Here is a 57,135-nt window from a genome sequence, read left to right as displayed (position 1 = left end):
ACCGAGACCAACCCGCGCAACGACCGGCCCGTGCAGGACGTGGTGATCGAGAAGGTCGTGGTCGAGACCCGCTGAGGCGGCGAGCCCGGAACCGCCGGGTGACCGCCGCCCCGCGGCACCGCGGGGCGGCGGTCGCCGTCCACGGCCCGCCCCGGCCCGCGGGGCCGGACGACCCGCCGGGTGCCGACCACTACCCTGGTGATCGTCATCTCCGCCGCCGTCCGTCTCCGGTGGGAGCGGTCGGGATCGCAGGAAGGCCCCGTGTGGAGCACTCGATCGTGACCGTCGACGGGCAGCGCGTCGCCTACCTCGACAGCTCGCCCGCCCAGGCGCCCGCCGGTGCCCCGCCCGTGGTGCTGGTCCACGGGAACTCCTCGTCGACGCGGACCTGGCTGCCGTTGCTGCGCAGCGGCTTGGGCAGCAGCTTCCGGTGCCTCGCGCTGGACCTGCCGGGGCACGGCGGCTCCGAGCCCGTCCGCGACGAGGCCGGGTACTCCTTGCCGCGCTACGCCGCCCTGCTCACCGGCTTCGCGCGGGAACTCGACGTCTCCGGCGCGGTCTTCGTCGGCTGGAGCCTGGGCGGGCAGATCGTCCTGGAGGCCGCGCCCGGGCTGCCGGACGCGCGCGGTTTCGCCGTGTTCGGGACAGCCCCGATCGGCACGCCCGCGGACATGGCCGAGGCCTTCCTGCCTAACCCGGCCATGGGCGCGCTGTTCAGCGACGAGGTCAGCGAGGACGAGGCGCGGGTCGTCGCGGCGAGCTTCACCGCGCCGGGCTCCCCGCTCGACCTGTCGGAGTTCGTCGAGGACATCCTGGCCACCGACGGCGCCGCGCGCACCGGGCTGGCCGCCAGCGCGGGCGCGGGCCAGTTCGCCGACGAGTTCGCGATCCTGTCGGCGCTGCGCCTGCCGCTCGCGGTCCTGCACGGCGCCGAGGAACAGTTGATCAACTTCGACTACCTGCGCGGGCTCGACTTCCCCGCGCTGTGGCGGAACGCGGTGCAGGTGGTCCCTGGTGCGGGCCACGCCCCCCACCAGGAGGCGCCCGCGCGGTTCGCCGCGCTGCTGACCGAGTTCATCCTCGACGTGGGCTGAGGCCCCGCTCGCGCCTGGTCGTACCGGGCGCGCAACCCCCACGGCCCTCCTGCGGTGCCCCCACGGTCGCCTCCGGTGGCCTCGCCGGGCAGGTCGAGGCGACCGCATCCTGGGGTGGTCGTCCCCGGCGTGCGGGGCAGGAGGGGAGTTCCGGTGGATCCCTACGAGGTCGAGGCGCTGCTGCTGCGGGCCTTCACCCCCGAGGCCGTGGCGGAGATCGGGGAGGAGACGCGGGCGCGCGTCGGGTCGCTGGTCGACCGGACCTCCGAGCAGGACGTGCTCAGCGCGTTCGAGGGGGCGTTCGGTTCCGGGGTGGTGGACGCCCGGGTGGACGAGGTCACCCGGGTGGTGGACGACCTGGTGGACCGGGCGGACCGCGCCGAGCAGGTGGCGGCCGAGCAGCAGGCCGAGGACCAGCCGGAGGACGAACCGGCGGAGTCGGTCGACGAGGTGTTCGCCGCGCTCGGGGCGGCGGCCGGGGCCGACGTGGTGGAGGCGATCACCCCGCTGATGGACCAGGTCACCGCGGAGACGGTGTGGGAGGTGTGGGAGCAGATCAAGCCCATCATCCTCGCCGAGGTGGCCGAGAACCCCGCCCAGTGGCAGGGCGAGGCGGGCGCGAGCGCGCTCTGGACCGCGAGCTACCAGGCGCTGTGCGAGGCGCTGGAGGGCTACCTGGGCGCTGTCGGCGCCGAAGGCGGGTTCGCCGTCGACCTCACGTCGTGACGGCCCGCCCCCGATCCCGGTACCGATCCGCTGAGAGGAAACCCCGATGACCTCCGGACTCCCCCGCTTCACCGCCGCGTTCCGCGCCATCGGCGAGAACATCCGGCTGCGGCGCACCGCCTTCTGGACCGGCTCCGTGCGGTGGGACAGCTTCAAGCGCACGGCGTCGTTCTACGAGGACCGGCAGCTGCTCGGCGTCGGCTGGTCCCAGGTGGACAACCCGGCGCAGACCGACGAGGTGATGAAGCACCTGCACGCCCACCTCCCCGAGTGGAACGGCTTCCGCCAGCGCGTGTTCACCTACGTGCAGGCCGAGTTCGACCCGATCTACGGCGACCTGCGGGTGGCCGAGGGCGCCCGGGTCTACACCGAGGCCGAGCCGCTGGGGCAGCGCGAGTACCTGGAGCAGATCTTCGAGGCGTGCCCCGAGGGCAGCTACGGCTACTACGCCAAGTCGGGCCTGGCCCCGTTCAAGGCCGTGGTCGGCAACTTCGCCGCGGCCACCATCGACCAGTTCTTCGCCAGCCAGGTGCACTTCCTCAAGCAACCGATGTCCCCGCAGGTCAACGACATCATGTCGACGATGGAGACGAAGTACTGGGACACCCGCGAGGAGGCCATCGACTTCATCGCGGGCAAGGTCCTCGGCAAGGCGGGCCGGGAGCTGGGGGTGGCCACGCCCCAGTTCCTCGCTGAGCTGTGGCGGGGCAAGAGGGTGCCGGACCTGCCCGAGGGCGAGACCCTGGACCAGGACCAGCTCGCCGCCATCGCCGGGCAGTTGAACGACAAGATCACTGACCTCGACCTGCAAGCGGCCACCGCGTTCGCCAAGTCCCTCTACGACCAGATGACCGCGGACAACCGGCTGCGGGTCAAGGAGTAGCGGCCGCTCCGCAGCACCGGCTTTGAGTAGTTCAACGCATGCCCGCACCATTCGCCCCGTGCCACAGTTGGCGGTGTGGAGACTGGGGGATCTACCGCGCCCGAGAGGCGTGGGACCGGTGCCGCGCTGGCGCAGGTCGGCCTGGCCGGGGTCTGCGGGGCGGTCCTGGGACCGGTGGCGAGTGGTGTGCTGCTCGCGGCCGCGTTCGCGGGCCAGGGCGCGGTGCTGGCCGTCGGGGCCGTGCTCGCCGCCGTGGTCGTCGCCGTCCTCGTGGGCGTCGCCTCGATCGCGCCCGGGGAGTCCTGGGTGCGCGGCCGGGTGCTGTGGGCGTTGCTGGTCGCCGTCCTGGGGTTCACGCTGTGGGGTTTCGGGTGGGCGATCAGCGACGAGGCCGGGTTGGGCATCAGCGGTGACACCGGGGCGTGGCTGGTGTCGGGGGTGGTGCCGTTCGCGGTGGTGGCGGGGATGCTGCTGCGCTCGCGGGCCTTGGCCATCGGGTTCGCGGTGGTGTTCGTCGCGACCGGCGGGATCCTCCTGCACGCCTTGGCGCGGACCATGCCCCCCGAGGTCGACCAGCGCTTGGCCGTGGCCTCGGCGCAGCGCTTGGACTTCGCGGTGACCGACGTCCCCGGCTACCGCTCGGGGTTCGATTCCCGGGTCCAGCAGCTGATGCCCGTGGACACCGACCCCAACCCGCCCGACCCCTTCATCGTCCTGTACGACAGCGACAACCCCGGCAGCGCGGATTGCGACTACGACCCCGTCACCGCGGGCGGCTTCTACTCCCAGTCGTGCGAGGTCGAACGTCCGGGCTTGTTCTACCTGCGAGGGTGGGGGACCCACGCCTACGTCCTGCGCGTCCCGGGCAAGCAGTTCACCCTCACCGCCGCCACGACCCACGACCGCGCGTTCCTGCGTGGAGCGATCCTCACCGCGCGCGAGTCCTCCGCCCCCGGCACCTACACCGCAACCGTCCCCGGCTACTCCGGCGCCGCCACGCCTGGGCACAACGTCTTCACCCCCGACGACCCCAGCACCCTCCCCGGCGCGCGGAACATCACCGTGAGCGTGCGGGACGCCCACACGTGCACCTGCGAGTTCGAGTCACGCGACCTGCGCTACCGGCGCTTCCCGGACCACCAGGAGTACACGAAGCCCGCGGGTGCCAGGGAGATCCTGGTGTGGGGTGGCCCCGCGGTGGACCGCGACCTCCTGCGCACCGCCGCGCGGAACGCGCACCCGGCCACCGACGACGAACTGCTCGACCTGCTGCCCCCGCTGCCGCCTGCGCATGGCCACTCCCCCATGATCCCCGTCCGCAAGCTCGCCACCGCCCTGTTCGGCTGACAGCCCGGGACGCCGCGCGGGCCGGTCCAGCTGCTGGTCGCTGGTGGAAATGGCTGGTAGGCGAGGCTGGGCGATCGGTAGGCTGCGGCGCCGGTCCAGTCTTCGAGCAGGGGGTGCGCGGTGGTCCAGGAACAGACGTCGACCACTGTGCTGTGGCGGCCCACCGGGCCGGAGGAGCTGGAGCTGGTCCGGCGGTCCGGGTGGCGGGCGTGGCCGCCCCGGTTGCCCGAGCAGCCCATCTTCTACCCGGTGTTGAACGAGGAGTACGCGGTCAAGATCGCCCGCGAGTGGAACGTGCCGCACAGCGGGGTCGGGTACGTGACGCGGTTCCGGGTGGAGTCGGAGTTCCTGCGGCGCTACCCGGTGCAGCAGGCCGGGGGTCGGACGATCCTGGAGCTGTGGGTCCCGGCCGAGGAGCTGGACGAGTTCAACGCGCACCTGGTCGGGCTGATCGAGGTCGTGCACGAGTTCCGGTGAGCGCCGCGGGCGCATCCCGCCGCGGGGCGGGGTGCGCCCGCGGGGTCAGGTCTTGTCGACGGTGGTCCAGTGGAAGTCGACGAAGCCGTCCTCGGGGCCGGGGCCGCCGCCGTGCCTGGTGCCGTGCTCCATCGACGGCACGCAGCTCCCGCGCCACCCGGTCGCCGCCAGGACGTCCAGTGAGGACGGTCGGGGTTCGGTGTTGAACAGGGCGGCGATGTCGAGCCCGAGCCGGTTCTTGATCTCGACGTAGGCGGCGCCCGCCTCGCCGTGGGGGCGGTGACCCGGGATGCTCTCGAAGCAGAAGGCGCTGCCCGGGGACGCCAGCGAGTCGACGGCGGTGAGGATCGCGCGCTCGGCGGCGGCCGAGAGGTAGGGGAACAGGCCTTCCGCCAACCAGGCGGACGGGCGCGTCGGGTCGAACCCCGCCGCGCGCAGCGGGCCCGCCCACGCGCCGCGCAGGTCGACGCCGACGAAGTTCAGCGACGCGGCGGGGCTCGCCGCCATGCCCGCCAAGGCGCGGCGCTTGAACTCCAGCACGTCGGGCAGGTCCAGTTCGTACACCGCGCAGTCCTCGGGCAGGTCCAGCCGCACGGCCCGGGAGTCCAGGCCCGCCCCGAGCACGACCACCTGCCGCGCGCCGCAGGCCACGCGGTCGACCACGAAGTCGTCGAACACCCGGGTGCGCAGGTCGAAGAAGCGGTAGCACCGGCCCCACAGCGGATCGCGGTCGCCGCCGACGACCTGGTCGAAGCGGGTGGGCACCGCCACCGGGGTCGGCACCGCCCGGACGAAGCGCTCGGCGTAGTCGTCGCGGGACAGGCTGCCGGGGCGGCTCGCCGCGATCGCCCGGGCAGCGGCCACGATCACGGCGGTCAGCCCGACGCCCGTGGTGATCCCCGGCCGGTCCAGTGTGGTCACCCTTGCTCCCCTCGCGCGCCGCCCCCGGCGGGTCGGCCGGGGCAGGCTACTCCCCCGGGCCAGACGTGAAGGCCCGGCGCCGGGGTCGGCTGTCCGTCCTGGTGGGAGCGCGGGTGCCGGGGGTCAGCCGGGTTGGTCGATGGTGGCCAGTTCGGCAAGGCCGCTGATGGTGAGGATGGGCATGAGGAGGGGGCCCGCGACCAGGCGGAGGTCGTCGACGTGGGTGAACAGGGTGTGGATGGCCCCGCTGTCGAGGAAGTCGACCTGGCGCAGGTCGAGGGTGAGCGGGTGCGGGGCCGCGGTGGTGATGGCGTCGGTGAGGGCGCGGGTGAACGTGGCGTTGTTGCTCAGGTCGACCTCACCCTCGGCGACGAGGGTGGTGGCGCCGTCGGTGGTGCGGGTGGTGAGGGTGAGCGGGGTGGGCATCAGGCGATCCTCGTGTGGAGGTGGACGGTGGTGCCGGTGGTGTCCGACTCGATCGTGACGTCGTTCATCAGCGCCCGCATGAGGGTGATGCCCCGGCCGCGGTGCGGGTTCTGCTGGGGGTTGGGGAGCTTCCAGCTGCCGGTGTCGGTGACGGTGATGTGCAGGGCGTCGATCAGGGCGGCGGCGCGCAGCAGGACGCGGCCGCCGGGGGACTCGCGGTGGCCGTGCTCGATGGCGTTGGTGACGGCCTCCCCGGCGGCGACCAGGATGTTCTGGACCTGCACGGGGTCCAGCCCGCAGCGGTTCAGCCACCCGCGCAGCGCGCCGCGGGCCGGGGCGATGTCCTCGGCGTCGGCGGTGAGGTCCATGTGCAGCGGCGCCGGGTGCCGGTAGAGCAGCAGGGCGACGTCGTCCTCGTAGCCGTCGGCCGGGGCCAGCCGGGACATGAGCCGGTCGGCCAGTTCCTCCGGTGACTCCGCGCGCCCGGCGGCGACCAGGTCGCCCGCGCGGGCGATCCCCTCGTCCAGCGGGCTGCGCCTGCGCTCGACGAGGCCGTCGGTGTAGAGCAGCAGGGTCGAGCGCGGCGGCAGGACGACCCTGGCCGCCGGGCGCGGGCGGCCGGGGCGCAGGCCGAGCGGGATCGTGCTCGCCTCCTGCAGGGTCGTGGTGGTGCTGTCGGCGTGCACCACCACCGGGGGCGGGTGCCCGGCGCCGGAGTAGACCAGCTCGCCGGTCTCCGGGTCGAGCACCGCGCAGAACGCCGTGGTGCACTTGGCCCCGGTGAGCCGGGAGGCGAACCGGTCCATGCCCGCGAGCGCGGCGCTGGGGTCGGGGTGCTCCAGCAGCAGCGCGCGGCAGGCGCTGCGCAGCTGCCCCATCACGGTGGCGGCCGCCAGGCCGTGCCCGACGCAGTCCCCCACCACCAGGCCGATGCGCCCGTCGTCGAGGTCGATCACGTCGTACCAGTCGCCGCCGACCTGCAGGGGGCTGGTGGCGGGCTGGTAGCGCACGGCGAAGCCGATCGGCAGGCGCTGCGGGCCGAGGATGGCGTGCTGGAGCGCCAGCGCGGTCTCGCGCTGCTGGTCGAGGGCGTGCATGCGGGCGAGCCCCTGGCCGAGCCGCCCGGCCAGCATCGTCAGCAGCGTCTGGTCCTCCGGGGTGAACGGGCGCTGCTCGGCCAGCTCGACCCACACCGCCAGCACGCCGCGGGGGTGCTGCACGGCGATGCTCGCCGCGCTCGCGCCGCTGGTGGTGGCGGTGAGCAGGTCGCCGCGGCGGTGCTCGCCGATGGCCGCGCGGACCTCGTCGGGCAGGTCGACCCACCGGGTACCACTGCCCGCGCCCACCACCTCCGGCTCCGGCGGGTGCTCCCCCGGCGCCTCGTCCCCGGGCAGCACGACGGCCAGGACCCGGCGCGCCTGCCACGTCCCGCGCAGCGCCGCGACCGCCCCGGCCAGCGCTTCGGCGGTGGTGTCGGCCTGGGCGAGCTGGCTGTTGAGCGCGGCCAGCGCGCCCTGGCGCTGCACCGCGTAGTGCTCGGCGGTGGTGTCGCGGAAGGTGCCCACGGTGATCCGGCGGCCGGTGTCGGGGTCCTCGGCGTCGTTGAAGCTCGCGGTGACCCACAGCCGGTGCCCGTCGCGGTGGGTGACGGGGATGGTGTAGCTGCCGTGCTCGGCGGCCATCAGCAGCGCGAAGGCGTCGGCGACCTCGTCGTGCTGCTCGGGGTCGGTGTCCGGGTCCGGCCACCACGGGTGGGTCGGCCGGTAGGGCAGGCCCTCCGGGCCGTAGCCCAGGATGTCGGTGAAGGCGGAGTTGATCTCGATGACGGCGCCGTCCTCGTCGCAGACGAAGAACGCCTCCTGCAGCGAGTCGACCAGGGCGGTGCGCCAGCGGGCGTGGTGGGCGCGCAGCCGCGACAGCTCCACCGTGGAGCGCACCCTGGCCAGCAGCTCGGCGGCGGCGAACGGCTTGACCAGGTAGTCGTCGGCACCCGCGCGGAAGCCCTCGATGGAGGCCTCCTGCCCGGCCCGCGCCGACAGCAGCAGCACCGGGACCGCGGCGGTGCGCGCGTCCCCGCGCAGCGCCCCGACCAGGGCCAACCCGTCCAGGCCCGGCATCATCACGTCGCTGACCACCAGGTCCGGCTGCTCGGCGCGGACGGCCTCCAGCGCCCGCAGGCCGTCGACGACGGCCTCGACCTGGTAGCCCGCGCCGCGCAACAGCCTGCCCAGGTAGTCGCGCATGTCGGCGTTGTCGTCGGCGATGAGCACCCGCACCGGCGCCCCCGACTCCGGCGCGTCCGGGCCCAGCGGCACCTCGGGCTCGGCGCCCGCCCCGGGCAGCCAGCGCAGCGCCTCCTGGACGTACTGCTCGCCGGTCTCGCCGGTGCGCGCGGGGCGCTCGGCGGGGGCGGTGGCGTCCGCGGGCAGGTGCGCGGTGCCGAAGGGCAGCCGGATGGTGAAGGTCGTCCCCGCGCCCTCGGTGCTCTCGGCGGTGATGGTGCCCCCGTGCAGGTCCACCAGCTCGCGCACCAGGGCCAGCCCGATGCCGCTGCCCTCGTGCGAGCGCGCGCGGGAGTTCTCGATGCGGTGGAAGCGCTCGAACAGCCGGGGCATCTCGGCCTCGGGCACGCCGACGCCGGTGTCGCGCACGGTGACCACCGCGTGCGCGCCGTCGCGGCGGGCGGTGACGGCGACCTCGCCGTCGAAGGTGAACTTGAGCGCGTTGGACAGCAGGTTGAAGACGATCTTCTCCCACATGTCCTGGTCGAGGTGGACGGGCTCGCCCAGTGGCGCGCAGTCCACGGTGAACCGCAGGCCCGCGGCCTCCACCGCCGAGCGGAACACGCTGGCCAGGTCGGCGGTGGCCGCGGCGAGGTCGGTCGGGGCGTAGCTGGCCCGCATCCGGCCCGCCTCGATGCGGGAGAAGTCGAGCAGGGTGGTGACCAGCTTGCTCAGCCGCAGCCCGTTGCGGTGCACCACGTCCAGTTCGGTCCTGGCCCGCTGGTCGAGCCCGGTGTCCTCGCGGGCGCGCAGCTCGGCCACCGGGCCCATGATCAGCGTGAGCGGGGTGCGGAACTCGTGGCTGATGTTGGAGAAGAACGTGGTCTTGGCCCGGTCGAGCGCGGCGAGCTCCTCGGCGCGGCGCTGCTGGGCCTGGAAGCTGCGCGCGCTGACGATGCCGGTCGCGATGTGCCCGGCGACCAGCTCCAGGAAGCCCCGGTAGGCCCCGTCCAGCTCGCGGTAGCGGTTGAGCCCGGCGACGAGGAACCCGAACGGCGCCGCGCCCTGCTGGCGCAGCGGCACCACCAGCGCCCGCACCGCGGGTTCCGCCCAGTCCCCGCGCGGCGGGTCGGGGAACCGGTCGGGGTCGAGGTCGAGCAGCACCGACTGCCCGTCCTGGACCTCCGCCACCGGCCACGCGCCGGGGTCGCTGGTCAGCGCCCGGGTGGCCCCGATGCCCGAGGACCCGGTGGGCACCGCGGTGCCCGCCTCGTCGAACAGGTAGGTCGCGGCGAAGGGCAGGTCGCGCAGGTTGCGCCCGAGCTGCTGGTCGGTGAAGGCCAGCACCTGCCGCTCGCTGCGCAGCACGCTGTAGTCCGAGCCCAGGTCGCGCAGGGTGGCCATCCGCCGCTCGCTGATCACCCGCTCGGTGTCCTCGCTGACCACGCACAGCATGCCGACGACCTGGTCCTCGTCGTCCTGCAGCGGGCTGTAGGAGAACGTGTGGTAGCTCTCCTCCACGTACCCGGAGCGCTCCAGGAACAGCAGCAGCGCCTCGTCCCAGGTCGCCTGGCCGGTGTCGAGCACCGAGGCCACCCGCGGCCCGATGTCGCCCCAGATCTCCGCCCACACCTCCCGGGCGGGCCTGCCCAGCGCCCACGGGTACTTGCGGCCCAGGGTGTCGCGCCGGTAGGCGTCGTTGCAGAAGAACGTCAGCTCCGGGCCCCAGGCCATCCACATGGGGAACCGCGAGGACAGCAGGATGCTCACCGTCGTGCGCAGGCTCTGCGGCCAGCCGTCGGGGGCGCCCAGCGGGGTGGCCGCCCAGTCCACCCGCACCAGGTCCCGGCCGATCCGCGGGTCCGCGGCGAACACGTCCGGCACCGGCCCGTCCTCCGGTGTGGCCACAACGTCATCAGAGCGCACCGGACTCCTCATCTCCGCCACCGCACCGGCCCGGCCATCCTACGGAACCGGAGCCCGTCCCACCGGCGCGCGGGGGCGGGCCGGTTCAGCCCCGGTAGGCGGTGGCGGCGAGCCGGGCGAAGGAGCGCACCAGCGGGTTCGCGTCGTCGGCGTTCCAGGCGAGCACCACGCGGCTGGGCGCCATGTCGACCACCGGCACGAAGGTGAGCCCGGCCACCTGCTCGTGCCCCAGTGGCGCCATGCCGACCGTGCCGTTCCACAGGACGGCCTGCTGGCACTCGTGCACCGCGCGCACCACGGGCCCCCGGCGCGGCCGCCCACCGTTCCAGTAGGACTGCCACCGGGGGTCGGTGCCCTCGGGGAAGACGAACCAGTCGCGGTCGGCCAGGTCGGCCAGGTGCAGGGCGCCGCGCCCGGCCAGCGGGTCGTCGGTGCGCAGCACGGCGCCCACCGGGTCCGCGCGCAGCTCCCGCACGACCAGCCCGGTCTCGTCGAACGGGGCCCGGGTCAGCGCGACGTCGACGAGGCGGGCCCGCAGGCCGCAGGTGGGGTCGGTCAGGTCGGTCTCGCGGACGGTGACCTCGACGTGCGGGTACCCGCGGCGGTAGTCGCCCGCGAGGCGGGTGACACCGGGGTCGGTCGTGTCGCCCAAGAGGCCGACGACGATGCCCGCGTCCCCGGCCGCGGCGGCCACCCGCGCCCGCACCCGGTCGGCCTGCTCCAGCAGGGCGCGGGCCTCGGGCAGCAGCACCGCCCCGGCGGCGGTCAGCGCCACCCCGGCGGGCGAGCGGTCGAACAGCGCGGCGCCGACCTCGGCCTCCAGCCGCCGCACGGCCCGGCTCAGCGGCGGCTGGCTCATGTGCAGCCGGGCCGCGGCCCGCCCGAAGTGCAGCTCCTCGGCGACGGCGAGGAAGTAGCGCAGCGTGCGGAGCTCCACGCTGCGACGATACCGAGCGGGCATCGGCCGACCAGAACAGGTCTTGGACACCCCGGGCGCCGCGGCCGTTCGATGGGGGCGTGGACAACTCGAACCCCGTCTCCATCACCGGCCCGGACGACGGCGAGGTCATCGCCCTGGGCCCCACCCGCATGCGCGTCCTGGAGGACGGCAGCACCACCGGCCACCGCCTCGGCATCGCGGAGTCCGTCCTCGCCCCGCGCACCCCCGGCCCCCGCCAGCACCGCCACGCCGAGCACGACGAGAGCTTCTACGTCATCTCCGGCACCATCCGGTTCACCGTCGGGGACCAGGACCACGACGCCACCCCCGGCACCCTGGTGGTGGTCCCGCCCGGGGCACCGCACACCTTCGCCAACACCACCGACGAACCCGCCGTCATGCTCAGCACGTTCACCCCCCAGCGGTACGTGCAGTACTTCCGCGACCTCCAGGCGATCATCGCCCGCGACGGCGTGCTGACCCCCGAGGCGAACGCCGAGGTGATGCGCCGCTACGCCACCGAGCCGGTGTGGTGACCGCCGCGTACTGGGTGCTCGCCACCCTGCTGGCCCTGTTCTACCTCTACGCCGGCGCCGCCAAGGTGGCCCGGACCCGCGACCAGCTGCGACCGGTGATGGCGTGGGTGGACACCACCCCGATGCCGGTCGTGCGGGCGCTCGGCGTGCTGGAGGCCCTAGGCGCGGTCGGGCTGGTCCTCCCCCCGCTCAGCGGGATCGCGCCGTGGCTGGCCCTGGCCGCCGCCCTCGGGTTCGCGCTGCTCCAGGTCGGCGCCACCGCCGTCCACCTGCGGATGGGCGATCGCCAGGTCACCCTCAACACCACCCTCCTGCTCGCCGCGGCGGCGACGGCCTGGCTGTCGACCACCTGGCTGTGACCGACGCCCCGAGCTGGTGCGCTGGCGGCCCGGGGTCCGAGGCGACGGCACGGGTGCGGCTTGACCGTGCCCCAGGGGCAGGGTGTGGACTGGGGGCAACTGATCGGGGAGGCGGGCATGGCGTGGAGCACTCGGCAGCTCGCCGAGCTGGCGGGCACGACGGTGAAGGCGGTGCGGCACTACCACGAGGTCGGGCTGCTGGAGGTGCCGGAGCGGGCGGCCAACGGGTACAAGCAGTACCGGGTGGCGCACCTGGTGCGGTTGTTGCAGATCAAGCGGCTGAGCGACCTCGGGGTGCCGTTGTCGCAGGTCGCGGCGTTGGGCCGGGCCGACCAGGAGCCGGATGAGGCGATCCGGGTGCTCGACGCCGAGCTGGCGGCCACGGTCGAGCGGCTGAACCGGGTGCGCGCGGAGCTGGCCGTGATCCTGCGCCACCGGGCGCCGATGCACCTGCCGACCGAGTTCGCGCCGCTGTCGCGGAACCTGTCGGAGACCAACCAGGCCCTGCTCATGGTCTACTCGACGGTGTTCAGCCAGCGGACCGCCGAGCTGTTCCGCGAGCTGGTCGCCGAACCCCAGGAGACCGACGAGGAGTTCGACGGGCTCCCTCCGGACGCCGACGACGCCACCGTCAACCGCCTCGCGGAGCGGATGGCCCCCGTGGTCCGCCGCATCCGCGACGCGCACCCCTGGGCCGTCGACCCCACGTCGGACTCCCCCCACGGCCCCGCCGTGGCGGGCAACACCATCGCCCACGCCCTCGTCGAGCTGTACAACCCCGCCCAGCTCAAGGTCCTGCGGCGCCTGGACCAGATCCTGCGCGAGATGTCCTAGCTGATTTCCACATACCCGCCCCCACCCGGCACCGTCCCCCACGGCCCCCATACCGCCCGGGGCAGCGCGGCACAACAGCTGACGCCGCCCCTCCGGGAAGCACCCTGCGCGGCGGCGCGGGACGGGCGACGATGTGGGGGTGGCGGAGGGGGACAGCATCGCGCGGCTGGCGGCGCGGCTCGACGCCGCGACCGCGGGGGCGGTGATCGTCCGCAGCGACGTGCGACACCCGCGGTTCGCCACCGTCGAGCTGGGCGGGCAGCGGATCGTGGCGTGGCGGCCCCGGGGCAAGCACCTGCTGATGCGGACCGACGGCGGGGTGACCGTCCACTCGCACCTGCGGATGAGCGGGTCGTGGTCGGTGCTGCGACCGGGCAAGCGCTTGCCGCCGCGGGTGGCGGCGCAGGTGCGGGTCGCGCTGCACCTGGCGGACGGGCGGACGCTGGTCGGCGTCGGGTTGCCGGTGCTGACCGTGGTGCGCACGCGGGACGAGCACGCGGTGGTGGGGCACCTCGGGCCTGACCTGCTGGGCGCGGACACCGAGGGCGACGACAGCATCAGCACCGCGGTGGCGAGGGTCGCCGCGGCGGGTGAGCAGGCGATCGTCGCCGCGCTGCTCGACCAGCGGCGGGTGGCGGGGCTCGGCAACATGTGGGCCCAGGAGATGCTGTTCCTGCACCACGTCAACCCGTGGCGGGCCGCGGGCGGCGTCGACGGCGTGGGGCCGCTGCTCACCGACGCGCGCGAGCGGTTGCACTACGCCGTGCGCGCGAACCCGGGGCAGAACACAACCGGGCGGCGTTCCCCGAGGCACTGGGTCTACGGGCGGGCGCGGCGGCCGTGCTTGCGCTGCGGCACGCCGATCGCGTTCCGGCCCGCGGGGCAGACCGCGCACGGGCGGGAGACGTGGTGGTGCCCGACGTGCCAGCCCGCGGGCTGAGCGGGGTCAGGTCACCTCGACGATGCGGGCGGAGACGTGGCCGTCGTCGAGGTCGAGCAGCGCGAGGGTGCCGTGCGGTTGCCTGCGCTTGTCGGTGGGCGAGCCCGGGTTGAGGGCGCGCAGGCCGTCCGCTTCCTCGTCCCAGGGGATGTGCGAGTGGCCGAACACCACGAGGTCGGCGTCCGGGAACCGCCTGCGGAGGCGGTTGTGCCTGCCCGCCTTGGGCCCGCTGTCGTGCAGCATGGCGAGGCGGACGCCCGCGACCTCGGTCTCCAGCACCTCCGGCGCGCCCCACTCGGCCACGTCGTCGCCGTCGTTGTTGCCGCGCACGACCAGGACCGGGGCGAACTCGACCAGTTCGTCCAGGACGGCCGGGGTGCAGACGTCGCCAGCGTGCAGGATCAGGTCGGCCCCGGCCAGGTGTTCGGCCACGCGGGGCGGGCAGGACTTCCAGAACCGGGGGGCGTGGGTGTCGGACAGGGCCACGACTCGCATCCCGCCAGGCTAGGTCACGCTCCACGGTCCGCCGCCCACCCGGGCGTTCGCGTTCGCGAAGACCCATGTGCGAGCGGATCGCACGCGTGCGTAGCGTCGGTCGGGTTCATCGACGACTGGAGGGGTCGTGCGGGTTTTTGTTTCAGGGGCAACCGGAAATGTCGGACACCACGTGGTCCGGCTGCTGGCGGATGAGGGGGTTGCGGTTCGAGCGCTGACACGGCGTCCCGGGCAGGTGCAGGTCCCGGAAGGCGTCGAGGTGGTCGGCGGCGATCTCGACAGCCTGCCCGGGGGCGCGTTCGACGGGGTCGACGCCCTGTACCTGATGGCCACGGGCGACACGGCCGCGGTGGTGCGGGCGGCGGCCGACGCGGGCGTGCGGCGGGTGGTCACCCTGTCCTCGGCGAGCGTCGAGATCCCCGGCGACGCCAACGGCGCGCACCACCGGGCCGCGGAGGAGGCGGTCGAGGCGTCCGGTCTCGCGTGGACGCACCTGCGGCCCGGCATGTTCGCAGGCAACCTGCGCCAGTGGGCACCGCAGGTCCGCGCCGGGGTGGTGCGGGAACCCCTCGCCCAGGCCAAGCAGGCACCCGTGCACGAACTGGACATCGCCGAGGTCGCGGCAGCCGCCCTGACCTCCGGCGACCACGAGGGCAAGTCCTACCTGCTCTCCGGGCCCGCCGCGCTGTCCAAGCCGGACCAGCTCCACGCCATCAACACCGGCGCGGGCACCGACGCGCGCTTCGAGGAGATCACCGTCGAGCAGTGGCGCGCCCACGCCCCGGTCCCCGCGTTCGTGGTCGACATGCTGATCAAGTACTGGACCGCGGGCGTGGACACCCCCGACGCGGTCCAACCGCACCCGCTGGGCAAGGCCGCACGCCCCTTGGACCAGTGGGCGGCCGACCACGCCTCCGAGTTCCGCGGCTGAGCACCGCGCGGGACCCGGCACGCCCGACCGGGTCCCGCGCCCGCTGTGGACAACTCGCGGTCGCGCCTCCGAAACTGTCGTTCCGTTGTGGCAGAGTGGAAATCGGGGGTCCCCCTGGGCCTGTGGATGGGTGCGAGCGGGACCGGGGCGGGTGTGATACGAGGCCATCACGAGCAGGGGTCGCGGCAGGCAGGGACCGCGACAGGCAGGGACCGCAGCTGGTAGGGGTGGCGGGGCTCAGAGGCTCATGCCGCCGTCGGCCACCACGACCGCGCCGGTGGCGAAGGTGGCCCGGGGGTCGAGGAGGGTCCGGACCCACCAGGCCATTTCGGACGGTTGCCCCACTCGGCGCAGAGGGGTTGTTCCCGCGGTTTCGGCGAGGAAGCGGGCGTACTCCTCAGGGGTGGAGCCCATGCGCAGGCCCATGCCGGACTCGACGACACCGGGGGCGAGGGCGAGGACCCGGACGCCGTGGGGGGCCAGTTCGGCGGCCCAGGTGCGGGTCAGGAACTCCAGGGCCGCCTTGGCCGCCCCGTAGGCGGAGAAGCCGGGCCAGGCGCGGCCGCCGGTGGAGCCCGCGCTGGTGAGGTTGAGGACGACGCCGCGGGTGGCCTTGAGGTCGGGGAGCAGTTCCTGGGTCAGCAGCAGCGGGGCGGTGAGGTTGACCGCGATCTGGGCGTGTGCTGACGCGGGGTCGATGCCGCCGAGGGGGGCGGGGGCGGCGGAGCCCGCGTTGTTGACGAGGACGTTCACCTGTCCGAGGGATTTCCTGGCCGCCGCGGCCAGCGCGGCGGGGGCGCCGGGGGCGGTGACGTCGAGGACGAGGGGGTGCACGCGGGGGTGCCGCGCGGCATCGACCACTGTGGACTCCGTGCGGCCGACCACCAGCACGTCGTGGTCCTGGGCGAGGTCGAGGGCGATGGCTCGGCCGATGCCGGTGCCGCCACCGGTGACGATAGCTCCGCGCTGGGTCATGGGAGCAGGCTCTCACCCCGGTTCTCAGGTCGCTGTAAGGGTCGGCGGGCACCCTGGGCGGATGTGCGCAGAGTGCTGAAGTTCCTGGGCGGGTGCGGGGTGGCCGGTGTGCTGGTGGCGGGCATGGTGGCGCCCGCGGTGGCCGGTGCGGGGGTGGTGGCCGCCGCGGTGGCCGACGAGCCGCCCGTCACCCTGGACCAGCAGTTGCCGGGGGTGACGACGCTGACCGACCGCGACGGCAACGTCATCGCGCGGGTCTTCGACCAGTACCGGTTGCCGCTGGCGGCTTCGGCCATCTCCTCGACCATGAAGGCCGCCATCGTCAGCATCGAGGACCGGCGGTTCTACACCAGCAGCGGCGTGGATCCGAAGGGGTTGCTGCGGGCGGCCATCAACAACGCCGCCGGGGGCGCGACGCAGGGGGCGTCGACGATCACCCAGCAGCTCGTCAAGAACTACCTGATCAACGTGGTGCACCGCGACGACCCGCAGGCGCAGGCGCAGGACCGGGCCGACACGGTCACCCGCAAGGTGCGGGAGGCGCGGTCGGCCATCGAGCTTGACGCGTCGATGGGCAAGGACGACATCTTGGCCGCCTACCTCAACGTCGTGGAGTTCGGCGGCCGCGTCTACGGGGTGGGGGCCGCCGCGCAGGCGTACTTCGGCACCACCGCGGACAAGCTCGACATGCCGCAGGCCGCGCTGCTGGCGGGCATGGTGAACAACCCCACCGCGTTCGACCCGTACGACCACCCGCAGGCCACGCTGGAGCGCCGCGACGTCGTCATCGACGCCATGGTGTCGGCCGGGACCCTCGACGCCGCGACCGCCGCCACGGCGAAGGCCGCACCGCTGGGCGTGCTGCCGAACGGGCCCGTGGTGCCCGCCAGCACGTGCACGGGCACCGCCGACGGGTTCTTCTGCGACTACGCCCTCAGCTACCTCCAGTCGGCCGGGTTCACCCAGGAGCAGCTGATGACCGGCGGCTACACCATCCGCACGACGCTCGACCCGGCCGCCACCGCCGCAGCCCAGCGGGCCGTGGACGACAACGTCGACCCCACCGAGGACGGCGTGGCCAACACCCTGGCGCTCGTGCGGCCCGGCACCGGCGACCACCAGGTGCTCGCCATGGTGTCGAACCGGCGGCTGGGCACCGACGCGGCGAAGGGGCAGACCTCGACCAACGTCGTGTCCGGGGTGAGCGACCCGTTCGGCGCGGGGTCGGTGTTCAAGGTCTTCACCGCCGCGGCGGCGCTCGAATCCGGTGCCGCCGACCTCGGCACGCTGCTGCCCAACCCCACCTCGCAGTGCTTCCGCGCCGCGGGCTCGCGCAGCTGCTACACCGTGCGCAACGACGGCACCTACCCCGACCCCATCACCCTCACGCAGGGCCTGGCCACCTCCCCCAACACCGCGTTCGTGGGGCTGGAGCAGAAGGTCGGCGTGCCCGCGGTGGTGGCGATGGCGTCCAAGCTGGGCTTGCGCACCACGATGGGCACCAACAACGCGGGCAAGGCCGTCGACACCACCTCCGCGGACCCGCAGCGCAACCAGACGCAGACCCAGTACTTCCAGGACAAGCTGTCCTTCACCCTCGGCAACAGTCCGGTGAGCCCGCTGGAACTGGCGAACGTGCCCGCGACGCTGCTCAGCGGCGGCGTGTGGTGCCCGCCCTCCCCCATCCTGTCCGTCACCGACCGCGACGGCACCACCGTGCCGGTGACGTCGGCGGCGTGCGAGCAGGTCATCTCCCCCGAGGTCGCCGCGACGCTGAACACCGCGCTGGGCGAGGACACCACCATCGGCACCAGCGCCGCCGCCGCCCGGGCGGTGGGCTGGGACCGGCCCGGCATCGGCAAGACCGGCACCACCCAGAACTCCGAGTCGGTGGCGTTCGTCGGCGGCACCGGCGACTACGCCGCCTCCTCGCTGGTCTTCGCCGACGGCGCGCGACCGGGCGAGCTGTGCGCGGGCCCCTCGGTGCACCTGGGCAACTGCGGGTCGGGCGCGTTCGGCGGCACCGTCGCGGCGCCCCCGTACTTCCGCACCATGACCCAACTGCTCGGCGGCTGACCCGAGAGGCGGGTCAGGGCTCGTACAGCTCGGGGCGGCGCTGGGGGTGGCGGTCCGCGACCGCGCGCTCCAGTTCCGCGAGCCGCGCTGCGCTGTCGTCGCAGCCCAACGCGGTGTCGATCCGGCTCCACTCCCAGCCCTGGGCCCGAGCCGAGGTGATGAAGGCGATCTCGGACTGCGCGAGGCCCAGCTTGCGCCGGTTCAGCAGTTGGCGCCACGCCGTCAACACCTCGGGCGGCACGTCCGCTCCACCGTCCCGCGCGACGACCAGGTGCAGTGCCGTCAACTGGTCGGTGGAGGTCAGGACGTCCGAGTGCGGGTCGCCGTGGGCTTCTCGCAACCACTCGTCGATGCGCGGGTAGCGCTGGGTCCCACTCATGCCACCATCCTGGCGGATCAGCGGCGGGCGTGGTCCAGGGTGGGGAACAGGCGCAGGACGCGGTCGAGGCCGGTCAGCTCCATGGGGCGGGTGACCACCGGGTCCGCGACGACGACGCGGAGTTCGGCGGCGTGCTGCTCGCAGCGGGTGTGCGCGTTGACCAGGTGGGTGAGCCCGGCGGAGTCGAGGAACGACACCCTGCTCAGGTCGAGCACGACCACCTGGGCGCCCGGGAGGGCGTCGCCCACCGGTGCCGTGGTCTGCTCGGTGACCCGGTCTCCCACGTCCACGACGACGAGCTGGTCCGACCCCTCGGCTGGCATGCTCCCAGCTTCCCCCACCGCGGCCGCGCGCGCAGCGCGGCGATCAGGGTTCGGGCGTCTGCTGGTGGGCGACCACCCGGTCGCCGGTGAGGTGCTGGAGGGTGTTGGTGACGGTGAGCAGCCGCTCCAGCGAGGTGGGGCGGTTGTCCAGGTGCAGCACCGCCGAGGACGCGTCCACGTGCCTGCGCACCATGAGCAGCACCGACAGCCCGTAGGAGTCGCAGAACCCGAGCGCCGACAGGTCGACGTGCAGGTCGCGCAGCTGCGGCAGCCGGTCGACGACCTCGCGCAGCAGCCGGTCCGCGGTGTCGTAGTCCAGGTCGCCGTCGACGGCGACGCGGGCGGTGTGCCGGTCGAGCGTGGTCCAGGTGGTGGTCAGGGGTCGCGGGTGGCTCATGCGGTGGAGGCTCCGTGGCGGCGGTCGCTGCGGTCGGTGGCGGCTTCCAAGGCCGCGTGGGCGGTGGTGATCAGTGCGGTGGCGCGGGGGAAGTCCCGCAGCTCGGCGAGCAGCAGGTCGAGGGCGGGGGCCAGCACGTCGGCGGGCACCGAGCGGGCGCTGAGGATGTCGGCGGTCCAGGTCAGGAAGCCGGTGAACAGCCCGTCGTCGGCGACGTAGAGCGAGGTGGCGAGGAAGTCGACGATGTGGGCGATGTCCTCGGCGGTGCGCTGGTGCTGCTCGTCGCTGTAGGCGCGCATCGCCGGGATGCGCTCCTCCAGGCCGTTGAGCACCGCCTTGACCAGCAGCGTCGCCGTGCGCGAGACCATCGTGAACTCCTGGTCCGCCAGGTGCGGCAGGTCGTCGATGGGCTGGTGGGCGCCCGGGGCCGGGCTGGGCAGCGGCTCGCGGGCCAGCCGGTCGGCGGCGGAGCGGGCGTCGGGGGCCCAGGCGTCGGCGCCGAGCAGCCGGGCGTAGCGCCCGTCGGGGCCGAAGGCAGCGCCGCCCGCGATCACCGGGGTGCCCGCGGCCTGGCAGGCGGTGATGGTGGCGTGCGCGGTGGGCAGCCGGGTGGGGATGGAGCTCGACAGCGCGACCGCGGCCGGGCCGGTGCGGTGCAGGTGGGTGATCAGGTGCGGGATGGGCACCTGGGCGCCGAGGTAGTCGACCTGGAAGCCGCGCAGCCGCAGCACCTCGGAGACCAGCCGGGCGGGCAGGGCGTGCCACTCGCCGTCCACGCAGGCCACGGTGATCGGGCCGCGGGTGGGCGTGGGCAGCTTGCGGCCGAACATCAGCGCGGAGACGGCGCGTTCGTTGATGGCGGTGGCGGCGTGCTCCTGGGCCACGGTGAGCCGGTTGGCCGCCCACTCCTCGCCCACCCGGCGCTGCACCGCGCCGATGACGTCCAGCAGGGCGGTCTCGGGGTCCAGGCCCGCGGCGGCGGCGCGCACGACGGCCTCGCCCGCGGCCTCCTCGTCGCGCGCCAGGACGGCTTCCCAGAGGTCGTCGGCGGCGCGTGCGGTGGTGTCGCTCATGCGGTGTACCTACCCCGGCTGTGGCCACCCACCGCGGTGAGGTGGCGACCGCGCGGCGCGGTGATGGCCACCACGGCCATGTCGTCGTGCGGGCGCTGGCCGATCCACTGCGCGGCGAGCATCTGCACGTGCTCGACGATGGCGTCGGCGGGCATGCCCGCGCACTCGGCCAGCGCGCGGCGCAGCCGGGCCTCGCCGAACATCTCGTCGCCCAGCGGGCCGCCGCGGGCCTCGGTGATGCCGTCGGTGTAGAGCAGGCAGCTCTCCCCCGGCGCCAGGGTCACCGCGGCGGTGGAGGCGGCCACGGCGGGCATGACGCCCACCAGGTTGCCCTGGGTGGCCACCGGCTCGACTGCGCCGTCGACCCGCACCACCAGCGGGGCGGGGTGGCCCGCGCAGGTCAGCCGCAGCTTGACCTCGGTGCCCGCGCGGGCGGCCGAGGCCAGCACCAGCGTGGCGAACCGGGTGTTGTGCGGGTTGACCAGCACGTCGTTGAGCCGGTTGAGCACCCGCTCGTGGTCGTCGGCCATCGGCAGCAGGGCCTGCAGCGTGGTGCGGATCTTGCCGGTGAGGACGGCGGCCTCCAGGCCCTTGCCGCACACGTCGCCGAGCACGGCCAGCGACTCGGCCTCCTCGCCACCGGCGCCGGGGTGCACGTCGTAGAAGTCGCCGCCGACCCGCTCGGTGTCCTGCGCCGGGCGGTAGCGGCCCGCGAACTCCACCCCGCCGACCTGGTGCAGCGCGGGCGGCAGCAGCTCGCGCATCAGCGTCTCGGTGATCGAGGCCTGCTGGGCGAACATCCGCGCGGCCGACATCGCCGTGCCCGCGCGGGCGGCGAACAGCCGGGCGAAGATCTCCTCCTCGTCGCTGAACGACGGCTCGCCGGTGCGCCGCAGCAGCACCAGGGCGCCCGCGGGGACGCCGAGGCCGGGCAGCGGGGTGACCACGATCGAGCCCAGCTCCCCGAAGCCCTCCGGGCGCAGCCAGGCCGGGGCGGTGGCCGGGTCGATCCAGCGCGAGGGCACCGGCGGGAACCCCTGCAGCGCCTCGGCCAGGCCGGGCACCTCCTCGGGGTTGAACCGGAGCACGTCGCGCACCGGCGCCTCGCCGCGGCGGCTGACCACCACGGGGTAGCGGCGGCGGTTGGGCGGGGCGATGACCACGGCGGCGTCGGCCAGGTGCTCGGCGGCCAGCCGGGCGGCGACGTCCATGCAGCGGTCGAGGTTGAGCGAGGCGAGCAGGGCGTTGGAGGCGTCGCCGAGCAGGGCGGCCCGCTCGCGCTCCACCCGCAGCGCGTCCACGGCCAGCCGGGTGTCGGTGTCGTCGACGAACCACCAGGTCGTCGACTCGTCCTCGTGCCGCACCGCGTGCGCCTCGAAGGTCCGGTCGCCGATGGCGCCGGTGGCGCGGTCGCCGCCGGTGAGCCACTCCGGCGGGGCGCCCGCGGGCAGCAGCGCGCGGGCCGCGTCGTTGGCGGCCAGCACCGCACCCCCGGCGTCGAGCACGACGGCGGGGTAGGGCGCTCCGCGCCACCCCTGGTCGGGGGTGGCGAGGGGCCTGCTGGTGGACTGCCCTCGCTTGGACACGGGAACCGCTGGTCACCTCTTCGGGGGTCTTCGCCGGGTCGTCGGGCCGGTCGGCACCGATCGTTGACCTCCGGCAATCATCCCACACCGGGTCGCCGGGCACACCGGTTGTGCGGTGCGGAACAGACAACGATACCAACAGCGCACGGCGTGCGCACCCGGGCGGCGTTTTCGGAATGCCATTCGCGGAACGCGCAGGTACCGGATCCGGCGCGGAAACCCACTCGCGGTCGACGGAACTCCAGCGGTCCGGATTGTCACTTTTCCCGAAGAACCCGCACGGGCGTTGACCTGCGACAACGAAGATCCGGATAGTACTGGTCACCCGTTTCCCCGAAAGCCCATGGAGGTCACTGGTGACCAGAACGAAGCGGCGCCTCGCGTCCGCGCTCGCCGCGGTGGTGGCGGGCGCGGTCGCCGTCGTGGCGGTGAACGCCACGACACCACCGTCCGCCGAGGCCGCGGGGGCGCGCGCCGCGGCGGCGCCCGCGCTGCCCGGCCCCCTCGACGACAGCTTCTACCTGCCGCCGAGCCCGCTGCCCTCGGGCACCCCCGGCGACGTCATCCGGTGGCGGCCGACCGTGCCCCCGCTCAACGCGCTCAACGCCAACGCCTGGCAGGTCATGTACCTGTCGACCGACGCGCTGGGCCAGCGCATCGCGGTGACCGGCACGATCATGACGCCGCGCTTCGCCGACACGTCGAAGGCGCCGATCGTCGGCTACGCGGTGGGCACCCAGGGGCCCGCGTTCAAGTGCACGCCGTCGAAGGCCATCGAGCGCGGCACGCTGTACGACCAGCCCGCGGTCAACGACAACATCAGCTCCGGCTACGCGGTGGCCATCACCGACTACGAGGGCTACCGCCCGGGTGCGGCGAACCGGCCCACCTACATCGTCGGGCAGTCGATGGGCAACACGGTCATCGACTCGGTGCGCGCGGCCCAGCGCCTGCCGCAGGCCGGGCTCAAGGCCGACGCCAAGGTCATCTTCCAGGGCTACTCCCAGGGCGGCGGCGGTGCGCTGTGGGCGGCGGAGAAGCAGCCGTCCTACGCCCCGGAGCTGAACCTGGTCGGCGCGGTCGGCGGCGGTGTCCCGGCCGACCTGACCGAGGTCGCCAAGGGCCTCGACGGGTACCTGGGCTTCGGCTTCCTGGCCTTCGCGGCGGTGGGCCTGGACTACGCCTACCCGGAGCTCCAGCTGGACTCCTACCTCAACGACACGGGCAAGCGGGAGATCGCCGACGCCAAGGCCAACGCCTGCGTCATCGAGCTGCTGACCAAGTACCCGTTCAAGAAGATCAGCGACTACACCACCAGCAACCCGCTCCAGGACCCGAAGTGGCAGGCGCGGCTGGCGCAGAACAAGCTGGGCCAGACCCCGCCGCGGGTGCCGGTGTTCCAGTACCACGCGCTGACCGACGAGATCGTCAACACCCCGCAGGGTGACGCGCTGCACAAGTCCTACTGCGCCTCGGGTGTGCGGTTGCAGTGGAACACCTACATCTCCGACCACCTGACGGGCATCTTCGCCGGCAACGGTGACGCCCACAAGTGGATCGTCGACCGGTTCTCGGGCAAGGCGGCGCCGAGCAACTGCTGACGCGGGTGGCGCGGGTGTGCGGCCCGCGCTGCCGAGACAGGGCCGGGAGCGCTGCTCCCGGCCCTGTTCCGCGTTCAGCGGCAGGCTTGCAGGAACGCCCGGACGAGGCCGTGGTCCTTGGTGCCGCGGGTGGACTCGATGCCGCTGGAGGCGTCGACCCCCCACGGCCGCGCCCGGGCGATGGCCTCGGCGACGTTGTCCGGGTCCAGGCCACCGGACAGCAACCACTGGCCGGTGGGCCGGTTGCCCTCCAGGGCGCGCAGGTCCCAGCGCTGCCCGGAGCCGGGCGTGGGCGAGTCGAGGATCAGCATCTCCTCGCCCCAGGCGCCGGTGGCCGTCTCGGTGCCGGGGGTCAGCGAGGTCGCCCGGACCAGGCGGGTGCCGCGGGCGGCGAGGGCGTCGAACGCCTCGCGCGGGTAGCTGCCATGCAGCTGCACAGCGGCGACGCCCGACGCGGCCGCCAGCTCGGCCACCTCGTCGACCGGCTGGTCCTTGAAGACCCCCACCACGAGCACGCCCGGCGGCGTCGCCTTGACCAGCCGGGCGGCGGTGGCCACGTCGACCCGCCTCGGGCTCGCGGCGAAGACCAGCCCGATCGCGTCGGCGCCCGCCTCGGCCGCGACCTCGACGTCGGCCTCGGTCCTCAACCCGCAGATCTTCGCGAACACACCCCCGACTGTAGTTCAGCCCCGCCGCGGCCCGAGGACGACGGGCAGGTGCGTGAACCCGTTCATGATCGCGCTGCGCTGGCCGGGCAGGTCCGCGGCGGGGGTGGCCAACCGGGCGTCCGGGTAGTGCCGGGTGAGGTGGGCCAGCGCGGTGAACGCCTCCATCCGCCCCAGCGGCGCGCCCAGGCAGTAGTGCGGCCCGTGCCCGAACCCCAGGTGGGTGCCCAGGTCGGGCCGCTCGGGGTCGAACCCACCCGCGTCGGCGTACCGCGCGGCGTCGCGGTTGGCGGCGTGGATCCACACCATCACCACCTCGTCGGCGGGGATGGTGACCCGGCCGTAGGTGACCGGCTCGGCGGTGAACCGGTGCGTCGACATCCGCACCGGGCAGTCGAACCGCAGCACCTCCTCCAGGGCAGCCGGGATGTAGGAGGGGTCCTCCCCCAGCGCCCGCCACCGCTCCCGGTCCGCCACGAGCCAGCGCACCGCGTTGCCGATCAGGTTCGTCGTGGTCTCGTGACCGGCGACGAACAGCAGGAAGACGGTGCCCATCAGCTCCTCGGGCGTCAACCGCTCCGCGGCCCCCGGCGACAGCAGCGCCGAGAGCAGGTCGTCCCCCGGGTCGGCCCGCCGCCGCACGAACAGCTCGCTGAAGTACTCCCGCATCCGGTGCGACGCCGGGATGTTCCGCGCGTGGTCGTCGTCCATCAGGTCCGCGGTCCACCCCCGCAGCAGCCCGTGGTCCGCCGCAGGCACGCCCATCAACTCGCAGATGATGTTGAGGGGCAGCGGGAACGCCACCTCGTCGACGAGGTCCACCGCTTCGTCCTCCGGCAGCCCGTCCACCAGCCGCGCCGTCAACTCCTGGGCCCGCGGCCGCAGCGCCTCCACCCGAGCCCGGGTGAACCCCGCCCCCACCAGCCGCCGCAACCGCCCGTGCTCGGCCCCGTCCGAGAAGAGCATGTGCGGGCTGTACATCCCGCTCAGCTCCGGGTCGACCCCCAACGCCCGCAACTGCCGCCCCATGATCCGGGTCAACCCCGCCGCCGACTTGCTCAACCGCGGATCGGCCAACGCCGCCCGGGCGTGCGCGTACCCCGCCACCGCCCACGCCCGCACCCCGTTGACCAGCTCCAACCGGTACACGCCGCACTCGGGGTCCCCGGGGTCGGCCGGGACGATCGAACGGCACCACGTCAGCTCATCGACCGGGTGGGTGACGGACACCTGCACTGAACCCCTCCTCCACAACGGCGACGCCCTCCGCCGAAGACCATCGCGGATCAGGACCGGTTTTGCTCTCGCCAAGAGGAAAGTAGTCAGCAAATCACTCACCCGGACGAAGGTTGGAGCCCCCTAACGGGGTAGCCCACTCCCCCACCGCCACATTTCGTGCAGTGCCCCCAGCCCCCGCTGTTCCCCCACAACACCACCGCATCGAGCCGGCCCGGGAATTCCGGAACCACCCGCCGAAGCCGAGGCGAACCCGCCCCGGCATCACCGCAAGAAGCGGTCCAGCGTGATCGGCAGCTCCCGCACCCGCACCCCCGTCGCCGCGAAGCACGCGTTGGCGATGGCGGCGGCGGTGCCCGTGATCCCGATCTCCCCGATCCCCTTGCTCCCCATCGGGTTCAGCAGCGGGTCGGGCACCCCCAACCAGTCCGCGGTGATGTCCAGGACGTCCGCGTGCGTCGGCACGTGGTACGAGGCGAGGTCCGCGTTCGACGTGTGCCCCAGCGCGGCGTCCATCGTCGCGTCCTCGTGCAGCGCCATGGACATGCCCATGACCATCCCGCCGATCAGCTGCGAGCGGGCCGTGCGCGGGTTGATGACGCGGCCGACGTCGAAGTGGCCGTGCAGCCGGGCCACGCGGACCTCGCCGGTGTCCTCGTGCACGTGGACCTCGGCGAACTGCGCGCCGTAGGCGTGCGCGGCGTGCGTGTCGCCCACCGCGTTGCGCGGGGCGTCGGCCAGGACCTCGTCGCCCGCCGCGGCGCCCGCGCCGAACTTGTCCCGGAACGCGCGCGCGGCCTCGACGATGGCGGTGCCCCAGGACGCGGTGCCGGACGAGCCGCCTGCGACGCTGGCGCGCGGGTGGCGGGTGTCGCCGATGGCGAGGTCGACGCGGGCGACGTCGACGCCGAGGGCGTCGGCGGCGATCTGGGCGAGGGCGGTCCAGGCGCCGGTGCCGAGGTCGGCGGCGCCGATCTCGACGCGGTAGCCCGGGTCGGTGAAGCGGACCAGGGCGGAGTTGGCCGCGTTGCGGTAGGCCGGGTAGGTGGCGGCGGCGACGCCGCGGCCGACGCGCCACGGGCCGCGGCGCGGGGTGCGCACGCGGGGGTCGCGGTCGTACCAGCCGAAGCGGTCGGCGCCCTCGTGCAGGCAGTCGACCAGGCCGCGGCTGGTGAACGGCTTGCCGGTGGCCGGGTCGCGCAGCGGCTCGTTGCGGACGCGGACGTCGACGGGGTCCAGGCCGCAGGCGTGGGCCAGTTCGTCGATCGCGGACTCCAGGGCGAACATGCCGGGGGCCTCCCCCGGCGCGCGCATCCAGGACGGCACCGGGACGTCGAGGGCGGCCAGCCGCTGCGAGGTGCGCCGGTGCGGGGCGGCGTACATCATCCTGGCCGCCACCGGGACCTGCTCGGCGAACTCCTTGAGCCGGGCGGTCTCCTGCACCACGTCGACGCCGATGCCGGTCAGCACGCCGTCGACGGTGGCGGCCAGCCGGACCCGCTGGGTGATCCGCGGCCGGTAGCCGGTGATCCGGAACATCTGCCTGCGGGTGGCGGCGAAGCGCACCGCGCGGCCGGGCAGCGCCCGCGCGGCCAGCGCGCACAGCACGGCGCCCGCGTGCGGCAGGCCCTTGGCGCCGAAGCCGCCGCCGACGAACGGGCAGGTGACCCGGACGCGCTCGGGGTCGACGCCGAACACCTCGGCGAGCGTGTCGCGGGCGCCGTGCACGGACTGGGTGGACTCGTAGACGTGCAGGTCGTCGCCGGTCCAGGTGGCGGTGGTGGCGTGCGGCTCCATCGGGGAGTTGTAGGTGCGGGCGGTGGTGTAGGTCCGGTCGACCACGACGTCCGCCACGGCCAGCGCGCGGTCGAGGTCGCCCTGGTCGGTGTCGGTGGGGTAGCCGGCGTTGAGCGCGTCCGGCGCGTACAGCTCGTCCGGGTCCACCACGACGCTGAACGGCTCGGCGGCGACGTCGACCACCACGGCCCCGGCGGCGGCGCGGGCGGCCTCCACCGTGGTCGCCACGACGGCGGCCACGACCTGACCGCGGAAGTGCACCCGGTCGTCCTGCAGCACCGCCAGCTCGCGGTCGGCCGTGGCCGTGCGCGGCGCGTTCTCGTGCGTGAGCACCAGGACGACACCGTCCACAGCGGACGCCGCGGTGGTGTCGACGGCGCTGATCCGCCCCCTGGGGACGGTGGACTCCACGGCGACGACGTGCAGCGGCTCGGGCACCGGCTGGTCGTCGGCGTAGGGCGCGAGCCCCATGGCCTTGGCCAGGCCGTCGACCCTGGCGGGCGAGCGGCCGATGGCCGAGGGCGTCACCGGCTCGATCACCGCTCCTCCTCCGGCTGCCCGGCGGGCCGCCCGGCCAGCTCGCGCAGCACCGACACCAGGGTGGCGCGCACCAGCGGCACCTTGAACGCGTTGCCGGGCAGCGTGTGCGCGTCGAGCAGCTCGGCCTCGGCCGCGGCCCGGAACGCTCCCTCGGTGGGCTGCGACCCGCGCAGCACCTCCTCGGCGGCCCGCGCCCGCCACGGGCGGTGCGCCACCCCGCCGAACACCACCCGCAGGTCGTCGACCACGCCGTCGTGCGCGCGCACCACGGCGGCCACCGACACCAGCGCGAACGCGAAGGACGCCCGGTCGCGGACCTTGCGGTAGCGCGCGTACCCGCCGAACGGCGGGGGCAGCTCCACCGCCGTCACCAGCTCCCCGTGGGCGAGCACGGTGTCCCGCTCGGGTTCGCGGCCCGGCAGCCGGTACAGCTGCTCCACCGGAACCCGCCGCTCCCCCTCGGGTCCGAGCACCACCACGAGGGCGTCCAGCGCGACCAGCGCCGCGGCCATGTCCGACGGGTGGGTCGCCACGCACTCCCGGGACGCGCCGAGGATCGCGTGGTGGCGGTGGTTGCCCGCCACGGCCGGGCACCCCGACCCCGGCAACCGCTTGTTGCACGGCGCGGTCACGTCGCGGAAGTAGTCGCAGCGGGTGCGCTGGAGCAGGTTGCCGCCGGTGGTGGCCATGTTGCGCAGCTGGCCGGAGGCGCCGGAGAGCAGCGCCTGCGACAGCAGCGGGTAGTACGCGCGCACGACCGGGTGGGCGGCCAGGTCGGCGTTGCGGGTGCCCGCGCCGATGCGCAGGCCGCCGCCGGGCAGCGCCTCCACCACGTCGGCGGCCAGGCCGGAGACGTCGACCAGCAGCGACGGCGTGGCGACGCCGAGCTTGAGGTGGTCGACGAGGTTGGTGCCGCCCGCCAGGAACGCCGCGCCCGGGTCGGCGGCCACGGCGGCGACGGCGGACCGGGCGTCGGCCGCGCGCTGGTAGGCGAACGGCTTCACGCGCCCACCTCGCGGATGGCGGCGACGATGCCGCGGTGGGCCCCGCACCGGCACAGGTTGCCGCTCATCCGCTCGCGCACCTCGTCGTCGCTGAGCACCGGGGTCGCGCCGTCCGGGGTCACCGCGCTGGGCCACCCGGCCCGCACCTCGGCCAGCGCGCCCGCCGCCGAGCACACCTGGCCCGGGGTGCAGAAGCCGCACTGCAAGGCGTCGTGGTCGACGAAGGCGGTGTGCAGCGGGTGCGGCCGACCGCCCGCGGCGAGCCCGGCGGAGGTGGTGACCTCGGCGCCGTCGTGCGCGACGGCGAGCACCAGGCAGCTCACCACCCGCCTGCCGTCGAGGAGCACCGTGCACGCCCCGCACTGGCCCTGGTCGCAGCCCTTCTTGGCGGAGGCGGTGCCGAGCCGGTCGCGCAGCGCGTCGAGCAGGGTCGTGCGGGTGTCCACGGTGACCGACCGCTCCCGGCCGTCCACGCGGAGCTCGATGTCGACGTCCATGCTCCCCTCCCCCGCACCCGGTCACGGTGTGCTCACCACCGGGGCCCGGTCCGGCTGCCGGACGCCCGCGCGGCGCGCGCGGGGTCCGCTGGTCAACCACCATTCCACCACGAGCAGCGGGAGCACCCAGCCGAGCCACGCGCTCAACGCGCCGACGGTCTGCACCATCGCCAGCTCGCTGCCGCCGAACGCGCTGTCCACGCGGGGTGCGAGCAGCAGCGCGGCGACCGGCGCGATCAGCCGGTTCAGGATGATCGAGAAGGTCAGGGTCGCGCTGCGCACCATCCACACCCGGTGCTCGGCGAACCGCCGAGCCCGACCGTGCCGGAACCCCGCCGCGGTGCTGCCCAACCAGAGCGCGGCCAGCAGCACGTCCCCGACCCGCGTCATCGGCCCGAACGGCGACACCGCGCCCACGGCCAACCCGGCCAGCCCCGCGGGCAGCACACCCCCGAGGACGTAGACGCGGCCAACCCGCCGGTGCGCCACCGGGAACCGCTGGCGGAACCAGGGCCACACCTGGAGGAACGCGGTCACCATCGCGACCGTGCCGAACAGGATGTGGGCCACCAGGACCGGGTAGTGCCAGGGGAACCCGGGCGGCGCGGGCACCTGCGACCTCGCCGGGTCCAGCGTGAGGTACCGGGGCAGCGACATGGCCAGGAAGAACAGGACCAACGCGCCCAGCGGCACCACCCACGGCCGCCGGTACCAGGTCTTGCGCGCCGCGGGCGCCCCGGACGGCGCGGCGGGTGCGGTGGTGGTCATGGTCTCCCCCTCGTGGTCTGTGCGACCACGCTAGGAAGCCAAGCGCGCCAACGACATCCGGTGCGTCCCCGTGGCGGGGGTGGGGCTGGCCCTACCCCCGCCACGACGAGGGGCGGGGTCGCGTCACGCGGCGATGGGCAGTGCGACCGTGCTGAGGTCCGGGGCGTGCTCGGGCAGGCGCACGGTGGTCCGGTCGGCGCAGAGCACGACGAGGGCGGTGGCGTTGTCGGAGGTGCCTGCGGCCACCGCGGCCTGGACCAAGGCCGTCGCCGGGTTCGGGGCGTAGCTGACGACCTGGCCCATCGCAGCCGTGCCGAGCGCCTTGTGCACGCCGTCGCTGGTCAGCAGCAGGGACACCGGTTCGGCCACGCGGGCGGTGCCGATCTCCTCCGGCTTGGCGGTGCGGGTGCTGGTGGTGACGACGTGCTCCAAGCGCGGGGCGAAAGAGGTACCGCGGTCGCGGAAGAACTGGGCGAGGGTGTGGTCGTGGGTCAATTGCCGCAGGCCGTCAGCGGTCCAGGCGTAAGCGCGGGCGTCGCCCACCCACGCGATGTCGTAACCAGTGCCGTCGGGGACGGCGACGACGAGGACGCAATCGCCCGCCGCCAGGTCGCGGACGGCGCGCTGCGCGGCGAGGACCGCCTGCGCGGCGGTGCCACCCGCCCGCACCGCGGCGGCGACGGCGACCCGGGCGGCGCGGGCCGCTCCCGGGTGGTCACCGATGCCGTCCGCGAGCGCGTAGCGGACGCTGCCGTCCGCCGCCGGGGAGGAGGCCACCGCGTCCGCGTTGACGGTGCGCGCGCCTCGGTCGCTGGCCGTCCGGGCGATCGTGCTGGTGAGCATCGGGACCTCCTCGTCGATGTCCGCTGTCGTGGCACCGACTGTGCTCCCGGAGGCTGAGGGTTCCCTGTGGGTCGGGTGCGCCCAGCCTGTGAATGCGCCGATCGCCCGGCCCGGGAGCGCGGGACGGGGTGCCGAGGACCCCGCGGGGAGGGCCTACGGCTTCGTGCTGATGACGGCCACGGTGTCGTAGAAGCTCACGTGGCCCTTGAGCTCGGGCACGGAGTCGATCGGGTCCGGGTAGCCCCACACCACGTCCTCGCGGCGCTCGCCGGGGCCGGTGTAGGTCCAGTAGGACGCCTCGCCCTTGAACGGGCAGGTGGTGCGCGTGCTGGTCGGCTCGAACAGGTCCATCCGCACGTCCTCCTGCGGCAGGTAGACCCGCACCGGCAGGCCCGTCTCGTGCACCAGCAGCGGCCGGTCGGAGCGGGCCACGACCTCACCGCCGATCGTCACCTCCACCGGGTCCGCGCCGCGCTCGACCGTGACCGTGTGCCCCTTGGCCATGCCCGTCCTCCCATGCCCGTCTTCCCGCTGCCTGTCTTCCCGCTGCCTGTCTTCCCTCTGCCTGTCTTCCCTCTGTGGCAATCCTGCCCCTCACCGTACGCGCGGTGCGGCCGCGGGGCTGCCGCACATTGCGCTGCACGGGCGATGGCCGGGCCCGCCCCGATCGGTAACGTCCCCACCAACCGGACACCGTGTCCGACAAGACCACACCACGGAGGCGCGCGTGTGCGGGGACTGCGGCGGTTCGGGGCTGAGCAGGCGCGACCTGCTGCTGGGCGCGGCGGCGGGGCTGACCGCCGTCGGCGCGGGCGTGCTGCTGCCGGGCACCGCCGCGGCGGCTGACTTCTACAACCCCTTCAGCGGCTACGCCATCACCGGCACGTGGGCCCAGCACATCGCCCGCGGCTCGCTCGGCGGCATCGACTACGGCGTCGCCGTCGGCACCCGGCTGCCCGCCCCCGGCGCGGGCCGGGTCACCAACACGCCGGACAACGGCACCGGCGGCCACACCGTGACGATCACGCACGCCAACGGGTACAAGACGCAGTTCATGCACCTGTCGCAGTTCTCCCTCGCCAACGGCGCGACCGTCGCCCAAGGCGGCACCGTGGGCCTGTCCGGCGGCGCCGCGGGCGCCCCTGGCTCGGGCAACTCCACCGGCCCGCACGTGCACTGGCACATGATCAACCCCGCAGGCACCCGCATCAACCCGCTCGACTACCTCGGCAGCGGCAGCGGCGGCCTGCCCAAGACCAGCACCGAGTCCGACGGCGTCCCCGGACCGCTGATGTGGAAGCGCGCCCAGAACTGGCTGCGCATCACCAACGGCTACACCGGCCCCATCGATGGCGCCCCCGGCACCAACACCTACGCCGCCCTGCAACGCGCCATGCGCTCCTACGGCTACACCGGCCCGATCGACGGCGTGATGGGCCCCAACTCCTGGGCCGCCGTCCAACGCCTCGCCGCCCAGCACGGCTACACCGGCCCCATCGACGGCGTGATGGGCCCCAACTCCTGGCGCGGCTTCGCCCGCTTCCTCAACGACGACCGCTGGGACTGACCCTCACCCGGTGAACTTGTTCTCCCGGTGCCAGGCGAAGTACGCCGCCGTCCCCGGCCGGTGCGCCGCGCACGAGCGGCCGTCCAGCAGCGAGAGGTGGTCAGGGAGTCGCCCTACTGCCCTGGGGTGCGGCAGACACGAGCGAGTGTCAGCCTGCGTCGAGGGACGCTGCGCCCCCGCACGTGCAGGTCGCCACAGCCGGGCACTGCCACGTTCTCGACATCGGGGTGTACGTGGCAGTGCAGCAGAGCGCGACAGGTTGTGCGCTGTGGTGAGGGTCCAGCCCAGGAGGTGCCAGGGCAGAACGCTCTGAGCCAAATCCGGATCGGTGCCCTCGTCCAGGTGAACGGGTGCGTCGATGACCGAGCGGTCGTCGATCGGGAGGTGCTGGACGTTGCGGGAATCGACGTACGCCTGGAGGATCACCGCGTTTCGCGCCGCGAGACGGCGGAGGAGGAGGGTGAGGGCTTCCAGGTAGTCGGCGTTGCGGGGTCGGTCGCTGCCCTGGACCTTGCCGCCCGCGCTCTCCAGCAGGAGGGAGAGCGTGTCGCCGTGGGGGGTGATGGAGAAGTCGGCGCTAAGGTCGCTGCCGTCAGACCGCGTCGCGTGCACGGGACCACTGATACAGGAGGCCGGGTGGTCGCTGCGCGTGGGGGGCTGGCGGCGGAGCGTGACCGGGTGGCCGGGTGGTCATCACGGGGAGTGAGAAGAGGACCTGGCATCCCACTGCCGGGTGAGGGCGTGACACCATCTGGCGCACGCGGGGAAGGAGGCCCGATGACCGACCGGACCGAGCAGATGGACGACCTGCAGTTGGTCGCCCTACCGAGCGCCGTGGGGTGCGCGGAGATGTTCGTGCGGTTCTCCCTCACCGAGTGGAAGCTGCAACCGATGCGGGAGCGGGCGGCCGCGCTGGCGGGGGCGGTGACGCGGCAGGTCGTCGAGGCCGCCGCGGGGGACGAGCAGCCCGGGATGATCACGATCCGGGTGCGGCTGTCCGGCGGGAACCTGGTCGTCGAGGTGGAGTCGGCGCACGAGGTGGCGGCGCCGCCGACGCCCGAGGGCGGGCGCAGCGGGCTGGACCACCTGGGGCCCGGCCGGTACATGCCGTGGCTGACGATCCCGCTGCCCGGCGGGATGGACGCGGGCGCGGTGCCGCTGCCCCGGCGCACCCGCAAGCCCTCGCCGGAGGCCGCTCGGCTGGCCCGCGAGGAGGAGGCGGGCGCACCGCCGGACCCGGACGTGCTCGGCCGCATCCTCTACGGTCTCAACGGCACGCAGAGCAGGCACCAGAAGTAGCGGGACGCGAATCCGAATTCGGTGCAAGGGCGCCATGCAAATGCACGGTGAATGAGCGCCGAACCCCTTTCCCGTCATGTGGAATTGCGCGTCGGGCAGCCGGACGCTTGTCCCGCTATGTGAGAGCTTCGCTTCCGCAACCGCCATCCAGGCGTCACAACCCGTTTGCGCAGGTCAGCGGGTTTCACCCGGTCGATCTTCCCCCGCCCGGGTGAGTTCAGACGGGGTAATGACCCTCCGAAACTGTCCGGATTGTGCCGGTTCGGCGGCCCGCAGGCGTGACCCGCCGTAACGTGGGCGGTGTCTCATTCCGATGGAACGAGCGAGCGGGACCACGCATCGGAAGCGGGTGCCCGCCACGCGAAAACGACCGCCGAGCCTCACCCCAGGGGGAGCGATGACCACCGCCACGCCGTCCGAACCACTCGATCCGAGCTCTCCCGAGCTGAGCCGCCGCGCGCTGGCCATGCTGCGCGCCGTGGCCGAGGGCCGCGCCCAGCTGGCGTGCAGCCGGGAGCCCGACCTCTACATCGACGGCGTGCCGTGCTGCGACCAGTTCACCGCGCACCTGCTCACCCACCAGGGCCTCATCACCCCCGCCACCGGCCGCTTCGGCCAGCTGGTCCCCGCGACGCTGACCAGCACCGGCGCCGCCGCCATCACCTCGGCGCCCGTGGCAGCCTGACCGCCACCCCCGCGGAGCCCCCGGCAACGGGGGCTCTTCGCGTCTCCGGGTCCACGCGTCGAAAGCCGGGCGCGAGCCCGATCCCAGCCTTCCCCTACCGTCCTCAGTGGACGACCCTGGCGCTCCGCACGTCGTCGTGAGGTCGACCGGCCTGCCCGCGGTCAGTCCCGGCCCGGGAGTTCGCTGCCCGGCACGGACGTGCCCAGCAGGGGCCCGCAGGCCCGGTTGGCGCCCACGGCCACCCACCAGTCCAGCTGCGCCTGGTCCGCCACGCCGCCGACCACCACGGCGTAGCCCGCTTCGCGGACGAGGGCGACCAGGTCGCGCACCGCGCGGGGGAACAGCGACCCCTCCGGGGCCGCGGCGACCCGCGCGACCACCGTGGGGTCCAGGCTCACCGCGTCGAAGTGCAGGTCCTCCAGGCAGGCGAGGTCGCCCCTGGTGCGGCCGAAGCCGGTCAGGACGGTCCGGACGCCCAGGTCGGTGAGGACCCGCAGGTTGTCCTCGGCGGGCATGTCGTAGTCGCACAGCGCTTCGACCGGGAAGCCCAGCGACAGGCCCTCCGCCGCGGCGAGCGCGGCGCGCACCGGGCCGACCAGGTCCGGGTCGCTGGCCTGCTCGGCGGTGAGCTCCAGGTAGGGCGGGACGTGCCCGGCCAGCTGGTCGGCGGCGTGGTGCAGGGCCCAGCGGGCCAGCGGCACCGCCAGGCCGGTGTCGGCGAGCAGCGCGCGGCAGCGGGCGTCGTCGAGGACGCCCTCGGTGGGGTGGTCCCAGCGCAGGAGCACCCTGGCGCGGCGCAGGTCGGGGCCGGGGACCTGCCAGACCGGTTCGTAGGCCAGGGAGAGCGCGCCGGTCTCCCAGGCGCCGGGCATGCCCGCGGCGAGGCGGGAGCGGGCGCGGCGGCCCCGGTCCTCCTCGGCGTCGACCAGGCACCACTGGCGCTTGCCGGTGGCGCGCAGGTCGCGCAGGGCGATGGCGGTGGCGGCGAGCAGGTCGGCGGCGGCGGTGCCCGGGGCGGGGCGCAGCACCACCGCGACCGAGGCGGAGGCGGCCACGCCGTGCCCGTCGAGCCAGGTGGGCTCGGCCAGCGCGTCGTTGATCCGCTCGACCAGCTCGCCGCCCGCCTCGGCGCGCGGCAGCAGGACGGCGAACTCCTCGGTGCCGGTGCGCGCCAGCACGGCGTCGAGGTCGGCGAGCAGCTGCTCCAGGCGGGCGGCGACGTCGGCGAGCAGCCGCTCGCCCGCCGCCGGTCCGATCCCGGAGTTGATCACGGCGAAGTCGTCGAGCACCAGGTGCAGCACCGCCTTGTCGGCGCCGGTCTCCAGCGCCTCCTGCAGCCGGGTGGCGAAGGCGGAGCGGTTGAGCAGGCCGGTGAGCGGGTCGTGCGTGCCCTCGAAGCTGATCTTGCGCTCCAGCAGGTGCAGGTCGGTGACGTTCTCGACCGCGGTCACGTGCCGGGCGGGGCCGCCGTCGGCCGGGTGCACGGCGGTGGCGGTCAGCCGGACCCACACGGGTTCGCCTTCGCCGGTCACCAGCCGGGTGTGCCGCTCGTCGACCCGGTCGAACTCACCGCTGGCCAGCTCCGCGTAGCGCGTCCGCAGGTGCTCGCGCTCCTCCGGGTGCACCAGGTCGAGCAGGTCGCCCGCGATGGTGCCGCGCGGGTGCTCCAGCATGTCGCTGAGCGCGTCGTTGGCCAGCACCACCCGCCGGTCCGGGGTGGAGATGACCATGCCGAGCGGCGCGGCGGAGAACAGCCCGTCGAAGTGCGCCAGCCCGGCGTCGCGGGCCAGCTCGGCCTCGTGCCTGGCGCGCACCAGGGTGGAGCGCACCTCGGCCTGCTCGGCCACCACGGCGTCGCGGACCGCCTCGGCGAACCCGGCGGTGAAGCCCGCCAGCGCGCTGAACGCGCCGGGCCCGGCCTCGTCGAGCAGCGCGGGCCCGAGCAGGTCGACGGTGACCCGCAGGCACTCCGCGGTGCCGTACCCGGCGGCGACCAGCGCGGCGCCCGCGGCGGTGGCGGGCTCGGCCGCCCGCGCGCGGGCGCGCAGGTCGTCGAGCGCGGCGGTGAGCTCGTCCGCCCGGCCGCCGGGGACGTCCTGCGCCGCCGCCAGCGCGGTGGCCCAGCCCGCGGCCAGCTCGGCGCGCGGTGGGGAGGTCATCGGGGTCCGTTCCTCGTGCACGGTGCGGTGCGTGTCGGGTCACTCTGCACTCGATCGGGTACTGGGTGCCACTTTCCTACTCAGCGCGGCGGGGTGGGGCGATAGGCCGATCGGGTGTGATCAACCGGCCTGGCGCACCACGGCGGGTGACCCTGTCGCCGTTCCGGCGCAACGCCTTCGTCGGGAGTGGTCGTTTCCGCGAGCGGGCGCGCCGCGACGCACCGGTGGGGACCACCCATCCGGTCGTCCGACTACTCGGCGCTACCTGGCGATGTGACGCAGCACACCATCCGGGGAGGGGCCGTTCAGCCCACCGATGCGGCCAACCGGGCGCTGACCGCGGCCAGGTCGCGCGCGGCGGCGCCCTCGTCGACCCCGGTGGCCCGGTCGTCCTCGACGACCGGGTGGCCGCCCACGAGCAGCAGCCGCAGCGGCGGCAGCGCGCCGAGCACCAGGGCGGCCACCGGGTCCGCGATGCCCGCGTGCGCCAGCCCGTCCAGCCGCCACAGCGCGACGTCGGCGAGCTTGCCCGGCTCCAGCGAGCCCAGCTCGACGTGCCTGCCCAGGCACAGCGCCCCGCCCACCGTCGCCAGCCACAGCGCCTGCCGGACGTCGAGGGCGTCGGCGCCGCCGCGCAGCCGGGCCAGGTAGGTGGCCTGGCGCAGCTCCACGCCGAGCCCGCCGTCCTCGTTCGACGCGGCGCCGTCGGCGCCCAGGCCCACCGGCACCCCTGCGGCGAGCAGGTCGGCCACCCGGGCGGTGCCCGCGCCGAGGCGGGCGTTGGAGGTGGGGCAGTGCGCGACGCCCGTGCCCCGCGCGGCCAGGGCGCCGATCGCGCTGTCGGACAGGTGCACCCCGTGGGCCAGCCACACGTCGGGGCCGAGCCAGCCGGTGCGCTCGGCGTACTCCACCGGCGTGCAGCCGTACTCGGCCAGGCACTGCACCTCCTCGTCGACGGTCTCGGCGAGGTGGGTGTGCAGGCGCACGCCCGCGGCCCTGGCCAGTTCCGCCGCGCCGCTCATCAGCTCCGCGCTGACGGAGAACGGCGAGCACGGCCCGACCGCGACCCGCACCAGCGCGTCGGGCGCCGGGTCGTGCCAGCGCTCGACCGCGGCCTGGGTGCCCGCCAGCGCGCCGTCGGTCGTCTCCACCAGCGAGTCGGGCGGCAGCCCGCCGTGCGACTCGCCCCGGTCCATCGAGCCGCGCACCGCGTGCAGCCGCAGCCCCACCGCCCCGGCGGCCTCGACGGTCGCGCCGAGCAGGTCGCCGCCGCCCGCCGGGAAGACGTAGTGGTGGTCGGCGGCGGTCGTGCAGCCCGTGCGCGCCAGCCGCAGCAGGCCCGCGGTGGCCGCGACCCGGGTGGTGTCCTCGTCCAGGCCCGCCCACACCGGGTACAGCTCGACGAGCCAGTGGAACAGGTCGGACTGCTGGGCGAAGCCGCGGGTGGCCCACTGGTAGAGGTGGTGGTGGGTGTTGACCAGGCCGGGCGTGGCCAGGCACCCGCGCCCGTCCACGACCCGGTCGCCGTCGCGCACCGGCGCCGGGCCCGCCCCCACCGCGGCGATGCGGCCGTCCTCGACCACCAAGTGCCCGTCGGCGTGCTCGGTGCCGAACACGTCGACGGTGGCGATGGCGGCGCCCTGGATGACGGTGCGCCTCACCACCAGGCGAGCCCGGGGTCGGGGGCCTCCGAGCGCTTGACGGTGCCCTCGATCAGCCCGTACGGGCGGTCGGCGGCGAAGTACACCTCGTTCGGGTTGTCCAACCCGAACGGTTCGAGGTCGACGAGGAAGTGGTGCTTGTTCGGCAGCGACAGCCGCACCTCGGCCAGCCCCTCGTCGCCGGAGAGCACGTGCTGGCCCATCGAGTACAGCGTCTGCTGCAACGACAGGGAGTAGGTGGCGGCGAACGCGGTGAGCAGCCGGTCGCGGGCGCCGGTGAACGACGGCCCCCAGTCCACCCGGCCGGAGCCGCTGTGGCGCCAGTGCGCGGTGACGGCGGTGGCCAGGATGCGGTCGCTGGTCTCCTGGAGGGTGGTGTAGCGGTCGCGCGGGAAGCCGTGGAACTCCGAGCCGGTCGTGTTCATGACGGTCAGGTCCTGCACGCCCGAGACCACCCACGCCGTCGTGCCGTCGTAGGTGACCGAGGCCGTGCGGGTGCCCGCGGCGCGGCTGAAGGAGTGCCCGGTGGCGGGAATGGGCTCCCACCCGTACTGCTCGACCTTCACCCGCGCCCGGTGGATCTGGGCGTTGCGGTCGACGAAGTGCTTGGCCAGCCGCAGCGCGAACGCCTCGATCTCGCCCACCCCGTCGCGGGCGAAGGCGTAGACGGTGTTCTTCTGCGTGTCGGTGGGCAGCACGCCCGCGTTGTCCCCGGTCAGGTGCGTGGCGGTGAGGTCGCCCGCGAGCGTGGTGGTGACGTTGAGGTCGGTGACGCGGTGCCGCTCACCGCCCCGGTCCACCCGGACCAGCCGGGTCTCCGCCTTGCCGTACTGGTTGTCGCCGAGCTCGAATGTCATCAACTTCCCCGGTAGGTGGAGTAGCCGAACGGGCTGATCAGCAGGGGCACGTGGTGGTGGCCCGAGGTGACCCGGAAGACGACGGTGACCTCCGGGTAGAACGCCTCCGGGCCCAGGTGGGCGCCGGTGGCGAAGGTGAGCCGGTGGGTGCCGGGCTCGACGGCGAAGCGCGGCACCCGGCCGTCGTCGTCGGTGGTGTGGTCGCCGCCGTGCACCCACGCGGTGCCGTCGTGGCGGTGGTGGGTGACGGCCAGGCCCGCGGCGGGCCTGCCGACGGCGGTGTCGAGGACGTGGGTGGACAGGGTGGCGCTCACGAGCCGTCGACCAGCTTCTCCAGCCGCAGCTCGACGATCTTCGCCAGCTCCTCGCGGACCACCTTGCGCTCGGTGGCGTCGTCGTTGGTCAGCCGGTGGCGCAGCGCGGCCAGCACCGCCTCCACCGGCAGGCCGGTGGCGCAGATGAGGAAGACGTGGTCGAAGCGCTCCTCGTAGCGCCGGTTGCCCTCGACGAGGTCGGCGCGCAGCCGCTCGTCGGGGGTCCGCGCGGCCGACTGCTCCTGGCTGGACCACCCGGCCTCGCGGCCGTCGCCGCCGTGGCGCTCGCCGATGCGCGGGTGCGCGGCCAGCGCCTCCAGCACGTCGTCCCAGGACAGGTCCGCCAGCGCGGCGGAGGACGCGGCGAGCAGGTCGTCGACGTCGGTGAACGGCCGCCGCGCGGCGACCCGCTCGGCCCAGCGGCGCGAGGCGCAGCAGCTGAGCAGGTCGTCGGTGTCGACTGTGGTCAGGATGTCCGGCACGGGTCCAGTGAACACGGGCCGGGCTCGTGCGGCCACCGCCGGTTGTCCGATGTCACGTGCTACCGGCGGGTCGCCCCGCGCAGGCGGGCGGTGAACTCCGCCTCCGTGGCGGCGAACCACAGCTGGGAGCCCGCGTTGGCCTCGCGGACCAGGTCGCGCAGGGGCGCGCTGCGCGCCAGGTGCTCCTCGATGTCCCCGACCACGGCGAGCTTGAGCCGGTAGTTGGCGAACTTCTGGGTGATCTCGCCCGCGACGCCGCTGCTGAGCCGGAAGAACTCCGGGTCGAGGCGGCTGACGGGCACGACGACCCACTCGGCGCCGGTGCCCCAGGTGCCGCCGATGACGTCGGTGGCGGTGGCCGCGGTGAGGGGCGGGCCCTCCGGCGGCAGGGTGTGGATCACGGTTCCTCCAGGAAGCGCGGGATGGTCTCGCCCTGGTCGGCGAGCAGGTGGCCGTCGCCGGGCAGCAGCCGCACGTCGGCGTGCGGGACCTCGGCGCGCAGCCGGGCGGCGGTGGCGCGCTGGTCGATCATGGCGTCGCGGGCGCCGAGCAGGGCCAGCACCGGCATCGGCAGGCGCAGCGGCGGGAAGCCCGGCATGGGGTCGGTGCGCATCCGGAACCGGCGCACGACCCGGAGCAGGAACTCCTCCTGGTCCGCGGTCAGCTCCCCCACCGCGGAGCGCACCGCGCGGCGCCTGCCCCGCTCCCCGAGCAGCGACCAGAGGGCGGCCTTGAGCAGCAGCCCCGTGCGCCCGGTGCCCAGGCCCGCGGGGTTGAGCACCACCAAGCGGCGCACGCGGTCGGGGTGGCGGCGGGCGAAGTCCAGCGCGATCCAACCGCCCATGGACACACCCACCAGCGCCACCCGCTCGACGCCCAGCCCGGTCAGGACCTCGGCCAGCCACGGCGCGTGGTCGGGCATGGCGAGGCGGTTGTCCGCCGACAGGCCGGGCTCCCCCGGGATGTCGACCGAGTGCACGCGCAGCCCCCGCGACCACGCCCCGACCTCGCGCAGCCAGGCGGTGCTGTTGCCGCCCGAGCCGTGCAGGAGCACGACCGGCGGCGCGTCGGCGGGGCCCGCGCTGATCACGAACGTCTCCCCCGCCGAGGTCGGCACCCGGTGCTGCTCGACGCCGTGCCGGGCGAGCAGCGCGCGGTAGGGGGCGAGGATCTCCTCGTGGATCACAGCTCCCCCTGCACGGCGTCGATGACGCGGAGCACGTCCGCGACCTCGCCCGGGGACCCGAACAGGACGACGCGCACCCGCGAGCGGTCCGGGTCGTGCACGACCTGCAGGCGCACCCCGCGCACGCCCGCGGTGAGCATGGTCGAGAGGCGGTCGGCGCCGTGGCGGGCGATGCCCTCCACCTCGACCACGGCGGTGGCCTCCACCGACCGCCGCGGCGCGGGGGTGCCGGTGAGCGCGGCGAGGTCGTCCTCGGCGATCCGGTACTGCTTGCCGATCCGGGTCGCCCTGAGCTTGCCGTCGCGGATGTAGCCCCGGACGGTGCGCACGTGCAGGCCTAGGCGCTCGGCCACCTGCTCCACCGACAGCATCAACCCTCCCTAACCTTCCCTATACGACCGTAGCATCAATACGAAAGGGAAGGATGGGGATAAACAACGAGGGCCCGTCGGCGGCTGCCGACGGGCCCTCCTGCGCGTTCGCCGCGCCCTAGCTCAGCGTCTCGCCCTTCTCCGCCTTCTCCACCAGGGAGGCGGGCGGGGTGAACCGGTCGCCGTAGGCGGCGGCCAGCTCGCGGGCGCGGGCGACGAAGCCCGCGACCCCACCGGGGTAGCCGTCGATGTACTGGATCACGCCACCGGTCCACGGCGGGAAGCCGATGCCCATGATCGAGCCGATGTTGGCGTCCGGCACGGTGCGCAGCACGCCCTCGTCGAAGCACTTGACGGTTTCCAGCGCCTCGGCGAACAGCATCCGCTCGCGCATGTCCTCGAACGGCACGGCCGCGTCGGCCTTGCCGAACGCGTCGGCCAGCCCCGGCCACAGGCCGGTGCGCTTGCCCTCGTCGTCGTACTCGTAGAAGCCCGCCCCGCTGGAGCGGCCCTTGCGGTCGAACTCGTCGAGCATCCGGTCGATGACCGCGTCGGCCGGGTGGCCGGGCCACTGGCCGCCCGCGGCCTCGACCGCGGCCCGCGTCTCGTCGCGGATCTTGCGCGGCAGGGTCAGGGTCAGCTCGTCCATCAGCTGCAGCGGCGGCGCCGGGTACCCGGCCTGCGAGCCCGCCTGCTCGACCGACGGCGCGGGCACGCCCTCGGCCAGCAGGGCGATGGCCTCGTTGATGAAGGTGCCGATGACCCGGCTGGTGAAGAAGCCGCGGCTGTCGTTGACGACGATCGGGGTCTTCTTGATCTGCAGCGCGTAGTCGAACGCCTTGGCCAGCGCGACGTCGGAGGTCTTCTCGCCGACGACGATCTCCAGCAGCGGCATCTTGTCGACCGGGGAGAAGAAGTGCAGGCCGATGAAGTCCTCCTGCCGCTTGACCCCCTCCGAGAGCAGGGTGATCGGCAGCGTGGAGGTGTTCGAGCCCAGCAGCGCGTCCGGCGCCACCAGGTCCTCGACCTCGCCGAAGACCTTCTTCTTCAGCTCGGGGGACTCGAAGACGGCCTCGACGACCAGGTCGACGCCCTTGACGTCGGCCGCGTCGGCGGTCGGGGTGATCCTGGCCAGGACCTCGTCGGCCTTCTCCTGGGTCAGCTTGCCCCGGGCCACGGCCTTGGCGAGGATCTTCTCCGAGTAGGCCTTGCCCTTCTGCGCCGCCTCCAGGGTGACGTCCTTGAGCACGACCTCGATCCCCGCGCGGGCGCTGGAGTAGGCGATGCCCGCCCCCATCATCCCGGCGCCGAGCACGGCCACGCGCTGCGCGGTGTAGGGGGCGGGCCCCTCCGGGCGCGACTTGCCCTTGTTGATCGCCTGCAGGTCGAAGAAGAACGCCTTGATCATGTTCTTCGACACCTGGCCGGTGACCAGGTCCACGAAGTACTGCGTCTCGATCTTCGTGGCGGTGTCCACGTCGACCTGGGCGCCCTCGACGGCCGCGGCCAGGATGTTGCGCGGGGCGGGCATCGGCGCGCCCTTGAGCTGCTTGCGCAGGTTCGCCGGGAAGGCGGGCAGGGTCGCGGCGAACGACGGCGACGACGGGGTGCCGCCGGGGATCTTGAAGCCCTTGACGTCCCAGGGCTGCACGGCCTCGGGGTTGGCCATGACCCACGCCTTCGCGGCGGCCAGCAGCTCCTCCGGGGTGCTGACGACCTCGTCGACCAGGCCGATCTCCTTGGCCTTGGCCGGCTTGTGCCGCTGGCCCTGGAGCAGGACGTTGAGCAGCGCGGACTGGATGCCCAGCAGCCGCACCACGCGGGTCACGCCGCCACCGCCGGGCAGCAGGCCCAGGGTGACCTCGGGCAGGCCGATCTGCGAGCCCTTGGCGTCGAGGGCGACGCGGTGGTGGCAGGCCAGGGCGATCTCCAGGCCACCGCCGAGGGCGGCGCCGTTGATCGCGGCCACGACCGGGCGGCCGAGCTGCTCGAGCCTGCGCAGCTGCGCCTTCATCAGGTCGACCTGGGTGGTGAGCTCCGCGGCCTGCTCCGGGCCCGCCTTGCTCAGCAGGTTGAGGTCGCCACCGGCGAAGAAGGTCTTCTTCGCCGAGGTGATCACCACGCCGGTGATGGCGTCCTTCTCCGCCTCCAGCCGGTCGACGGTGGCGCCGAACGACTCCCGGAAGGTGTCGTTCATGGTGTTGGCCGACTGGTTCGGGTCGTCCATCGTGAGGGTGACGACGCCGTCCGCGTCGGACTCCCACGCGATCATGTTCTCGGTCATGTCCCGGTGCCTCAGACTCGCTCGATGATGGTCGCCACGCCCATGCCGCCGCCGATGCACAGCGTCACCAGGCCGCGCCGGGCGCCGCGGCGCTCCAGCTCGTCGACCACGGTGCCGGTGATCATGGCGCCGGTGGCGCCCAGCGGGTGCCCCATGGCGATCGCCCCGCCGTTGACGTTGATCTTCTCGTGCGGGATGTCCAGGTCTTTCATGAACTTCAGGACCACCGCGGCGAAGGCCTCGTTGAGCTCCCAGACGTCGATGTCGTCCGGGGTCAGCCCGGCCAGCCGCAGCGCCTTCTGCGCGGCCGGGGTCGGGCCGGTGAGCATGATGGTGGGCTCGGCGCCGGTCACCGCCGCCGAGACGATGCGGGCGCGCGGGGTCAGGCCCGCGGCCCGGCCCGCCTCCTCGTTGCCGATGAGCACCAGCGCGGCGCCGTCGACGATGCCGGAGGAGTTCGCGGCGGTGTGCACGTGGTCGATCTTCTCGACCCAGTGGTACTTCTGCAGGGCCACGGCGTCGAAGCCGCCCATCTCCCCGATGCCCGCGAACGACGGCCCGAGCTTGCCCAGGCCCTCCACGGTGGACTCCGGGCGCATGTGCTCGTCGTGGTCGAGCAGGGTCACGCCGTTGCGGTCCTTGACCGGCACCACGGACTTGGTGAAGTAGCCCGCCGACCACGCCGCCGCGGCGCGCTTCTGCGACTCCACCGCGTAGGTGTCGACGTCCTCGCGGGTGAAGCCCTCGGTGGTGGCGATCAGGTCGGCGCTGATGCCCTGCGGGACGAAGTAGCTGTGGTAGCTGGTCTCCGGGTCCATCGCCCAGGCGCCGCCGTCGGAGCCCATGGGCACCCGCGACATCGACTCGACCCCGCCCGCGATGACCAGCTGGTTCCAGCCGGAGCGGACCTTCTCGGCGGCGGTGTTGACCGCCTCCAGGCCCGAGGCGCAGAACCGGTTGAGCTGCACGCCGGCGACGGTGTCGGGCAGGCCCGCGGCGATGGCGGCGGTGCGCGGCAGCACCGAGCCCTGGTCGCCGACCGGGGACACGATGCCCAGCACGATGTCGTCGATCGTGGCCGGGTCCAGGTCCGGGTTGCGGGTCTTGAGCTCGTCGATGAGGCCGGTGACGAGCGAGATCGGCTTGACGCCGTGCAGCGACCCGTTCTTCTTGCCGCGGCCGCGCGGCGTGCGGATCGCCTCGTAGATGAAGGCTTCGGTACTCACGCTCGTCCAGTCCTTCCGACGTCGACGTGTGCGCTAATGACGATTCACATCATGCCCCGAATCCGCAGCTTGTCAACGTCGCGGGTGCTGCCTATGGTGGCTATCGCAACGTCACGGGAGGGAACGGCTGGTGACCGCTGGGGCACGTCCGCGCAACCGCAAGGCGCTGCTGGCGCGCGCGGCGGCGGACCTGTTCGCCCAGCGCGGCTACCACGCCGTCGCGGTGGGCGACATCGCCGCCGCCGCGGGCATCACCGCCCCCGCCCTCTACCGGCACTTCCCCAGCAAGCAGGACCTGCTCGGGCACGTGCTGCTCACCGGGGTCGACGAGCTGGCCGGGCGGGTCAGCGACGCGGTCGCGGGTCTGGCCGACGACCCCGCCAGCAGGCTGCGCCCGGTGCTCGACGCCGCCGCCGGGGTCTCGATCGACCAGCGGCAGCTCACCGCGCTGTGGCGCTGGCAGGGCCGCCACCTCGGCGCCGCCGACCAGAAGGAGCTGCGCGGGCGGGTCGGCGCGCTGCTCGGGCACTGGCTCTCCGGGCTGCACGCGCTGCGCCCCGACCTCGACCGCGGGCAGGCGCAGCTGCTGTGCTTCGCGGCGCTGAGCGTGTTCGGCAGCGTGGGCGACCACCGGGCCTGCCCGCGCACCGGCTTCGCCGAGCTGCTGGCCGACCTCGGTGAGGCCGTGGTGCGCGCCGAGCTGCCCGAGGTCACCCCGCGCGACGACGACTGGCGCACCCGGGTCGCCCCGCCGCCCTCGCGCCGCGAGGAGCTGCTGACCGCGGCCACCCGGCTGTTCCGCGAGCACGGGTTCCACGCGGTGAGCGTGGAGGACATCGGCGCCGCCACCGGCATCGCCGGGCCCAGCGTCTACCGGCACTTCGCGGGCAAGTCCGACCTGCTGCTGGCCGCCTCCCGGCGGATGGCCGACCGGCTCACCCTGGGCCTGGAGGACTCGCTGGCCGCCGCGGCCGACCCCGCCGACGCGCTGCGCAGGCTGGCCCGCTCCTACGTCGACACCGTGCTGCGCTCCGACGACCTCATCGCGGTCTACACCACCGAGCTGGCCAACCTGCCCGAGCGCGACGGCCGGGAGCTGCGGGCGATGCAGCGCGGCTACGTCGCCGAGTGGGTGCGGCTGCTCCGCGCGGTCGCCCCTGACCTCGACGAACCGCGCGCGCGGGTGACGGTGCACGCGGCGCTGACCATCGTCAACGACATCCCGCGCACCCCTCGGTTCTCCGCCCGCCCCGGGCTGGCCGACGAGCTCGCCGCGCTGGCCTCGGTCGTGCTGGCGGCGGGGGTGGGCTCAGCGGGGGCGGGCCCGGCAGGGGTGGGCCCGGCCCGGTAGGGGTCCGACCCCTGGGATCACACCACTTCTGCGGGGTCGAGCCCCACGGCGGGCCCCCGCGCGACTAGGGTGCGTCGTCGGGCTCGGCGGCGGGAGCGGGAACATGGCGGCGGGGATGCTGGACAAGTGGCTGGCGGACCGGAGGTGGCCGGTCAGCGACTTGGCCGCGCCCCCGGCGGGCAGCGACCTGCTGCCGGTGCCCGGGGACGCGGGCGCCCCGCTGCTCGGCCACTCGCTGTCGCTGTTCCGCGAACCGCACTTCGCCCTGCGCCGCTACCGCGAGCTGGGCCCGGTGTCCTGGGTGCGCGCCTTCGGCACCCGCATCGTCTCCGCCGCGGGCCCGGACGCCGCCCAGGAGGTCCTGGTCAACCGGGACAAGGCCTACTCGCAGGCGGGGTGGGAGCTGTTCGTCGGCCCGTTCGTCAACCGCGGCCTGATGCTGCTCGACGGCGACGAGCACCTGCACCACCGCCGCCTCATGCAGGAGGCGTTCACCGCCACCCGCATCGACGGCTACCTGGAGCGCGTCGACGCCCTGGCCAAGCGCGTCGTGCCCACCTGGACCCCCGGCGCGGTGTACCCGCAGCTGCACGCGCTGACCCTGCAACTGGCCACCGAGGTGTTCATGGACGCCCCGGCGGAGGAGTCGGCGTCGCTGCAGAAGGCGTTCCTGGCCACCTCCCAGGCCGGCATGGCGGTGCTGCGCCGCGCCGTCCCCGGCACCCGCTGGGCCGCGGGCGTGCGCGGGCGGCGGGTGCTGGAGGGCTTCTTCCGGGCCCGCGTCGCCGAGCGCCGCCGCTCGACGGGCACCGACCTGTTCACCGCGCTGTGCCAGGCCCGCACCGACGAGGGCCACATGTTCACCGACGACGACGTGGTGAACCACATGGTGTTCATGATGATCGCCGCCACCGACTCGGTGACCACCACGCTCACCTCCGTGCTGCACCAGCTCGGCCACCACCCCGACTGGCAGGACGAGGCCCGCGCCGAGTGCCTGTCGGTCGACCCGCCCACCGTGCCGTCGCTGACCGCGATGACCTCGCTCGACCTCGTCGTCAAGGAGTCGCTGCGTTTGGTGGCGCCGCTGCCGACCCTGCCCCGGCGCACCGTGCGCGACACCAACCTGCAGGGCCACTTCGTGCCCGCGGGCACCCTCGTGTTCGTCACCCCCGGGATCAGCCACCACCTGGAGGAGTGCTGGACCGAGCCGCAGCGCTTCGACCCGCGGCGGTTCAGCGAGGCGCGGCGGGAGGACAAGGCGCACCGGTTCGCGTGGATGCCCTTCGGCGGCGGGGCGCACAAGTGCCTGGGGATGCACTTCGGGATGCACGAGGTGAAGGTGCTGCTGCACGCGGTCCTGCGGACGTTCCGGTGGGAGTTCCCGGCCGGGTACGAGCTGGTGTGGGACACGCGGGCGATCCCGGTGCCCGCGGACGACCTGCCGATCGCGTTGGAGCGGTTGTAGCTGGGTTCTGCTGCGCAGACCTTTAAAGAACCGGGATTTTGGTGGCGTGCCCGGGTGGGTGGTTGTGCGCCCGTTCTTTGGGGAGCGGTCTGGTGGGGCTGGCTGCTCGCGGATGGTTCGGTTGTGGGGGTGGGTCAGCGCGGGGGCGGGGGTCCGGTGTGGAGGGTGGCGCTCAGGGGGTGGTGAGGGCGGCGGTGAGCATGGTGGTCCACTGGGACAGGACCTTGCGGCGGCGCGGGGTGTCGTCGGTGAGGAGGTTGGCCAGGCCCAAGCCGCGGGCCATGTCGAGGGTGGCTTGGACGGCTTCCCGCGTACCGGGGTGGGTCTTCTCGTCGACGCCGAGGGCGGCGAGGGTGAGGCGGTGGGTCTCCCGGCCGACCTTCGCCTCCAGGGGGAGGACGAGGGAGCGGAGGTGGGGGTCGGAGGCGGCGGCGACCCAGAGGTGGAGGGCGGCGTTGAACATCTTGCCGGTGAAGGCCTCGCCGAGGGTGGTGACGACGGCGGCGGTGCGGTCGGGGCCCGGGGGGAGGTTGGGGAGGTTGGCGCGCAGGTGGGCGAGGCGCTCCTCGGTGACGTAGTCGATGGCGGCGGTGAAGAGGTCCTCGCGGGTGGGGAAGTGGTGCTGGGCGGCGCCCCGGGAGACGCCCGCGCGCTCGGCGACGACGAGGACGGTGCTGCCGGTCCAGCCGACCTCGGCGAGGCAGTCCACGGCCGCCTCCAGGAGCCTGCGGCGGGTTGCCCGGCTGCGGTCCTGGCGGGGTTCGCGGACTGCCTCGACCACGGGTGCTCCTCGGCGCTGCGTCGGGGGTGGACGGCCGACGGCGCCATTGTCCTGCGCGGTGGTCGCCGTCCTCCTGGTGGGTGGGTGGGTCGGGGGCAGTGCCGGGTGGTGGGCGCGGCTCAGTAGGACTTGGGCAGGCCCAGGGAGAACTGGGCGATGAAGTTGAGGATCATCTCGCGGCTGACCGGGGCGATGCGCGACAGCCGGGAGGCGGCCACCAGGGCGCCCAGGCCGTACTCGCTGGCCAGGCCGTTGCCGCCGTGGGTCTGCACGGCCGCGTCCACCGCGCGCACCACGGCCTCGCCCGCGGCGTACTTGGCCATGTTCGCCGCCTCGCCCGCGGCCATGTCGTTGCCGGAGTCGTAGAGGGCCGCGGCCTTCTGGGTCATCAGCTTGGCCAGTTCCAGCTCCACCTTGGCCTGCGCCAGCGGGTGCGCGACCCCCTGGTGGGCGCCGATGGGGGCCTTCCACACCGTGCGCGACTTGGCGTACTCCACGGCCTTGTCCAGGGCGAAGCGGCCCATGCCCACCGCGTAGGAGGCGGCCATGATGCGCTCGGGGTTCAGGCCTGCGAACAGCTGCATCAGCGCCGCGTCCACCGAGCCGACGAGGGCGTCGGCGGGCAGGTGGACGTCGTCGAGGAACACCTGGAACTGGTTGTCCGGGGCCAGGACGTCCATGTCGATCTTGTGGAACTCCAGGCCATCGGCGTCGGTGGGGACGACGAACAGGGCGGGCTTGAGCTTGCCCGTCGTGGCGTCCTCGGTGCGCCCGACCACCAGGATGGCCGAGGACTCGTCCACGCAGGAGATGTAGACCTTGCGCCCGGTGAGCACCCAGCCGTCGCCGTCGCGGCGGGCGGTGGTGGTGAGCCGGTGGGAGTTGGAGCCCGCGTCCGGCTCGGTGATCGCGAAGGCCATCCGCAGCGACCCGTCGGCGAAGCCGGGCAGCCAGCGCTTGCGCTGCTCCTCGGTGCCGAACCGGCTGATGATGGTGGCGCAGATCGCCGGGGACACCACCATCTGCAACAGCCCGGTGCCCGCCGCGCCCAGTTCCTCGCAGACCGCGGCCAGGTCCCCGATGCCGCCGCCCCCGCCGCCGAACTCCTCCGGGACGTTCACGCCCAGGTACCCCAGGGCGCCCGCCTCGTCCCACAGCTCGGTGGTGTGCCCACCGCTGCGGGCGGCCTTGAGCGTGTACTCGTGGCCGTACTTGCTGCCCAGCTCGAAGGCCGCGCGGCGCAGTGCCTGGCGCTCCTCGGACTCGGTGAAGCTCATGACCCCTCCTGATCTGCGCTGCTCGTCACGACCGCCAGCACCCGGCCCACGTCGACCTGGTCGCCCGCCGCCACCGGCAGCTCGGCCACCACGCCGTCGGTGGGCGCGTCGATGCGGTGCTCCATCTTCATCGCCTCCAGCCACAGCAGCGGCTGGCCCGCCGCCACGGCCTCGCCCGCGGCCACCGCGACCCGCACCACCGTGCCGGGCATCGGGGCCAGCAGCGACCCCGCGGCCACCTGGTCGGCCGGGTCGGGGAACCGGTCGACGGCGGTCAGCGCGACCGGGCCGAGCGCGGAGTCGACCCACGCGCCCGTGCCCGCGGTGGCCACCTCGAACCGGCGGCGCACGCCCGCCACCTCCAGCTCGACCGCGTCCGGGGCGGCCGAGACCAGCCGGACGCCCTCGACGCCGTCGGCCACCAGCCCGCCGCGGTCGACCCGGTAGCGGACCTCGTGCTCCGCGGCGCCGGTGTAGGACTTGACCTGCGGCTGGGACACGACGTTGCGCCAGCCCGCCGGGATGCGGCCGAGCACCCGCGCGGCGGCCCGGTTGGCCTCCGCGTCGGCCAGCGCTGCCGCCAGCGCCGACAGCGCCTCGGCGTCCTCGTCGGCCAGGGGCGCGGCCAGCGCGTCGAGGCCGTGCTTGTCGAAGAAGGCGGTGTCGGTGTCCCCGGCGAGGAACGCCGGGTGCCGCAGCACCCGCACCAGCAGGTCGCGGTTGGTGCGCACGCCGTGCACCCGGGCCTTGGCCAGCGCGCCCGCCAGCGCCCGCGCGGCGGCGGTGCGCTCCGGCGCCCAGGCGATCACCTTGGCCAGCATCGGGTCGTAGTGCACGCCCACCACCGACCCCGGCTCCACGCCCGAGTCCAGGCGCAGGCCGCGCTCGCCGGTGACGGCGAACTCCGCGGTGACCCCGGGGACCTCGAACCGGTGCAGGGTGCCGCTCTGCGGCCGCCAGTCCAGGGCCGGGTCCTCGGCGTAGAGGCGGACCTCGATCGCGTGCCCGGTGGCGGCGGGCGGCTCGGCGGGCAGCGGGGTGCCCTCGGCCACCGACAGCTGGAGGGCCACCAGGTCCAAGCCGGTGACGCACTCGGTGACCGGGTGCTCGACCTGCAGGCGGGTGTTCATCTCCAGGAAGTAGAACCGGCCGGAGTCGTCGGCCAGGAACTCCACCGTGCCCGCGCCCTCGTAGCCGATGGCGCCTGCGGCCTTGCGGGCGGCGTCGAACAGCCGCTCCCGCATGCCCGCGGTGCGCTCCACCAGCGGGGACGGCGCCTCCTCGACGACCTTCTGGTGGCGGCGCTGGATGGAGCACTCGCGCTCCCCCACCGCCCACACCACCCCGTGCCGGTCGGCCATGACCTGCACCTCGATGTGGTGCCCGGTCTCCAGGTAGGGCTCGACGAACACGGTCGGGTCGCCGAAGGCCGACGCGGCCTCCGAGCGGGCCGCCGCCAGCTCGGCGGGCAGGTCCTCGACGCGGCGCACCACCCGCATCCCCCGCCCGCCCCCGCCTGCGGAGGCCTTGACCAGCAGCGGCAGGTCGGCGTCGGTCAGCTCGGCGGTGTCCTCGGCGGCGGTGAGCACGGGCACGCCCGCGGCCGCCATGAGCCGCTTGGACTCGATCTTCGAGCCCATCCGCTCGATCGCCTCGACCGGCGGGCCGACCCAGGTGAGCCCGGCGTCGAGGACGGCGCGGGCGAACCCCGCGTTCTCCGACAGGAAGCCGTAGCCGGGGTGCACGGCGTCGGCGCCCGCCTCCAGCGCCGCCCGCACGAGCAGGTCGGCGCGCAGGTAGGTCTCGGCCGGGGTGTTGCCGGGCAGCCGGACGGCGGCGTCGGCCTCGCGCACGTGCGGGGCGCCCGCGTCGGCGTCGGAGTGCACGGCGACGGTGGTGATGCCCAGGTCGCGGGCGGTGCGGAAGACGCGGCGGGCGATCTCGCCGCGGTTGGCCACGAGCAGGGAGGTGATCATCGGGGGCTCACATCCGGAAGACGCCGAAGGACTCGGCGCCGTGGAACTCGGTGGTGTGGATGGCCGACAGCGCGATGCCCAGCACGGTGCGGGTGTCGCGCGGGTCGATGATGCCGTCGTCGTAGAGCATGCCGGACAGGAACGTCGGCAGGGACTCCGCCTCGATCTGGTTCTCCACCATGGCCCGCATGGCCGCGTCGTGCTCCTCGTTGTAGTCCTGGCCGCGGGCGGCGGCGCCCTGGCGCATCACGATCGACAGCACGCCCGCCAGCTGGGCCGGGCCCATCACCGCGGACTTGGCGCTGGGCCAGGCGAACAGGAAGCGCGGGTCGTAGGCGCGCCCGCACATGCCGTAGTGCCCGGCGCCGTAGGACGAGCCCATCAGCACCGACAGGTGCGGCACCCGGGAGTTGGACACCGCGTTGATCATCATGGCGCCGTGCTTGATGATGCCGCCCTGCTCGTACTCCTTGCCCACCATGTAGCCGGTGGTGTTGTGCAGGAACAGCAGCGGGGTGTTCGTCTGGTTGGCCAGCTGGATGAACTGGGTGGCCTTCTGCGACTCGGCGGAGAACAGCACGCCGCGGGCGTTGGCCAGGATGCCGACCGGGTAGCCGTGCAGGGTGGCCCAGCCGGTGACGAGGCTGGTGCCGTAGAGCGGCTTGAACTCGTCGAAGTCCGAGCCGTCGACCACCCTGGCGATGACCTCGCGCGGGTCGAACGGGACCTTGAGGTCGGCCGGGACGATGCCCAGCAGGTCCTCGGGGTCGTGCTCGGGCTCGGCGTAGTCGGCCAGCGGGGCCGGGCCCTTCTTGCGCCAGTTGAGCCTGGCCACCACGCGCCTGCCGAGCCGGATCGCGTCCCGCTCGTCGACGGCGAGGTAGTCGGCCAGGCCGGAGGTGCGGGCGTGCATCTCCGCGCCGCCCAGCGACTCGTCGTCGGACTCCTCGCCGGTGGCCATCTTCACCAGCGGCGGGCCGCCGAGGAACACCTTGGCCCGCTCCTTGACCATCACCACGTGGTCGGACATGCCCGGCAGGTACGCCCCGCCCGCGGTGGAGTTGCCGAAGACCAGCGCCACGGTGGGGACCCCGGCGGCGCTGGAGCGGGTGAGGTCGCGGAAGGTGCGCCCGCCCGGGATGAAGATCTCCTTCTGGGTGGGCAGGTCCGCGCCGCCGGACTCGACGAGGTTGATCGTGGGCAGCCCGTTCTGCGCGGCGATGTCGGCCGCCCGGAAGCCCTTGCGCATGCCCCACGGGTTGACCGCGCCGCCCTTGACGGTGGGGTCGCTGGCGTTGACCAGGCACTCCACGCCCTCGACGACGCCGATGCCGGTGACGAGGCTGCCGCCGACGGTGTAGTCGGTGCCCCACGCGGCCAGCGGGGACAGCTCCAGGAACGGGGAGTCGGGGTCGAGCAGCAGCTCGACCCGCTCCCTGGCCAGCAGCTTGCCGCGGGCGCGGTGGCGCGCCACGTACTTCTCGCCGCCGCCCGCCACCGCCTTGGCGTGCTCGGCCGCCAGCTCGGTCAGCTTGGCCAGCATCGCCTCGCGGTTGCCCGCGAACTCCGCGGTGGTCGTGTCCACCGCGGACCGCAGCCTGGTCATCGCACCTCCTCCGTCACGCCGTGAAGCCCAGCCTGCGGGCGGCCAGCATCGTCATGATCTCGTCGGTCCCGCCGCCGATGGCCAGGATCCGCACGTCGCGGCTGTGCCGCTCCACTTCGGACTCGCGCATGTAGCCCATCCCGCCGTGCAGCTGCACGGCCTCCCGGACGACCCACTCCCCCACCTCCACGGCCGTGTTCTTGGCGAAGCACACCTGGGCGGTGACCTCCTGCCCCGCCTCGTGCCGCACCGCGACGTCGCGCACGTACGTGCGGGCGACATCGATCCGCCGCGCCATCTCCGCCAGGGTGTTCTGCACCGCCTGGCGGGAGATGAGCGGCCTGCCGAAGGTCTCGCGGTCGCGGCACCAGGCCAGGGTGAGCTCGAGCGCCCGCTGCGCGGTCGCGTACGCCTGCACCGCCAGGGTGATGCGCTCGGCCACGAAGTTCTGGGCGATCTGGACGAACCCGGTGTTCTCCTCGCCCACCAAGTGTGCCACCGGCACCCGACAGTTCTCGTAGACCAGCTCCGCGGTATCCGAGCAGTGCCAGCCCATCTTCTCCAGGCTGCGACCCACGGTGAACCCCGGCGTGCCCTTCTCCACTACGACGAGGGACACGCCGTGGGCGCCCGGCCCGCCGGTGCGCACCGCTGTGGTGACGAAGTCGGCCCGGACGCCCGATGTGATGAACGTCTTGGCACCGTTGAGGATGAAATGGTCGCCGTCGCGCACGGCGGTGGTGCGCAGGCCCGCGACGTCGGAGCCGCCACCGGGCTCGGTGATCGCCAGCGACCCGATCTTGTCGCCCGCCAGCGTGGGCCGCACCCAGCGCTCGACCTGGTCGGGGTCGGCGGCAGCGGCGAGGTGCGGCACCGCGATCCCGCACGTGAGCAGGGAAGCGATGAGCCCGCCGGACGCACCCGCGTAGTGCAGTTCCTCGACGACGACCATCGCATCGATCAGGGACCCGCCCTCGCCGCCGACGGCCTCGGGGAAGCCCACGCCGAGCAACCCCAGCGCTGCGGCGGACTTGTGCAGGCTCCTGGGCAGCTCGCCCGCGCGCTCCCAGTCGTCGAGGTGGGGCACCACCTCGGTCTCGGTGAAGCGGCGGACGGTCTGGCGCAGGGCTTTGCGCTCCGCGGTCGCGAACGGGTCCACGTACTCAAGCGGTGTCACAGGGTCGAGGGGTGTCACAGGAAGGCCTCCGGGACGTCCACGACGCGCGAGCGCAGCCACTCACCGAGCGCCTTGGCCTGCGGGTCGAACCGCGTCGACGCCGCCACTCCCTGCCCGAGCAGGCCGTGGACGACGAAGTTGACGGCGTTGAGGTTGGGGAACGGGTGGCGCTCGACGGCCAGTCCCGCGGTCTCGGGGAGCAGTTCGCGCAACCGCTCGACGGTCAGCTCCCCCATCAGCCACGCGAAGGCTTCCGGCTTGCGCACCCACAGCCCCAGGTTCGCGTCACCGCCCTTGTCGCCGGAACGCGCGCCGACGACGCGGCCGAGCGGTACCGCGCGGGTGGGGCCGTAGTCAGTCATGGAAGCGGGGTAGTCGATTGACCGTGGTTCGTAGTGCGCCGCGTCGCCCCAGGGGATGCTCTTGCGCTCGTCACCGATAACGGCCACCGCTTCTACCTGTGTGCGGTCTACGTACTCGGCGCGGTAGACGCCTACCGGTGTCCCGTCAGCGGGGGGCGCTGTCAGGGTGAAGCCGGGGTAGCTGGCAAGTGCTAGTTCTACCGTGGCCCGGGAGAACGCCTTGGCGCGCTTGGGGTCGGGGGTGCGGATGGTTGCGTGCAGGAAAGCGCTTGCGGTCTCTTCGGTGTCCGCGTCGGCGTGGTCAGTGCGCGCGAGGGTCCAGTGCAGGCCCTCTGCGCCGACTGCCTGCTCCAGTTGCGCGCGGGCAAGCTCGGCCTTCGCATCGACATCGAGCCCGCACAGCACGAACGTCGCGCTGTTGCGGAAGCCGTCGAGGGTGTTGACGCAGACCTTCACCGTCTCGGGCGGTGGGCCGCCGCGCACCCCGCTGATCCGCACGCGGTCGGCGCCGTCCTGGGCGAGAGTGATGCTGTCGAACAGGGTGGTGACGTCCGGGCCGAGGTAGTCGGGGCCCTGGATCTCGTAGAGCAGCTGCGCGGTGACGGTCTCGACGGTGACCGCGCCCCCAGTGCCCGCGTGCTTGGTGATCACCGACGAGCCGTCGGCAGCGATCTCCGCGATGGGGAACCCGGCGCGGCCGAGGTCGGCGACCTCGGTGAAGAAGGCGAAGTTGCCGCCGGTGGCCTGCGCGCCGCACTCGATCACGTGCCCGGCCACGGTGGCGCCGGCGAGCTGGTCGTAGTCGGTGGCCGCCCAGCCGTGGTGGGCGGCGGCGGGGCCGACGACCAGCGAGGCGTCGGTGACGCGGCCGGTGACGACGACGTCCGCACCCGCCCCCAGGCACTCCGCGATGCCCCACGCACCCAGGTAGGCGTTGGCGGTGAGCGCGCCGTCCAGGCCCAGCTCGGCGGCCCTGGGCAGCAGGTCGTCGCCCTCGACGTGGGCGACGGTGACGTCCAGGCCGAGGGTGGCGGCCAGCTCGCGGATCGCCTGGGCGAGGCCCGCGGGGTTCAACCCGCCCGCGTTGGCGACGATCTTGACCCCGCGCTCGACGGCGGTGCCGAGCGACTGCTCCAACTGCTTGAGGAAGGTGCGCGCGTACCCGCCCGCGGGGTCCTTGAGCCGCTGGCGGCCCAGGATGAGCATGGTCAGCTCGGCCAGGTAGTCGCCGGTGAGGACGTCGAGGTCACCGCCGGTCAGCATCTCGTGGACGGCGGAGAGCCGGTCGCCGTAGAAGCCGGAGGCGTTGCCGATGCGGATCACCGCTGGGGCCTGCCCTTCCCGGGGGGGCCGGCGAAGGCCTGCGCGATGCCCAGCCACTGCTCGGCCTCACCTGTCGCGACCAGCGCGGTGTCCGCCCGGTGCACGCGCTGGGTGACGAGCAGGCAGAAGTCCAGCGCGGGCCCGCTCACCCGGCTCCCGGCGTCCTCCGGCCCCCACGCCCACGTGCCCCCACCCGGCGCCGCCAGCTCGACCCGGAACGGCTCCTGCGGCACGGGCAGCCCGCGCAGGAGGTAGGCGAAGTCGCGGGTGCGCACCCCGAGGTGCGCCACGTGCCGGATCCGCCCGGTCACCGGCTTCTCGACACCCAACCCGTCCGCCACGTCGAGGCTGTGCGCCCACGTCTCCATGAGCCGCGCGGTTGCCATCGACATCGGGCTCATCGGCGGCCCGTACCACGCCAACCGCGCGTCCGCGGGCGTCGCCGCGAGCGCGTCGTGCAGGCTCGTCCGCAGGTCGCGCCACCGCTGGAGCAGCTGGTCGGGCGCCAGCGCGGCCCCGTCCTGCGCCCCCTGGTCGACGAACCGCTGCGGGTCCGGCGACCGCGCGGCCAGCGTCCGGATCTCCTCCTGGAAGCCCTCGGGGTCGGTCGTGGCCAGCAGCGCCCGCTCATCGGTCCAGGCCAGGTGCGCGACCTGGTGCGCCACGGTCCACCCCTCGGCGGGCGTGGCCGCGCGCCACCGGTCCGGGGGGAGCCCGACGACCCAGGACTCCAGCTCGTCACCCTCGGCCCGCAGGTCCGCGAGCACGCTGCTCAGTTCCACCACGTGCTCACCGTGGCACGGCGGCGGACAGTTTTCAAGCATGCACGCTTGATTGTTTTTGGGGTGGGGGTGTGGTGTGATCGCCTCGCCTTCGGCTTCGGGGGGAAGAGCCCGGTCGTTTGGT

The 57,135-nt window shown here is 73.9% G+C and carries 55 protein-coding genes (1 of these 55 only partly in view); 18 read left to right on the top strand and 37 right to left on the bottom strand.

Features of this window, described 5'->3' with window-relative positions; all coding sequences use genetic code 11:
- From BJP25_RS03445 to BJP25_RS03420, 6 genes are all read left to right on the top strand, one after another.
- On the top strand, positions 1-75 hold the 3' portion of the coding sequence (locus BJP25_RS03445; RefSeq protein WP_075973290.1) for a peptidylprolyl isomerase. 453 nt of this gene lie to the left of the window's left edge; 75 of the gene's 528 nt are visible here — the last part of the coding sequence; its start codon lies off the left edge, out of view; its stop codon occupies positions 73-75.
- Positions 76-263: 188 nt separating this feature from the next.
- Positions 264-1,094: an alpha/beta fold hydrolase gene (locus BJP25_RS03440; RefSeq protein ID WP_075973289.1), complete on the top strand. Its 831-nt coding sequence runs from the start codon at positions 264-266 to the stop codon at positions 1,092-1,094.
- 153 nt (positions 1,095-1,247) lie between these two features.
- Positions 1,248-1,820: a hypothetical protein gene (locus tag BJP25_RS03435; protein WP_075973288.1), complete on the top strand. Its 573-nt coding sequence runs from the start codon at positions 1,248-1,250 to the stop codon at positions 1,818-1,820.
- Positions 1,821-1,866: 46 nt separating this feature from the next.
- The gene (locus BJP25_RS03430) at positions 1,867-2,703 is read left to right on the top strand and encodes a hypothetical protein (RefSeq protein ID WP_075973287.1); all 837 of its coding nucleotides are present in this window, start codon (positions 1,867-1,869) and stop codon (positions 2,701-2,703) included.
- Between the two features lie 75 nt (positions 2,704-2,778).
- Complete coding sequence (locus BJP25_RS33975) at positions 2,779-4,050, top strand: hypothetical protein (protein ID WP_233157891.1); 1,272 nt, start codon at positions 2,779-2,781, stop codon at positions 4,048-4,050.
- Between the two features lie 120 nt (positions 4,051-4,170).
- Complete coding sequence (locus BJP25_RS03420; RefSeq protein ID WP_075973285.1) at positions 4,171-4,527, top strand: hypothetical protein; 357 nt, start codon at positions 4,171-4,173, stop codon at positions 4,525-4,527.
- Between the two features lie 45 nt (positions 4,528-4,572).
- Here the strand turns inward: BJP25_RS03420 and BJP25_RS03415 are convergent, their stop codons facing one another.
- From BJP25_RS03415 to BJP25_RS03400, 4 genes are all read right to left on the bottom strand, one after another.
- Entirely contained in the window at positions 4,573-5,448 is an 876-nt protein-coding gene (locus BJP25_RS03415) for an SAM-dependent methyltransferase (RefSeq protein ID WP_158075591.1), read from the bottom strand.
- 123 nt (positions 5,449-5,571) lie between these two features.
- A complete protein-coding gene (locus BJP25_RS03410) occupies positions 5,572-5,874 on the bottom strand; it encodes an STAS domain-containing protein (RefSeq protein ID WP_075973284.1) in 303 nt (100 codons plus the stop codon).
- Positions 5,874-10,004 carry a SpoIIE family protein phosphatase gene (locus BJP25_RS03405; protein ID WP_233157890.1) on the bottom strand — a complete coding sequence of 1,377 codons (4,131 nt, stop codon included), beginning with the start codon at positions 10,002-10,004 and terminating at the stop codon, positions 5,874-5,876. The genes BJP25_RS03410 and BJP25_RS03405 overlap by 1 nt, the downstream gene beginning before the upstream one ends.
- A 103-nt stretch (positions 10,005-10,107) precedes the next feature.
- Entirely contained in the window at positions 10,108-10,959 is an 852-nt protein-coding gene (locus tag BJP25_RS03400) for a LysR family transcriptional regulator (RefSeq protein ID WP_198943325.1), read from the bottom strand.
- 80 nt (positions 10,960-11,039) lie between these two features.
- On the opposite strand from BJP25_RS03400, the gene BJP25_RS03395 reads away from it, so the two are divergent.
- From BJP25_RS03395 to BJP25_RS03380, 4 genes are all read left to right on the top strand, one after another.
- Entirely contained in the window at positions 11,040-11,498 is a 459-nt protein-coding gene (locus tag BJP25_RS03395; RefSeq protein WP_075973282.1) for a cupin domain-containing protein, read from the top strand.
- Entirely contained in the window at positions 11,492-11,857 is a 366-nt protein-coding gene (locus tag BJP25_RS03390) for a DoxX family protein (protein WP_233157889.1), read from the top strand. Before BJP25_RS03395 ends, BJP25_RS03390 begins: the two co-directional genes overlap by 7 nt.
- A gap of 117 nt (positions 11,858-11,974) precedes the next feature.
- Positions 11,975-12,691 carry a helix-turn-helix domain-containing protein gene (locus BJP25_RS03385; protein WP_075973343.1) on the top strand — a complete coding sequence of 239 codons (717 nt, stop codon included), beginning with the start codon at positions 11,975-11,977 and terminating at the stop codon, positions 12,689-12,691.
- A 139-nt stretch (positions 12,692-12,830) separates the two neighbouring features.
- On the top strand, positions 12,831-13,631 hold the full coding sequence (locus BJP25_RS03380; protein ID WP_075973342.1) for a DNA-formamidopyrimidine glycosylase family protein: 801 nt from the start codon (positions 12,831-12,833) through the stop codon (positions 13,629-13,631).
- Positions 13,632-13,637: 6 nt separating this feature from the next.
- Here the strand turns inward: BJP25_RS03380 and BJP25_RS03375 are convergent, their stop codons facing one another.
- Positions 13,638-14,126, bottom strand: coding sequence for a metallophosphoesterase family protein (locus BJP25_RS03375; RefSeq protein ID WP_075973281.1), 489 nt, complete (start codon positions 14,124-14,126; stop codon positions 13,638-13,640).
- A gap of 127 nt (positions 14,127-14,253) precedes the next feature.
- Here BJP25_RS03375 and BJP25_RS03370 point away from each other — a divergent pair, with 127 nt between their 5' ends.
- Positions 14,254-15,057 carry an SDR family oxidoreductase gene (locus tag BJP25_RS03370; protein ID WP_075973280.1) on the top strand — a complete coding sequence of 268 codons (804 nt, stop codon included), beginning with the start codon at positions 14,254-14,256 and terminating at the stop codon, positions 15,055-15,057.
- Positions 15,058-15,294: 237 nt separating this feature from the next.
- Here the strand turns inward: BJP25_RS03370 and BJP25_RS03365 are convergent, their stop codons facing one another.
- Positions 15,295-16,032, bottom strand: coding sequence for an SDR family NAD(P)-dependent oxidoreductase (locus tag BJP25_RS03365; RefSeq protein ID WP_075973279.1), 738 nt, complete (start codon positions 16,030-16,032; stop codon positions 15,295-15,297).
- 63 nt (positions 16,033-16,095) lie between these two features.
- Here BJP25_RS03365 and BJP25_RS03360 point away from each other — a divergent pair, with 63 nt between their 5' ends.
- A complete protein-coding gene (locus BJP25_RS03360; RefSeq protein ID WP_075973278.1) occupies positions 16,096-18,108 on the top strand; it encodes a transglycosylase domain-containing protein in 2,013 nt (670 codons plus the stop codon).
- 13 nt (positions 18,109-18,121) lie between these two features.
- Here BJP25_RS03360 and BJP25_RS03355 read toward each other — a convergent pair whose 3' ends face one another.
- The 5 genes from BJP25_RS03355 to BJP25_RS03335 are packed head-to-tail and all read right to left on the bottom strand — an operon-like array spanning position 18,122 to position 21,866.
- Entirely contained in the window at positions 18,122-18,487 is a 366-nt protein-coding gene (locus BJP25_RS03355; protein ID WP_075973277.1) for a hypothetical protein, read from the bottom strand.
- Positions 18,488-18,504: 17 nt separating this feature from the next.
- Entirely contained in the window at positions 18,505-18,810 is a 306-nt protein-coding gene (locus tag BJP25_RS03350) for an STAS domain-containing protein (RefSeq protein WP_075973276.1), read from the bottom strand.
- 43 nt (positions 18,811-18,853) lie between these two features.
- Entirely contained in the window at positions 18,854-19,207 is a 354-nt protein-coding gene (locus BJP25_RS03345; RefSeq protein ID WP_075973275.1) for an STAS domain-containing protein, read from the bottom strand.
- Complete coding sequence (locus BJP25_RS03340; protein ID WP_075973274.1) at positions 19,204-20,280, bottom strand: cobalamin B12-binding domain-containing protein; 1,077 nt, start codon at positions 20,278-20,280, stop codon at positions 19,204-19,206. Before BJP25_RS03340 ends, BJP25_RS03345 begins: the two co-directional genes overlap by 4 nt.
- The gene (locus tag BJP25_RS03335; protein WP_198943324.1) at positions 20,277-21,866 is read right to left on the bottom strand and encodes a PP2C family protein-serine/threonine phosphatase; all 1,590 of its coding nucleotides are present in this window, start codon (positions 21,864-21,866) and stop codon (positions 20,277-20,279) included. Before BJP25_RS03335 ends, BJP25_RS03340 begins: the two co-directional genes overlap by 4 nt.
- A gap of 356 nt (positions 21,867-22,222) precedes the next feature.
- Between BJP25_RS03335 and BJP25_RS03330 the strand changes: the two genes are divergently transcribed.
- Complete coding sequence (locus BJP25_RS03330; protein ID WP_233157888.1) at positions 22,223-23,467, top strand: lipase family protein; 1,245 nt, start codon at positions 22,223-22,225, stop codon at positions 23,465-23,467.
- A gap of 74 nt (positions 23,468-23,541) precedes the next feature.
- On the opposite strand, the gene BJP25_RS03325 is transcribed toward BJP25_RS03330, so the two are convergent.
- The 8 genes from BJP25_RS03325 to BJP25_RS03290 form a co-directional block, all read right to left on the bottom strand.
- Complete coding sequence (locus tag BJP25_RS03325) at positions 23,542-24,135, bottom strand: phosphoribosylanthranilate isomerase (protein ID WP_075973272.1); 594 nt, start codon at positions 24,133-24,135, stop codon at positions 23,542-23,544.
- A gap of 15 nt (positions 24,136-24,150) precedes the next feature.
- A complete protein-coding gene (locus tag BJP25_RS03320; protein ID WP_084793630.1) occupies positions 24,151-25,368 on the bottom strand; it encodes a cytochrome P450 family protein in 1,218 nt (405 codons plus the stop codon).
- Positions 25,369-25,632: 264 nt separating this feature from the next.
- Positions 25,633-27,705: a xanthine dehydrogenase family protein molybdopterin-binding subunit gene (locus BJP25_RS03315; RefSeq protein WP_075973271.1), complete on the bottom strand. Its 2,073-nt coding sequence runs from the start codon at positions 27,703-27,705 to the stop codon at positions 25,633-25,635.
- Positions 27,702-28,709: an FAD binding domain-containing protein gene (locus tag BJP25_RS03310; RefSeq protein WP_075973270.1), complete on the bottom strand. Its 1,008-nt coding sequence runs from the start codon at positions 28,707-28,709 to the stop codon at positions 27,702-27,704. Before BJP25_RS03310 ends, BJP25_RS03315 begins: the two co-directional genes overlap by 4 nt.
- Complete coding sequence (locus BJP25_RS03305; RefSeq protein WP_075973269.1) at positions 28,706-29,206, bottom strand: (2Fe-2S)-binding protein; 501 nt, start codon at positions 29,204-29,206, stop codon at positions 28,706-28,708. The genes BJP25_RS03310 and BJP25_RS03305 overlap by 4 nt, the downstream gene beginning before the upstream one ends.
- A gap of 21 nt (positions 29,207-29,227) precedes the next feature.
- Positions 29,228-29,974: a DUF2306 domain-containing protein gene (locus BJP25_RS03300; protein WP_075973268.1), complete on the bottom strand. Its 747-nt coding sequence runs from the start codon at positions 29,972-29,974 to the stop codon at positions 29,228-29,230.
- Positions 29,975-30,097: 123 nt separating this feature from the next.
- Entirely contained in the window at positions 30,098-30,817 is a 720-nt protein-coding gene (locus BJP25_RS03295) for a PP2C family protein-serine/threonine phosphatase (RefSeq protein WP_075973267.1), read from the bottom strand.
- Positions 30,818-30,970: 153 nt separating this feature from the next.
- Positions 30,971-31,321, bottom strand: coding sequence for a DUF427 domain-containing protein (locus tag BJP25_RS03290; protein WP_075973266.1), 351 nt, complete (start codon positions 31,319-31,321; stop codon positions 30,971-30,973).
- A gap of 223 nt (positions 31,322-31,544) precedes the next feature.
- On the opposite strand from BJP25_RS03290, the gene BJP25_RS03285 reads away from it, so the two are divergent.
- Entirely contained in the window at positions 31,545-32,384 is an 840-nt protein-coding gene (locus tag BJP25_RS03285) for a peptidoglycan DD-metalloendopeptidase family protein (protein ID WP_075973265.1), read from the top strand.
- Positions 32,385-32,387: 3 nt separating this feature from the next.
- On the opposite strand, the gene BJP25_RS03280 is transcribed toward BJP25_RS03285, so the two are convergent.
- Entirely contained in the window at positions 32,388-32,996 is a 609-nt protein-coding gene (locus BJP25_RS03280) for a hypothetical protein (protein WP_075973264.1), read from the bottom strand.
- Positions 32,997-33,161: 165 nt separating this feature from the next.
- Between BJP25_RS03280 and BJP25_RS03275 the strand changes: the two genes are divergently transcribed.
- Both BJP25_RS03275 and BJP25_RS03270 read left to right on the top strand, forming a co-directional pair.
- Entirely contained in the window at positions 33,162-33,683 is a 522-nt protein-coding gene (locus BJP25_RS03275; RefSeq protein WP_075973263.1) for a hypothetical protein, read from the top strand.
- A 397-nt stretch (positions 33,684-34,080) separates the two neighbouring features.
- Positions 34,081-34,368 carry a hypothetical protein gene (locus tag BJP25_RS03270; protein WP_075973262.1) on the top strand — a complete coding sequence of 96 codons (288 nt, stop codon included), beginning with the start codon at positions 34,081-34,083 and terminating at the stop codon, positions 34,366-34,368.
- A gap of 161 nt (positions 34,369-34,529) precedes the next feature.
- Here the strand turns inward: BJP25_RS03270 and BJP25_RS03265 are convergent, their stop codons facing one another.
- The 10 genes from BJP25_RS03265 to BJP25_RS03220 form a co-directional block, all read right to left on the bottom strand.
- Positions 34,530-36,527, bottom strand: a complete 1,998-nt coding sequence (locus BJP25_RS03265) for an EAL domain-containing protein (protein WP_075973261.1) — start codon at positions 36,525-36,527, stop codon at positions 34,530-34,532.
- Positions 36,528-36,832: 305 nt separating this feature from the next.
- Positions 36,833-38,188 (bottom strand): 8-oxoguanine deaminase, encoded by a 1,356-nt coding sequence (locus tag BJP25_RS03260; RefSeq protein WP_075973260.1) that lies wholly within the window; start codon positions 38,186-38,188, stop codon positions 36,833-36,835.
- Positions 38,185-39,045 carry a factor-independent urate hydroxylase gene (gene pucL / locus BJP25_RS03255; RefSeq protein ID WP_075973259.1) on the bottom strand — a complete coding sequence of 287 codons (861 nt, stop codon included), beginning with the start codon at positions 39,043-39,045 and terminating at the stop codon, positions 38,185-38,187. Before pucL ends, BJP25_RS03260 begins: the two co-directional genes overlap by 4 nt.
- Entirely contained in the window at positions 39,045-39,359 is a 315-nt protein-coding gene (gene uraH, locus BJP25_RS03250; RefSeq protein WP_075973258.1) for a hydroxyisourate hydrolase, read from the bottom strand. The genes pucL and uraH overlap by 1 nt, the downstream gene beginning before the upstream one ends.
- On the bottom strand, positions 39,356-39,841 hold the full coding sequence (uraD, locus tag BJP25_RS03245) for a 2-oxo-4-hydroxy-4-carboxy-5-ureidoimidazoline decarboxylase (protein WP_075973257.1): 486 nt from the start codon (positions 39,839-39,841) through the stop codon (positions 39,356-39,358). The genes uraH and uraD overlap by 4 nt, the downstream gene beginning before the upstream one ends.
- 59 nt (positions 39,842-39,900) lie before the next feature.
- A complete protein-coding gene (locus BJP25_RS03240) occupies positions 39,901-40,242 on the bottom strand; it encodes a DUF4180 domain-containing protein (RefSeq protein WP_075973256.1) in 342 nt (113 codons plus the stop codon).
- Positions 40,239-41,027 carry an alpha/beta fold hydrolase gene (locus BJP25_RS03235; protein ID WP_075973255.1) on the bottom strand — a complete coding sequence of 263 codons (789 nt, stop codon included), beginning with the start codon at positions 41,025-41,027 and terminating at the stop codon, positions 40,239-40,241. Before BJP25_RS03235 ends, BJP25_RS03240 begins: the two co-directional genes overlap by 4 nt.
- Entirely contained in the window at positions 41,024-41,398 is a 375-nt protein-coding gene (locus BJP25_RS03230) for a helix-turn-helix domain-containing protein (protein ID WP_075973254.1), read from the bottom strand. The genes BJP25_RS03235 and BJP25_RS03230 overlap by 4 nt, the downstream gene beginning before the upstream one ends.
- 118 nt (positions 41,399-41,516) lie before the next feature.
- Positions 41,517-43,682, bottom strand: a complete 2,166-nt coding sequence (locus BJP25_RS03225; RefSeq protein WP_075973253.1) for a 3-hydroxyacyl-CoA dehydrogenase NAD-binding domain-containing protein — start codon at positions 43,680-43,682, stop codon at positions 41,517-41,519.
- An 11-nt stretch (positions 43,683-43,693) separates the two neighbouring features.
- Positions 43,694-44,908 carry an acetyl-CoA C-acetyltransferase gene (locus BJP25_RS03220; protein WP_075973252.1) on the bottom strand — a complete coding sequence of 405 codons (1,215 nt, stop codon included), beginning with the start codon at positions 44,906-44,908 and terminating at the stop codon, positions 43,694-43,696.
- A gap of 130 nt (positions 44,909-45,038) precedes the next feature.
- Here BJP25_RS03220 and BJP25_RS03215 point away from each other — a divergent pair, with 130 nt between their 5' ends.
- A complete protein-coding gene (locus BJP25_RS03215; RefSeq protein WP_233157887.1) occupies positions 45,039-46,259 on the top strand; it encodes a TetR/AcrR family transcriptional regulator in 1,221 nt (406 codons plus the stop codon).
- A 103-nt stretch (positions 46,260-46,362) separates the two neighbouring features.
- Positions 46,363-47,727: a cytochrome P450 gene (locus tag BJP25_RS03210; protein WP_198943323.1), complete on the top strand. Its 1,365-nt coding sequence runs from the start codon at positions 46,363-46,365 to the stop codon at positions 47,725-47,727.
- A 172-nt stretch (positions 47,728-47,899) separates the two neighbouring features.
- On the opposite strand, the gene BJP25_RS03205 is transcribed toward BJP25_RS03210, so the two are convergent.
- The 7 genes from BJP25_RS03205 to BJP25_RS03175 form a co-directional block, all read right to left on the bottom strand.
- The gene (locus tag BJP25_RS03205) at positions 47,900-48,508 is read right to left on the bottom strand and encodes a TetR/AcrR family transcriptional regulator (protein ID WP_075973250.1); all 609 of its coding nucleotides are present in this window, start codon (positions 48,506-48,508) and stop codon (positions 47,900-47,902) included.
- A 119-nt stretch (positions 48,509-48,627) separates the two neighbouring features.
- Positions 48,628-49,785, bottom strand: a complete 1,158-nt coding sequence (locus tag BJP25_RS03200) for an acyl-CoA dehydrogenase family protein (protein ID WP_075973249.1) — start codon at positions 49,783-49,785, stop codon at positions 48,628-48,630.
- The gene (locus BJP25_RS03195; protein WP_075973248.1) at positions 49,782-51,761 is read right to left on the bottom strand and encodes an acetyl/propionyl/methylcrotonyl-CoA carboxylase subunit alpha; all 1,980 of its coding nucleotides are present in this window, start codon (positions 51,759-51,761) and stop codon (positions 49,782-49,784) included. The genes BJP25_RS03200 and BJP25_RS03195 overlap by 4 nt, the downstream gene beginning before the upstream one ends.
- A 7-nt stretch (positions 51,762-51,768) precedes the next feature.
- A complete protein-coding gene (locus tag BJP25_RS03190) occupies positions 51,769-53,367 on the bottom strand; it encodes an acyl-CoA carboxylase subunit beta (RefSeq protein WP_198943322.1) in 1,599 nt (532 codons plus the stop codon).
- Positions 53,368-53,380: 13 nt separating this feature from the next.
- On the bottom strand, positions 53,381-54,526 hold the full coding sequence (locus BJP25_RS03185; protein WP_075973247.1) for an acyl-CoA dehydrogenase family protein: 1,146 nt from the start codon (positions 54,524-54,526) through the stop codon (positions 53,381-53,383).
- 32 nt (positions 54,527-54,558) lie between these two features.
- Complete coding sequence (locus tag BJP25_RS03180; RefSeq protein WP_075973246.1) at positions 54,559-56,229, bottom strand: acyclic terpene utilization AtuA family protein; 1,671 nt, start codon at positions 56,227-56,229, stop codon at positions 54,559-54,561.
- Entirely contained in the window at positions 56,226-57,014 is a 789-nt protein-coding gene (locus tag BJP25_RS03175; RefSeq protein WP_075973245.1) for a TIGR03084 family metal-binding protein, read from the bottom strand. Before BJP25_RS03175 ends, BJP25_RS03180 begins: the two co-directional genes overlap by 4 nt.
- Positions 57,015-57,135: the final 121 nt, after the last annotated feature.

Source organism: Actinokineospora bangkokensis (assembly GCF_001940455.1).
In the GTDB taxonomy this organism is placed as follows: domain Bacteria; phylum Actinomycetota; class Actinomycetes; order Mycobacteriales; family Pseudonocardiaceae; genus Actinokineospora; species Actinokineospora bangkokensis.
This window is presented reverse-complemented; position numbering and strand designations above follow the sequence as displayed.

Excerpts from the sequence above, each read along its gene's own strand:
- BJP25_RS03355 (WP_075973277.1), bottom strand. The coding sequence starts at position 18,487 with ATGAGTGGGACCCAGCGCTACCCGCGCATCGACGAGTGGTTGCGAGAA.
- BJP25_RS03385 (WP_075973343.1), top strand. The coding sequence starts at position 11,975 with ATGGCGTGGAGCACTCGGCAGCTCGCCGAGCTGGCGGGCACGACGGTG.
- BJP25_RS03410 (WP_075973284.1), bottom strand. The coding sequence starts at position 5,874 with ATGCCCACCCCGCTCACCCTCACCACCCGCACCACCGACGGCGCCACC.
- BJP25_RS03225 (WP_075973253.1), bottom strand. The coding sequence starts at position 43,682 with ATGACCGAGAACATGATCGCGTGGGAGTCCGACGCGGACGGCGTCGTC.
- BJP25_RS03305 (WP_075973269.1), bottom strand. The coding sequence starts at position 29,206 with ATGGACGTCGACATCGAGCTCCGCGTGGACGGCCGGGAGCGGTCGGTC.
- BJP25_RS03290 (WP_075973266.1), bottom strand. The coding sequence starts at position 31,321 with ATGGCCAAGGGGCACACGGTCACGGTCGAGCGCGGCGCGGACCCGGTG.
- BJP25_RS03275 (WP_075973263.1), top strand. The coding sequence starts at position 33,162 with ATGACCGACCGGACCGAGCAGATGGACGACCTGCAGTTGGTCGCCCTA.
- BJP25_RS03270 (WP_075973262.1), top strand. The coding sequence starts at position 34,081 with ATGACCACCGCCACGCCGTCCGAACCACTCGATCCGAGCTCTCCCGAG.
- BJP25_RS03265 (WP_075973261.1), bottom strand. The coding sequence starts at position 36,527 with ATGACCTCCCCACCGCGCGCCGAGCTGGCCGCGGGCTGGGCCACCGCG.
- BJP25_RS03190 (WP_198943322.1), bottom strand. The coding sequence starts at position 53,367 with ATGACCAGGCTGCGGTCCGCGGTGGACACGACCACCGCGGAGTTCGCG.
- BJP25_RS03365 (WP_075973279.1), bottom strand. The coding sequence starts at position 16,032 with ATGACCCAGCGCGGAGCTATCGTCACCGGTGGCGGCACCGGCATCGGC.
- BJP25_RS03345 (WP_075973275.1), bottom strand. The coding sequence starts at position 19,207 with ATGAGCCACCCGCGACCCCTGACCACCACCTGGACCACGCTCGACCGG.
- BJP25_RS03230 (WP_075973254.1), bottom strand. The coding sequence starts at position 41,398 with ATGCTGTCGGTGGAGCAGGTGGCCGAGCGCCTAGGCCTGCACGTGCGC.
- BJP25_RS03430 (WP_075973287.1), top strand. The coding sequence starts at position 1,867 with ATGACCTCCGGACTCCCCCGCTTCACCGCCGCGTTCCGCGCCATCGGC.
- BJP25_RS03350 (WP_075973276.1), bottom strand. The coding sequence starts at position 18,810 with ATGCCAGCCGAGGGGTCGGACCAGCTCGTCGTCGTGGACGTGGGAGAC.
- BJP25_RS03195 (WP_075973248.1), bottom strand. The coding sequence starts at position 51,761 with ATGATCACCTCCCTGCTCGTGGCCAACCGCGGCGAGATCGCCCGCCGC.
- BJP25_RS03200 (WP_075973249.1), bottom strand. The coding sequence starts at position 49,785 with ATGAGCTTCACCGAGTCCGAGGAGCGCCAGGCACTGCGCCGCGCGGCC.
- pucL (WP_075973259.1), bottom strand. The coding sequence starts at position 39,045 with ATGACATTCGAGCTCGGCGACAACCAGTACGGCAAGGCGGAGACCCGG.
- BJP25_RS03340 (WP_075973274.1), bottom strand. The coding sequence starts at position 20,280 with ATGAGCGACACCACCGCACGCGCCGCCGACGACCTCTGGGAAGCCGTC.
- BJP25_RS03295 (WP_075973267.1), bottom strand. The coding sequence starts at position 30,817 with ATGCTCACCAGCACGATCGCCCGGACGGCCAGCGACCGAGGCGCGCGC.
- BJP25_RS03300 (WP_075973268.1), bottom strand. The coding sequence starts at position 29,974 with ATGACCACCACCGCACCCGCCGCGCCGTCCGGGGCGCCCGCGGCGCGC.
- BJP25_RS03210 (WP_198943323.1), top strand. The coding sequence starts at position 46,363 with ATGGCGGCGGGGATGCTGGACAAGTGGCTGGCGGACCGGAGGTGGCCG.
- BJP25_RS03375 (WP_075973281.1), bottom strand. The coding sequence starts at position 14,126 with ATGCGAGTCGTGGCCCTGTCCGACACCCACGCCCCCCGGTTCTGGAAG.